This is a genomic window from Bradyrhizobium sp. CSA207 (genome assembly GCF_029051685.1).
GTDB lineage: Bacteria > Pseudomonadota > Alphaproteobacteria > Rhizobiales > Xanthobacteraceae > Bradyrhizobium.
Genome location: NZ_JAACFT010000010.1, coordinates 1 through 54,869, shown reverse-complemented (window position 1 = coordinate 54,869; position 54,869 = coordinate 1). Strand labels below are relative to the sequence as shown.

54 protein-coding genes and 3 pseudogenes (1 of these 57 running past the window's edge) are annotated in these 54,869 nt (G+C 63.4%); 19 read left to right on the top strand and 38 right to left on the bottom strand.

The features are described 5' to 3' along the window. The 6 genes from GWG65_RS13190 to xoxF5 all read right to left on the bottom strand — a co-directional run. A protein-coding gene (locus GWG65_RS13190) for a molybdopterin cofactor-binding domain-containing protein (RefSeq protein WP_275195996.1) crosses the window boundary here: on the bottom strand, positions 1-2,310 show its 5' portion. Its footprint begins 3 nt before the window's first position; 2,310 of the gene's 2,313 nt are visible here — the first part of the coding sequence; the start codon lies at positions 2,308-2,310; its stop codon lies off the left edge, out of view. A 1-nt stretch (position 2,311) separates the two neighbouring features. Beyond that, complete coding sequence (locus tag GWG65_RS13185) at positions 2,312-2,764, bottom strand: (2Fe-2S)-binding protein (protein ID WP_275195995.1); 453 nt, start codon at positions 2,762-2,764, stop codon at positions 2,312-2,314. Positions 2,765-3,410: 646 nt separating this feature from the next. Then, positions 3,411-3,974: an S-(hydroxymethyl)glutathione synthase gene (gene gfa / locus GWG65_RS13180; RefSeq protein WP_275195994.1), complete on the bottom strand. Its 564-nt coding sequence runs from the start codon at positions 3,972-3,974 to the stop codon at positions 3,411-3,413. Between the two features lie 33 nt (positions 3,975-4,007). Beyond that, positions 4,008-5,117, bottom strand: coding sequence for an S-(hydroxymethyl)glutathione dehydrogenase/class III alcohol dehydrogenase (locus GWG65_RS13175; RefSeq protein WP_275195993.1), 1,110 nt, complete (start codon positions 5,115-5,117; stop codon positions 4,008-4,010). A 60-nt stretch (positions 5,118-5,177) separates the two neighbouring features. Then, a complete protein-coding gene (locus GWG65_RS13170) occupies positions 5,178-5,672 on the bottom strand; it encodes a c-type cytochrome, methanol metabolism-related (RefSeq protein WP_275196138.1) in 495 nt (164 codons plus the stop codon). Positions 5,673-5,782: 110 nt separating this feature from the next. Further along, positions 5,783-7,588, bottom strand: coding sequence for a lanthanide-dependent methanol dehydrogenase XoxF5 (xoxF5, locus tag GWG65_RS13165; RefSeq protein WP_275195992.1), 1,806 nt, complete (start codon positions 7,586-7,588; stop codon positions 5,783-5,785). A 514-nt stretch (positions 7,589-8,102) separates the two neighbouring features. Between xoxF5 and GWG65_RS13160 the strand changes: the two genes are divergently transcribed. Then, positions 8,103-9,071: a helix-turn-helix domain-containing protein gene (locus GWG65_RS13160; protein WP_275195991.1), complete on the top strand. Its 969-nt coding sequence runs from the start codon at positions 8,103-8,105 to the stop codon at positions 9,069-9,071. Positions 9,072-9,177: 106 nt separating this feature from the next. Here the strand turns inward: GWG65_RS13160 and GWG65_RS13155 are convergent, their stop codons facing one another. The 4 genes from GWG65_RS13155 to GWG65_RS13140 form a co-directional block, all read right to left on the bottom strand. Further along, positions 9,178-10,167, bottom strand: coding sequence for a tripartite tricarboxylate transporter substrate binding protein (locus GWG65_RS13155; RefSeq protein WP_275195990.1), 990 nt, complete (start codon positions 10,165-10,167; stop codon positions 9,178-9,180). A 197-nt stretch (positions 10,168-10,364) separates the two neighbouring features. Further along, positions 10,365-11,294, bottom strand: a complete 930-nt coding sequence (locus GWG65_RS13150) for a transporter substrate-binding domain-containing protein (protein WP_275195989.1) — start codon at positions 11,292-11,294, stop codon at positions 10,365-10,367. Next, a complete protein-coding gene (locus tag GWG65_RS13145) occupies positions 11,291-11,647 on the bottom strand; it encodes a cytochrome c (protein WP_275195988.1) in 357 nt (118 codons plus the stop codon). Before GWG65_RS13145 ends, GWG65_RS13150 begins: the two co-directional genes overlap by 4 nt. A 13-nt stretch (positions 11,648-11,660) precedes the next feature. Beyond that, the gene (locus tag GWG65_RS13140; RefSeq protein ID WP_275195987.1) at positions 11,661-13,325 is read right to left on the bottom strand and encodes a methanol/ethanol family PQQ-dependent dehydrogenase; all 1,665 of its coding nucleotides are present in this window, start codon (positions 13,323-13,325) and stop codon (positions 11,661-11,663) included. 332 nt (positions 13,326-13,657) lie between these two features. Here GWG65_RS13140 and GWG65_RS13135 point away from each other — a divergent pair, with 332 nt between their 5' ends. The 5 genes from GWG65_RS13135 to GWG65_RS13115 all read left to right on the top strand — a co-directional run bounded on the left by GWG65_RS13135 (position 13,658) and on the right by GWG65_RS13115 (position 16,287). After that, a complete protein-coding gene (locus GWG65_RS13135; protein ID WP_275195986.1) occupies positions 13,658-14,050 on the top strand; it encodes an EF-hand domain-containing protein in 393 nt (130 codons plus the stop codon). Between the two features lie 128 nt (positions 14,051-14,178). Then, positions 14,179-14,502, top strand: coding sequence for a hypothetical protein (locus GWG65_RS13130; protein WP_275195985.1), 324 nt, complete (start codon positions 14,179-14,181; stop codon positions 14,500-14,502). 215 nt (positions 14,503-14,717) lie between these two features. Then, the gene (gene pqqA / locus GWG65_RS13125; protein ID WP_008562446.1) at positions 14,718-14,798 is read left to right on the top strand and encodes a pyrroloquinoline quinone precursor peptide PqqA; all 81 of its coding nucleotides are present in this window, start codon (positions 14,718-14,720) and stop codon (positions 14,796-14,798) included. A gap of 235 nt (positions 14,799-15,033) precedes the next feature. Next, the gene (locus GWG65_RS13120) at positions 15,034-15,897 is read left to right on the top strand and encodes a hypothetical protein (protein ID WP_275195984.1); all 864 of its coding nucleotides are present in this window, start codon (positions 15,034-15,036) and stop codon (positions 15,895-15,897) included. Positions 15,898-16,077: 180 nt separating this feature from the next. Beyond that, complete coding sequence (locus tag GWG65_RS13115; RefSeq protein WP_275195983.1) at positions 16,078-16,287, top strand: hypothetical protein; 210 nt, start codon at positions 16,078-16,080, stop codon at positions 16,285-16,287. A 10-nt stretch (positions 16,288-16,297) separates the two neighbouring features. Here GWG65_RS13115 and GWG65_RS13110 read toward each other — a convergent pair whose 3' ends face one another. The 5 genes from GWG65_RS13110 to GWG65_RS13090 are packed head-to-tail and all read right to left on the bottom strand — an operon-like array spanning position 16,298 to position 19,964. Further along, complete coding sequence (locus tag GWG65_RS13110; protein WP_275195982.1) at positions 16,298-16,645, bottom strand: hypothetical protein; 348 nt, start codon at positions 16,643-16,645, stop codon at positions 16,298-16,300. 26 nt (positions 16,646-16,671) lie between these two features. Next, the gene (locus GWG65_RS13105) at positions 16,672-17,469 is read right to left on the bottom strand and encodes a pentapeptide repeat-containing protein (RefSeq protein ID WP_275195981.1); all 798 of its coding nucleotides are present in this window, start codon (positions 17,467-17,469) and stop codon (positions 16,672-16,674) included. A 45-nt stretch (positions 17,470-17,514) separates the two neighbouring features. Further along, entirely contained in the window at positions 17,515-18,255 is a 741-nt protein-coding gene (locus GWG65_RS13100; protein ID WP_275195980.1) for an ATP-binding cassette domain-containing protein, read from the bottom strand. Further along, on the bottom strand, positions 18,245-18,982 hold the full coding sequence (locus tag GWG65_RS13095) for an ABC transporter permease subunit (RefSeq protein WP_275195979.1): 738 nt from the start codon (positions 18,980-18,982) through the stop codon (positions 18,245-18,247). Before GWG65_RS13095 ends, GWG65_RS13100 begins: the two co-directional genes overlap by 11 nt. A 1-nt stretch (position 18,983) precedes the next feature. Next, the gene (locus tag GWG65_RS13090; RefSeq protein WP_275196137.1) at positions 18,984-19,964 is read right to left on the bottom strand and encodes an ABC transporter substrate-binding protein; all 981 of its coding nucleotides are present in this window, start codon (positions 19,962-19,964) and stop codon (positions 18,984-18,986) included. Positions 19,965-20,050: 86 nt separating this feature from the next. Here GWG65_RS13090 and GWG65_RS13085 point away from each other — a divergent pair, with 86 nt between their 5' ends. Beyond that, positions 20,051-20,410, top strand: a complete 360-nt coding sequence (locus GWG65_RS13085) for a hypothetical protein (RefSeq protein WP_275195978.1) — start codon at positions 20,051-20,053, stop codon at positions 20,408-20,410. 129 nt (positions 20,411-20,539) lie between these two features. Here the strand turns inward: GWG65_RS13085 and GWG65_RS13080 are convergent, their stop codons facing one another. Both GWG65_RS13080 and GWG65_RS13075 read right to left on the bottom strand, forming a co-directional pair. Beyond that, positions 20,540-21,364 (bottom strand): quinoprotein dehydrogenase-associated SoxYZ-like carrier, encoded by an 825-nt coding sequence (locus GWG65_RS13080; RefSeq protein WP_275195977.1) that lies wholly within the window; start codon positions 21,362-21,364, stop codon positions 20,540-20,542. Between the two features lie 61 nt (positions 21,365-21,425). Then, the gene (locus GWG65_RS13075) at positions 21,426-22,352 is read right to left on the bottom strand and encodes a quinoprotein relay system zinc metallohydrolase 2 (protein WP_275195976.1); all 927 of its coding nucleotides are present in this window, start codon (positions 22,350-22,352) and stop codon (positions 21,426-21,428) included. Between the two features lie 129 nt (positions 22,353-22,481). On the opposite strand from GWG65_RS13075, the gene GWG65_RS13070 reads away from it, so the two are divergent. Both GWG65_RS13070 and GWG65_RS13065 read left to right on the top strand, forming a co-directional pair. Then, on the top strand, positions 22,482-23,363 hold the full coding sequence (locus tag GWG65_RS13070) for a substrate-binding domain-containing protein (RefSeq protein ID WP_275195975.1): 882 nt from the start codon (positions 22,482-22,484) through the stop codon (positions 23,361-23,363). Next, entirely contained in the window at positions 23,360-23,917 is a 558-nt protein-coding gene (locus GWG65_RS13065) for a PQQ-dependent catabolism-associated CXXCW motif protein (RefSeq protein WP_275195974.1), read from the top strand. The genes GWG65_RS13070 and GWG65_RS13065 overlap by 4 nt, the downstream gene beginning before the upstream one ends. A 180-nt stretch (positions 23,918-24,097) precedes the next feature. Here GWG65_RS13065 and GWG65_RS13060 read toward each other — a convergent pair whose 3' ends face one another. From GWG65_RS13060 to GWG65_RS13035, 6 genes are all read right to left on the bottom strand, one after another. Beyond that, positions 24,098-24,397, bottom strand: a complete 300-nt coding sequence (locus GWG65_RS13060) for a copper-binding protein (protein ID WP_275195973.1) — start codon at positions 24,395-24,397, stop codon at positions 24,098-24,100. Positions 24,398-24,528: 131 nt separating this feature from the next. Further along, the gene (locus GWG65_RS13055; protein WP_275195972.1) at positions 24,529-25,143 is read right to left on the bottom strand and encodes a hypothetical protein; all 615 of its coding nucleotides are present in this window, start codon (positions 25,141-25,143) and stop codon (positions 24,529-24,531) included. Then, positions 25,140-25,988, bottom strand: coding sequence for an ABC transporter permease (locus tag GWG65_RS13050; protein ID WP_275195971.1), 849 nt, complete (start codon positions 25,986-25,988; stop codon positions 25,140-25,142). The genes GWG65_RS13055 and GWG65_RS13050 overlap by 4 nt, the downstream gene beginning before the upstream one ends. Further along, on the bottom strand, positions 25,985-26,794 hold the full coding sequence (locus tag GWG65_RS13045) for an ABC transporter ATP-binding protein (RefSeq protein WP_275195970.1): 810 nt from the start codon (positions 26,792-26,794) through the stop codon (positions 25,985-25,987). The genes GWG65_RS13050 and GWG65_RS13045 overlap by 4 nt, the downstream gene beginning before the upstream one ends. After that, positions 26,791-27,774, bottom strand: coding sequence for a YVTN family beta-propeller repeat protein (locus GWG65_RS13040; RefSeq protein WP_275195969.1), 984 nt, complete (start codon positions 27,772-27,774; stop codon positions 26,791-26,793). The genes GWG65_RS13045 and GWG65_RS13040 overlap by 4 nt, the downstream gene beginning before the upstream one ends. Then, complete coding sequence (locus GWG65_RS13035; RefSeq protein ID WP_275195968.1) at positions 27,759-28,940, bottom strand: ABC transporter substrate-binding protein; 1,182 nt, start codon at positions 28,938-28,940, stop codon at positions 27,759-27,761. The genes GWG65_RS13040 and GWG65_RS13035 overlap by 16 nt, the downstream gene beginning before the upstream one ends. Positions 28,941-28,998: 58 nt before the next feature. On the opposite strand from GWG65_RS13035, the gene GWG65_RS13030 reads away from it, so the two are divergent. Beyond that, positions 28,999-29,565, top strand: a complete 567-nt coding sequence (locus GWG65_RS13030; RefSeq protein WP_275195967.1) for a DUF3280 domain-containing protein — start codon at positions 28,999-29,001, stop codon at positions 29,563-29,565. A gap of 183 nt (positions 29,566-29,748) precedes the next feature. Here GWG65_RS13030 and fghA read toward each other — a convergent pair whose 3' ends face one another. Next, a complete protein-coding gene (gene fghA, locus GWG65_RS13025) occupies positions 29,749-30,594 on the bottom strand; it encodes an S-formylglutathione hydrolase (RefSeq protein WP_275195966.1) in 846 nt (281 codons plus the stop codon). 87 nt (positions 30,595-30,681) lie between these two features. Further along, positions 30,682-31,302: a response regulator transcription factor gene (locus GWG65_RS13020; RefSeq protein WP_275195965.1), complete on the bottom strand. Its 621-nt coding sequence runs from the start codon at positions 31,300-31,302 to the stop codon at positions 30,682-30,684. Positions 31,303-31,503: 201 nt separating this feature from the next. Here GWG65_RS13020 and GWG65_RS13015 point away from each other — a divergent pair, with 201 nt between their 5' ends. Together GWG65_RS13015 and GWG65_RS13010 are read left to right on the top strand one after the other, a co-directional pair. Then, positions 31,504-32,862, top strand: a complete 1,359-nt coding sequence (locus tag GWG65_RS13015) for a histidine kinase (RefSeq protein WP_275195964.1) — start codon at positions 31,504-31,506, stop codon at positions 32,860-32,862. A 177-nt stretch (positions 32,863-33,039) separates the two neighbouring features. Continuing rightward, the gene (locus GWG65_RS13010) at positions 33,040-35,484 is read left to right on the top strand and encodes a TonB-dependent receptor (RefSeq protein ID WP_275195963.1); all 2,445 of its coding nucleotides are present in this window, start codon (positions 33,040-33,042) and stop codon (positions 35,482-35,484) included. 85 nt (positions 35,485-35,569) lie between these two features. On the opposite strand, the gene GWG65_RS13005 is transcribed toward GWG65_RS13010, so the two are convergent. From GWG65_RS13005 to GWG65_RS12995, 3 genes are all read right to left on the bottom strand, one after another. After that, entirely contained in the window at positions 35,570-36,502 is a 933-nt protein-coding gene (locus tag GWG65_RS13005) for an MBL fold metallo-hydrolase (RefSeq protein WP_275195962.1), read from the bottom strand. A 94-nt stretch (positions 36,503-36,596) separates the two neighbouring features. Further along, positions 36,597-37,802, bottom strand: a complete 1,206-nt coding sequence (locus tag GWG65_RS13000) for an NAD(P)/FAD-dependent oxidoreductase (protein WP_275195961.1) — start codon at positions 37,800-37,802, stop codon at positions 36,597-36,599. Between the two features lie 508 nt (positions 37,803-38,310). After that, positions 38,311-39,249, bottom strand: coding sequence for an AraC family transcriptional regulator (locus GWG65_RS12995; protein WP_275196136.1), 939 nt, complete (start codon positions 39,247-39,249; stop codon positions 38,311-38,313). 413 nt (positions 39,250-39,662) lie between these two features. Between GWG65_RS12995 and GWG65_RS12990 the strand changes: the two genes are divergently transcribed. Continuing rightward, positions 39,663-40,595 (top strand): AraC family transcriptional regulator, encoded by a 933-nt coding sequence (locus GWG65_RS12990; protein WP_275195960.1) that lies wholly within the window; start codon positions 39,663-39,665, stop codon positions 40,593-40,595. A 22-nt stretch (positions 40,596-40,617) separates the two neighbouring features. On the opposite strand, the gene GWG65_RS12985 is transcribed toward GWG65_RS12990, so the two are convergent. Then, complete coding sequence (locus GWG65_RS12985; protein WP_275196135.1) at positions 40,618-41,544, bottom strand: catalase; 927 nt, start codon at positions 41,542-41,544, stop codon at positions 40,618-40,620. Between the two features lie 145 nt (positions 41,545-41,689). Between GWG65_RS12985 and GWG65_RS12980 the strand changes: the two are divergent. Continuing rightward, positions 41,690-42,034, top strand: a pseudogene (locus GWG65_RS12980) (TonB-dependent receptor); the annotation flags it as partial. 22 nt (positions 42,035-42,056) lie between these two features. Here GWG65_RS12980 and GWG65_RS12975 read toward each other — a convergent pair. The 4 genes from GWG65_RS12975 to GWG65_RS12960 all read right to left on the bottom strand — a co-directional run bounded on the left by GWG65_RS12975 (position 42,057) and on the right by GWG65_RS12960 (position 46,804). Then, positions 42,057-43,631, bottom strand: a complete 1,575-nt coding sequence (locus GWG65_RS12975; RefSeq protein ID WP_275195959.1) for a S8 family serine peptidase — start codon at positions 43,629-43,631, stop codon at positions 42,057-42,059. A 220-nt stretch (positions 43,632-43,851) separates the two neighbouring features. Continuing rightward, positions 43,852-44,310 (bottom strand): hypothetical protein, encoded by a 459-nt coding sequence (locus tag GWG65_RS12970; RefSeq protein ID WP_275195958.1) that lies wholly within the window; start codon positions 44,308-44,310, stop codon positions 43,852-43,854. Positions 44,311-44,391: 81 nt separating this feature from the next. Then, a complete protein-coding gene (locus tag GWG65_RS12965) occupies positions 44,392-45,168 on the bottom strand; it encodes a hypothetical protein (protein WP_275195957.1) in 777 nt (258 codons plus the stop codon). A 541-nt stretch (positions 45,169-45,709) separates the two neighbouring features. After that, positions 45,710-46,804: a zinc metalloprotease HtpX gene (locus GWG65_RS12960; protein ID WP_275195956.1), complete on the bottom strand. Its 1,095-nt coding sequence runs from the start codon at positions 46,802-46,804 to the stop codon at positions 45,710-45,712. A gap of 154 nt (positions 46,805-46,958) precedes the next feature. Between GWG65_RS12960 and GWG65_RS12955 the strand changes: the two genes are divergently transcribed. From GWG65_RS12955 to GWG65_RS12940, 4 genes and pseudogenes are all read left to right on the top strand, one after another. Then, complete coding sequence (locus tag GWG65_RS12955) at positions 46,959-47,144, top strand: ABC transporter substrate binding protein (RefSeq protein WP_275195955.1); 186 nt, start codon at positions 46,959-46,961, stop codon at positions 47,142-47,144. A 202-nt stretch (positions 47,145-47,346) separates the two neighbouring features. After that, positions 47,347-48,154 (top strand): annotated as a pseudogene (locus tag GWG65_RS12950) (ABC transporter substrate-binding protein); the annotation flags it as partial. Positions 48,155-48,344: 190 nt separating this feature from the next. After that, positions 48,345-48,709, top strand: a pseudogene (locus GWG65_RS12945) (TonB-dependent receptor); the annotation flags it as partial. A 155-nt stretch (positions 48,710-48,864) separates the two neighbouring features. Then, complete coding sequence (locus tag GWG65_RS12940; protein WP_275195954.1) at positions 48,865-49,395, top strand: PadR family transcriptional regulator; 531 nt, start codon at positions 48,865-48,867, stop codon at positions 49,393-49,395. A 24-nt stretch (positions 49,396-49,419) separates the two neighbouring features. Here the strand turns inward: GWG65_RS12940 and GWG65_RS12935 are convergent, their stop codons facing one another. The 5 genes from GWG65_RS12935 to GWG65_RS12915 all read right to left on the bottom strand — a co-directional run bounded on the left by GWG65_RS12935 (position 49,420) and on the right by GWG65_RS12915 (position 53,961). Further along, on the bottom strand, positions 49,420-50,139 hold the full coding sequence (locus tag GWG65_RS12935; RefSeq protein WP_275195953.1) for an NAD(P)H-dependent oxidoreductase: 720 nt from the start codon (positions 50,137-50,139) through the stop codon (positions 49,420-49,422). 1 nt (position 50,140) lies between these two features. Then, a complete protein-coding gene (locus GWG65_RS12930) occupies positions 50,141-50,686 on the bottom strand; it encodes a nuclear transport factor 2 family protein (protein WP_275195952.1) in 546 nt (181 codons plus the stop codon). Further along, positions 50,679-51,551, bottom strand: coding sequence for an SDR family oxidoreductase (locus GWG65_RS12925; protein ID WP_275195951.1), 873 nt, complete (start codon positions 51,549-51,551; stop codon positions 50,679-50,681). The genes GWG65_RS12930 and GWG65_RS12925 overlap by 8 nt, the downstream gene beginning before the upstream one ends. A 476-nt stretch (positions 51,552-52,027) precedes the next feature. Further along, complete coding sequence (locus tag GWG65_RS12920; protein ID WP_275195950.1) at positions 52,028-52,492, bottom strand: GFA family protein; 465 nt, start codon at positions 52,490-52,492, stop codon at positions 52,028-52,030. 41 nt (positions 52,493-52,533) lie between these two features. Further along, positions 52,534-53,961, bottom strand: coding sequence for a coniferyl aldehyde dehydrogenase (locus GWG65_RS12915; RefSeq protein WP_275195949.1), 1,428 nt, complete (start codon positions 53,959-53,961; stop codon positions 52,534-52,536). Between the two features lie 97 nt (positions 53,962-54,058). Between GWG65_RS12915 and GWG65_RS12910 the strand changes: the two genes are divergently transcribed. Beyond that, complete coding sequence (locus tag GWG65_RS12910; protein ID WP_275195948.1) at positions 54,059-54,733, top strand: TetR/AcrR family transcriptional regulator; 675 nt, start codon at positions 54,059-54,061, stop codon at positions 54,731-54,733. The last annotated feature ends 136 nt before the right edge of the window (positions 54,734-54,869 follow it).

The window sequence follows — 54,869 nt, the reverse complement described above, 5'->3', positions numbered from 1 at the left end:
TGCCTCCAATTGCTTGCCGATCGGGAGCGAGCGGATACGCTTGCCCGTCGCCGCGAAGATCGCATTGATCAGCGCCGGTGCGAACGGCGGCACGCCGGGCTCGCCGACGCCGCTCGGCGGCGTGTCCGGTCCGGGCGGCACGATGTAGACGTTGGTCACCAGCGGCGACTCGTCCATCCTGATGACTTGGAAGTCATCATAATTCTTCTGCTGGACCTTGCCGTCCTTGAAGGTGATCTCGCCATATTTGGCGAGGCTCAGCCCCATGATCGCCGCGCCCTCGATCTGCGAGGCGATGCGCTCGGGGTTGACATAGGTGCCGCAATCGATGGCGGTGTCGACCCGCGGCACCGTCAGCTTGCCCTTGTCGTCGATGGCCACCTCCACGATGGTCGCGATGTAGCTGACGAAGCTGCGGTGCACGGCGATGCCGAGGCCGTGGCCCTTCGGCACCTGCCGCCCCCACTCGCCCTTCTCGGCGACCAGCTCGACCACCTTGCGCAGCCGGGCGGTGTCGATCGGATAGCTGTCAAAGGGCTCACCGTAGTTCCAGAGGTCTTTCACCGCGGGCTTGACGATGCGGGGGCTGCCGATCAGCGCGAGCAGCGTCTCCTTCTGATCGCGGCCGGTCGCCTGCGCGATCTCCCCGACCATTGACTGCACTGCGAAGGCGCGCGGGATGTTCGAGACCGAGCGGAACCAGCCGATGCGGGTATGCGCCGCCGCTTCCGGGTTCTCGCAGCTAATGTTGGCGATCTCGAACGGCATGTCGACGAGACCCATGCCAATCTCGAACGGGGCTTGATGCACGGTTCCGGCGGCGAACGTCGAGGCGATGCTCGGCGCCACACTGCGGTGGCGCCACGCGATCACCTTGCCGCTCTTGTCCAGGCCGGCCTCGATCCGCTCGACCGAGACGGTGTGCAGGAAGCCGTTATGGAGATCGTCTTCCCGCGTCCATTGCACCTTCACGGGTGCCCCGAGCTCCTTCGACAGCAGTGCCGCCTCGAGCGCGAAATCGCATTTCGACTTGCGGCCAAATCCGCCGCCGAGCAGCGTGACGTTGACCGTGACGTTCTGCTCGGGAATGCCGAGCGTCTTGGCGACGTCTTCACGAGTGCCGCCGGGGCTCTGCACCGGCGCCCATATTTCGGCCTTGTCGCCCTTGACGTCGGCCACCGCGACCGGCGGCTCCATGCTGACATGGGCGAGATGGGGAATGTAGTACTCGCCGACGATCACCTTGTCGGCGCCCTTCAGGGCGGCGTCCGCATCGCCCTCCTTGCGCAGTACGAGGCCGGGCTTGCGCGAGGCCTCCTCGAGCTCCTTGCGGTAGGCGACGGAGTCGTATTTGCCGTTGGGACCGTCGTCCCAAACCAGCTTCAGGGCGTCGCGTCCCTTGATCGCCGCGCCGGTGTTGCGCGCGATCACGGCGACGCCGCCGAGCGGCTGGAATTTCGACGGCCACGGCCAGCCGCGCACTTCCATCACCTTCTCGACGCCGGAGACCTTCATCGCCTCGGCTGGATCGAATGACACGAGCTTGCCGCCGGTCACCGGCGGGCGCGCGATCACGGCGTATTTCATGCCGGGCAGGCGCACATCGGCGCCGTAACGCGCCTTGCCGGTGGTGATGTCGTGCAGATCGACGATGCCGACCTGGCCCTTGGTCAGATAGCGGAAGTCCTTGGGGTCCTTCAGCTTGAGGCCTTCGATGCTCGGCACCGATTCCTTGGCGGCGTCCGCAGCGAGCTCGCCGAAGCCGAGCTTGCGTCCGCTCGCGCTATGGACGACCTCGTGATTGACGGCCTTGACCTCGGTCGCCGGCACGCCCCAGCGCTTGGCCGCGGCCTGTTCCAGCATGGTGCGGGCGGAGGCGCCGATCTGGCGCATCGGGATCAGATAGTGCCGCGTGCTGCGCGAGCCGTCGGTGTCCTGGTTGCCGAACTTGACCTCGTCGCCATGGGCCTGCTGCACCTTCACCCTGGACCAGTCGGCTTCCATCTCCTCGGCCACGATCAGGGGCAGGCTGGTGCGCACGCCGGTGCCCATCTCCGAGCGATGGGCAAGGATGGTGACGATGCCGTCGGGGGCGACCGAAACGAAGACGCGGGGGTCGACCACGACGCCATGCGGCATCTTGCCGGCGCCGGTTTCATAGGCAAAAGCCTGGCGCGACATGACTGGTGCGGCGAGCACGAAGCCGCCGGTGATGCCGAGCCCCTTCAGGATGCTGCGGCGCGAGACCTTCTCGACCTTGATGCTCTTTTCGAAGCCACGGAGCTTGCCGGGATTGTCGACGAAATTCATGTCACACCCCCGTCGATGCGAGATGGACCGCGTTCTCGATGCGCTGATAGCAGCCGCAGCGGCAGATGTTGCCGGACATCGCCTCGCGAATCTGCTCGTGCGACGGCTTTGGATTATCCATCAGCAGCGCGGCGGCCTGCATGATCTGGCCGGCCTGACAGAAGCCGCATTGGGGAACGTCGACCTGGCGCCAAGCTTTTTGGACCGGGTGATCACCGTTCGGATGCAGCCCCTCGATCGTCGTGATCTCGCGCCCGGCGACGTCGTTGATCGACGTGATGCAAGCGCGCACGGCCTCCTTGTCGACGATGACCGTGCAGGCGCCGCAAAGGGCCTGACCACAACCGAATTTGGTGCCGGTCAGCCCGGCCTCATCGCGCAGGAACCAGAGTAGCGGGAGATCCGGGTCGCCGTCCCAGCTCTGCTCCTGGCCGTTGATCTTCACCTTGATCATGATCGTCCCTCGCTCTTCATAAGCATGTCGCTTCAAATTTCGTCGGCGCCGGTCGGCGCCATGGTCCGTGAGCCGCGTCGTCCCGTATCTCGCCACTCGTCCCGCGCAGGCAGATCCCGGCGGAAGTCGGTGATGCGAAATCGCAATGTCCGGATGTGCTCGATACCTCCCGTTTTGTTCTTAATTAATTGAACTTCGCGGCATCGTGATGCTCGCGACCGTATCAGGAGTCGGGACAGATCGGCATTCACAGCCGGGTGTCCTCGACGTGAACAGATTGCAGTCGTGATTTGTCAAAAGCAGGGCGCGGCAGGACGTCGCGTATGTGCGACCGCGAACGCAGCCCCGACGAAAAAAAGCTTCGTCCGCCAGGCAGACTGTGCGGACGAAGCAGGATGCCTCAGTCGAGGGAGGGAGAAACGCAGCGGCGCAAGCTTCAAGGAGGAAGTTGGCGGCACTGCGCAGTCATTCAGAGACCAGGACTGAGGGAGCCGATGATTCTCGCAAGCACATCAAAGGCGAGAGAGGCGTCGTCGTCGCGATCTTCCGGTAACCGCGCCCGTCCGGCTCGCTGGCGGTGGTCGGGACCAGCGAGCGGACGGGGTGTGGCGAACATCGGGCGGCCTTGGACAGGCAGCCTTGATGCTCAAGCGGCTTTTGCTTTCGCGACGTGGGTCGCGATTGCGTCCATCAGTGCCGGCGACAGGCAGTCATAGGGCTCCAGCCCAAGCTCCTTGAACCGAGACCGTATGCCCGCCATCTGCTCCGGCTTCACGCCCGATTCGATCACCGACGAGACGAAGGCGGCGAACTGAGGTGCCGCCGAGCCTGGCTCCTGGAACAGCTCGGCGTGGATGAAGTCGAGGCCGTAGAACGGATGGTCCTTGTTCTCGATGCGGCCATACATATGCGTGCCGCAGGCCTTGCAGGCGTGGCGCTGGATCACCGCGGAGGGATCGACGATCTGAAGCTTGTCGCCGTTCTCGAGCACCGTGACATTCTGGCGTGGCACCACGGCCACGACCGAGAAAATCGCGCCCTGCGGTTTCCAGCACTTGGTGCAGCCGCACGCGTGATTGTGGGCGACGTCGCCCTTAACGCCGACCTTGACCTGATGGTCCTTGCATTTGCAGACGAGCGTGCCGCCGGCAAAATTGCCGCTGCCCTGTTTGATGCCGTTATCGATCGAGGGATGGAGTGCAACAGTCATGGGTCGATCCTCCTTGGGTGTGATGCTTCTGAGCTAGAACACGACGACTGAACGGATGGATTTTCCCTCGTGCATCAGATCGAAGCCTTTGTTGATGTCTTCGAGCTTGAGCGTGTGGGTGATCATCGGATCGATCTGGATCTTTCCGTTCATATACCAGTCGACGATCTTCGGTACGTCGGTGCGACCGCGCGCGCCGCCGAAGGCAGTGCCGCGCCAGTTGCGTCCGGTGACGAGCTGGAACGGGCGGGTCGCGATCTCCTTGCCGGATTCCGCAACGCCGATGACGACGGAAGTGCCCCAGCCTCGATGGCAGGCTTCGAGCGCCTGGCGCATCACCGTGGTGTTGCCGGTACAGTCGAAAGTGTAGTCGGCGCCGCCGTCGGTGAGATTGACGAGATGCGGGACGATGTCGCCGGTGATCTTCTTGGGATTGACGAAATCGGTCATGCCGAATCTGCGCCCCCATTCCTCCTTGGAGTCGTTGATGTCGACGCCGATGATCTTATCGGCGCCGGCCATCTTGGCGCCCTGGATGACGTTGAGGCCGATGCCGCCGAGGCCGAACACGACGACGTTGGAGCCCGGCGTGACCTTGGCGGTGTTGACGACGGCGCCGACGCCCGTGGTGACGCCGCAGCCGATGTAGCAGCTCTTGTCGAAGGGAGCGTCCTCGCGGATCTTCGCCACCGCGATCTCCGGCAGCACCGTGAAGTTCGAGAAGGTGGAGCAGCCCATGTAGTGGTAGATCGGCTTGCCCTTGTAGGAGAAGCGGCTGGTGCCGTCGGGCATCACGCCTTTGCCTTGCGTCGCGCGGATCGCGGTGCAGAGATTGGTCTTCTGGCTGAGGCAGCTCTTGCACTGCCGGCATTCGGGCGTGTAGAGCGGGATGACGTGATCGCCCGGCTTCACCGAGGTCACGCCGGGGCCGATCTCGCGGATGATTCCGGCGCCCTCATGGCCCAGGATCGACGGGAAAATTCCCTCGCTGTCGAAGCCGTCGAGCGTGTAGGCGTCGGTATGGCAGATGCCCGTCGCCTTGATCTCGACCAGGACTTCGCCGGCCTTCGGTCCTTCCAGATCGACCTCGACGATCTCGAGCGGCTTCTTGGCTTCGAAAGCGACGGCGGCACGTGTCTTCATCGTAAGCTCCTCAAATTCTCATAGAACGCCAAGAAGTAGTCTTGGCAGTCCTCGTAACGTTCATTTGTTGCCCATACAGGCGTCTTCCGCCTTGGTGTAGGCCCCCGTCTTCTCGTCCTTCTTGGCTGGGCGCTGCCGGCCCCATGCTTCCGTGGAGCGGGCGCGTAGATAGACGTACAGATCGTCCATGTAGCAAGCGACATTCGGGTTGTCGCCGAAGGCCGGCATCACGTTCTCCTGCGCGGTCGAGATATTCTTGCGACCGGAGGCGACGACGCCGAGGAAGTCGCCATAGCTCATCGTCTTGACGGAGTCCTTCAGCGCCGGAGCGTAGGTGGACCCCATGCCGTCCGGGCCATGGCAGACGTGGCAGTCCGAGTGATAGCGCCGATATCCGGAATAGGTGAACCAGTCCACGGTGCTGTCGGCAGAAATCTTGTAGGTCGGGACTCCTTCCTTATCGAGCCACTTTCCGTCGTCTTCCTTCTTGACGGCGGCCGGGTCGCCTGGGCCGTCGTCCGCGACAGCAACGCCTCCGGACGCAACCAGGACCATCGCAGCAATGACAGAGCAGATTTTACGCAAGAGAATTTCCTCGGGGCCTTCGTTGGAGACGAGCCGGCGCGTAGATTTGATCCACGCGCCGGAGCGATACGGTGTTGAGGCTAGTTCGCCGGCAGCGAGAACACGGTCAGCGTACCGCCGAGCGCCGTGTAGTTGCTGAGGGCCGCGTAGCCACCGACTGCGCCGAGACCGGCGGTCGGATCGGTCAGGCCTGCCGCCAGACCGATGCCGGCCCAGCCGCCCACGCCGGAGAGCACTGCGACGTACTGCTTGCCGCCGTTCTCATAGGTCGTGACGTTGCCAATGATGCCGGAGGGAGTCTTGAACTTGTAGAGCTCCTTGCCGGTCTTGGCGTCGACTGCCTTCAGGTAGCCTTCGAGCGTGCCGTAGAACACCACGCCGCCGGCAGTTGCGAGCGCACCGGACCAGACCGAGAACTGCTCCTTGTTCGACCAGACGATCTTGCCGGTCTTGCCGTCCCAGGCGATGAAGTTGCCCATGTGGCTTTCACCCTGCGGCGGATACATCGAGAGCGTCGCACCCACATAGGGCTGGCCCGCGGTGTAGCTCACCTTGAACGGTTCGTAGTCCATGCAGACGTGGTTGGTCGGAACGTAGAACAGCTGCGTATCCGGCGAGTAGGCTGCCGGCTGCTCATCCTTGGTGCCGAGCGCGGCCGGGCAGATGCCCTTCACGTTGTGGTCTTCGCCCGCCTTGTCGGTCGAAGCTGCGTCGAGCACCTTCGGACGACCATAGGTCGGCGAGTTCTTGTCCATGTCGACGCCGGAGGTCCAGTTCACCTTCGGATCGTATTTCTCGGCGACGAGCAATTCGCCGTTGGTGCGATCGAGCGTATAGCCGAGACCGTTACGATCGAAATGCGTCAACAGCTTGCGCGGCTGGCCGTTGATCTGCTGGTCCGAGAGGATCATCTCGTTGACGCCGTCATAGTCCCATTCGTCATGGGGCGTCATCTGATAGACCCACTTGGCCACGCCGGTGTCCGGATTGCGCGCCCAGATCGTCATAGACCATTTGTTGTCGCCGGGACGCTGCTTCGGATTCCAGGTCGAGGGATTGCCCGATCCGTAGTAGACGAGGTTCAGTTCGGGATCGTAGGAGATCCAGCCCCAAGTGGCGCCGCCGCCGATCTTCCACTGATCGCCTTGCCAGGTCTTCAAGCTGGAATCCTTACCGATCGGCTTACCGAGCGCAGTGGTCTTGTCGTCGACCAGGAGCTGGTCATCCGGCCCTTCCGAATACCCGCGCCAGACCTGCTTGCCGGTCTTGATGTCGTAGGCGGTCATATGGGCTTGAACGCCGAACTCGCCGCCGGAAATGCCGATCAGCACCTTGTCCTTGACGACCAACGGCGCCGAGGTGCCGGTCTCGCCCTTGCCGGGATCGCCGTTCTTGGCGGTCCATGCAACCTGACCGGTCTTGGCATCGAGCGCGACCAGGGTCGTGTCGGCCTGATGCAGGAAGATCTTGCCGTCGCCGTAGGAAACGCCGCGATTCACGGTGTCGCAGCACATCACGGGGATGACGTTCGGATCCTGCTTCGGCTCGTATCTCCAGATGATTTTGTTCTCGTTGGAAAGGTCAAGAGCGTAGACCTTGTTCGGGAACGGCGTGTGGACGTACATCACGTTGCCGACGATCAGCGGGCCGCCTTCATGCCCGCGCAGCACGCCGGTCGAGAACGTCCAAGCCACCTGGAGCTTGCCGACGTTCTGTGCGTTGATCTGGTTCAGCTTGGAAAAGCGGGAATTGGCGTAGTCGCCCGCCGGCATCACCCAGTCTTTTGGGTTCTGCGACATCTTGTTCAGCTCATCATTGGCTGAGGCGCTGCCGACAGCGAGAGCCGCCGCGGAGCCAAGATAGGTCGCCAGTAGCACCTTGCGCATAGTCATTTCCTCCGTTGGTCGCGTTTATTGTTTCCGAAGCATTGCTTAATCACCGGGCTTTTCGTCCGGCGTCTGCTCGTGCAGGGCGGTCGCGATTGAGACCAGAAACGATGCTGTGCTGTTTCCTCCTCCTGATGAGAGCCACGGGTCCACGTGCAGGAGCGGCCCGTTCTTGGTGTTCCTGACGCAATCCCTAACGCCTTCACCGTCGGGAAACTTGCCCAAGAGAGAAGGCGATTTGCTCGACAGCGCACGGACGCCAAGTTTTTGATTTTGCAGGCGCGAATTCAGCTGCTTCCATATCGCACCGCGCCGCCATCGACAGTCAGGTTCCCCTTGACGACCGTGCAACTAAGGCGGAGGATTAAGCTTCAAGGGTGGCAATCGAACGATGGTTCTCGTTCCAAGAGACCGCCTGAATTTGAGGTAAACGTCACGCAATCATGGCTGAGGGCTTCGGCAGCGCTGGTCGCGATTCGCGTCGAATCTCCGGATCAATGCAGTGGCTGGATTAATGTCCGACACAATTCACACGCTCTCGACGACCGGAATGACGCCGAAGCGGCAGATCCAGAGCTGGATCGACGGGCTCACCAGCCTATGTGGTCATTTCGACGTCGATCCGCTGGAGGCGTCCTCGCTTGAAGGCCGCATCGACTACACCAGTGTTTCGCGCCTCAAGCTCTGCCAGATCGAGGTCAGCCAGCATCGCATCGCACACACGCTGGCGCGCGCCAAAGCCAACGAGCATCCCTACATCAAGATTCACTTCCAGACCTACGGCGTCTCCTATTTCGAGCAGGAGGGTCGCCACATCGAGATCAACCCGGGCGACATCATCGCCTATGACGTCTCCTGTCCGCATTCGATCATCAGCCCCGCCTTCACGCGCCACGACGTGGTGATCGTGCCGAAGGCGTTGCTGCGGGACCGCGGATTCCCGTCGCAGCGAATGCCCGCCTGCAAGCTGTCGTCGCGCACCGGGACGGGGCGGATCGCTCATGATTTCGTCCATGCCACGTTCGACGAAGCGGCAAAGCTGTCGGCGAACAGCGCGGTCGGCGTCGCTGATTCGTTGATCGATCTGCTGCTGTTGCCGCTGCGCGAAGCCGACACGATGCTGGACCGCGTCGGGCCGGAGGCGATGTATGTGCGCGCCCAGTTTTTCATCCGCGAGCACCTGCGCGATCCGGATCTGTGCATCGACCAGATCTCCACCGAACTCGGCTGCTCCAAGCGCTATCTGCACATGCTGTTCTCCGAGCGCGGCACCACGGTGAGCGATTACATCTGGCAGGCGCGCCTTCAGAACTGCCGCCAAGAGCTCGAGGCCCACGCCGGCAAGACCATCACCGACGTCGCGTTCTCCTGGGGCTTTTCCAGCTCATCGCATTTCAGCCGCGTGTTCCGGAAATATTTCGGCGTGGTGCCGTCCTCAATCCACAAGGGGCAGCAGGCCGCTGCCAGCGCGGACGGGCATTAGGCGAGCATCGCGCGGCGTTTCGCGATCTGGGGACGCGGCTGGTTCATGCGACGGAGGGATGACCAGCCCAACGCCGGGATACGGGCGATGCCGACGCGGCATTGATTCAGGCCGGCTCGAGGCCAAGAGACTGCGCGCTTTCGATCCAGATCGGCAGCTCACGTTGATACAGTGCATTGGTCTCCTTGAAGCCGATCGCCGGTTCGAGCACGAACGTGTTGAGAACTTCCCTCACCTTGGGATCGCTGTTGGCCGCCACGCAGAGTTCGGCGAGCCGGTCGACGACCGGTTGCGGCGTCGCCTTCGGCACGGCCCAGCCGGTGAAGCCGCTCACGGTGAAGAATTTTGACGTCCCGCCCTGCTCGGGCAGCGTCTTGATATCGGGAATCGCGCCGACCTTCTTCGAATGCACCGCGAACACGGCGCCACGGTCGCTCTGCAAGACGGATTGCGCCGCCGTATAGCTGCCCATCGCGGCGTCGAGCGTGCCTTCCAGCATCCCTGTCCACATCGGGGCTTCGCCCCGGTAGTGGATCGGCTCGATGGCAAGGCCATACTGCTTGTTGAGCTCGTTGATTGTCATGTGCGGGGCCGAGCCCGCGCTATAGGTGCCGAAGTTCACCTTGCCGCTCTTGCGCGCGAAGGCGACGAAGTCCTCCAGTGTCTTGATGCCGGTCTTCGGGTTCGCCACCAGCAACAGGCCGGCGCCCGGAATGACGCTGACGAGCGCCAAATCCTTGTCCATGTCGTAGCCGGGATTCTTCATCACCACCCGGTTCATGATGTAGGTGGTCGAGATCGAACACAGCACGGTTTGGCCGTCGGGCTCCGCGCGGGCGACCTCGGCCGTGCCGATCGCGCCGGAGGCGCCCGGCTTGTTTTCGATGACGACGGTCTTCCCCACCTGCTTCGAGATGAATTCGCCGAAGGCGCGCGCGAGCAGGTCGGTCTGGCCGCCGGCGGGGTAGCTACAGATCATGCGAATCTGCCGCGACGGCCACGCACCTTGCGCCGAGGCGCTTCGCAAGAGGAAAGGCATCGCAAGGGCGGTGGTGCCGGCGGCGATGATTTGGCGGCGATCGAGTTTGGCGGACATGATTCCCTCCTGATTTTTTCCGAGGGTACTGCATCAAACCGCCTCTGCCACAGGCGAGAGGCGAGACAGATTGGCGCATTCGCCACATCATTCCGGGATGCGTGCGCAGCATGCGGGCCCGGAATCCATCTGGCCGCAGACCGTGTTGTGTAATGGATTCCGGGTTCGCCCTGCGGGCGCGCCGGAATCATGAAGTCTCACCGTTGAATAATCTGCTTCCAGGCGTCGCCGAGGATCGCGGGTTCGCGCGGCGGCAGATAAGTCAGCCCTACCTGTTTGCCGAATTCGGCGATCTTGCCCTCGGCAGCAAGCCGGGTCAGTGCCTTGTTGACGGCGTCGATCAGGGCAGGCTCGCTCGCAAGCGCGACATAGCCGCGATTAGCGCCGATCGGGTAGTAGTAGCCGGAAGCGGTGATCGCGGCGTCGGGATGCGCGGCACGATGGGCGTCGAAGCGGGCGAGGTCGATCAACGTTGCGTCGTACTCGCCGCGCTCGAGCGCCCCGAGCAGGTCGCTGCGGCCGGGCACGAGATGCGTGATCCCATCGATCAGGCGCCCTTTGTCGAACGTCATCAAGATGGCATCGCCCAGCGATCCGCTCTCGATCGCGAGGCGAAGGCCGGCGAGATCGCCGATGTCGCCGATCTTGCGGCCGGCCGCCTTCGGCCCGAGCACGACCGTCATGGGCGAATATACGTAAGGCTGGCTCGGGCTGAGCACGCCGAGCGCGACGCGGCGGCGGCGGTCGTCGCGCGTGGCGCCGGCGAAATCCGGCAGCCGGGCCGTCTTCATGCCGGGGACCACCAGCGAATCCTGCGTCAGTGCGTAGCCGCCCACGAGCGCGCAACGCCCGTCGGAAAGCAGTGCGTTGGCCTCGAGCTGCGGGCTCGAATCCTCATCCAGCTTGCTCTCGAACCACTGAATGGCCAGCGGCCGTCCTAGCCGCTCCGCGATCGCCTGCGCCAGCAGCACGTCGAAACCGGAGTCCGGCTTGCTGCGGTGGTGCACCGAGAGCGGCGGCCGGTCCTCATCGAGACAAATCCTTAAGGGATCGTCGGCGGCATAAGCGAGCGTTGCCGTCGCCACGAGGATTGCGGCGACGCTCCATGCGGTGCGCCAGGCCGTCATGGCTTCCTCCGGCTCGAGATGAAGGCCCAGAGATCCCCGATCTCGTCGTCGCTGAGGATGTCGGCCCACGGCGGCATCTTATTGTTCTTGCCGTTCTTCACCGTGGTGACGAAGCGCGTCTTGTCGTCGGGGAAGGCGCGCAGGTCCGGCGTGATGGTGCCGGAGTTCATCATGTTGGGGCCGTGGCAGTGCGAGCATTTCGAGGCATAGGTCGACTTGCCGTGGTCGATCTGCGCCTGCACGGGATTGCCATTCGCTTCATCCGCGGCGCGAACGGTCGCCGCAAGCGCGACCGTCAGCACCGCGACGGCGGCGATCTTCGCCGCCGTCTGGTAAGTCACCTCTCTCAGCACGTCTTGCCTGTGGCTACTGCTTGACCGCAAAGACCCACAGCGAGCCGCCCGCCGGCACCGTGGCAAGCCGCTCGTCACCGGAGAAGATCGAGTAGACGCCGCCATACCCACTCGTAACGGCGACATACTGCACGCCGTCCTGCTGCCAGGTCACGGGCTGCCCCTCGATGCCCGAGCCGGTCTGGAATTGCCAGAGCTTCTTGCCGCTGTCGGCGTCGAAGGCCTCGAACTCGCCGGTCAGCGCGCCCGTGAACACGACGCCGCCCGCAGTCGACAGCACGCCCGAGAAGCGCGGAATGTCGCTTGGGGCTTCCCACTTGGCTTTGCCTGTCAGCGGATCAATCGCCTTGAGATGACCGCGGGGACCATTGGGCCAGTCCCAAAGGTCGGTCAGGTCCATGCCGAGATACCATTCGCCGGCCTTGTACGTCACCGGCTCCGTCTTGTAGTGCCCGCCGAATGCGAGAGTGTTGGCGTAGGCGAGCCCAGTTTGCGGGTTGAAGGACATCGGCTCCCAGTTCTTGCCGCCGAGCAGCGAGGGATAGACAACGACCTTCTTGCCCTCGCGCGCATCCTTGCTGACGTCGGTCTCGATCGGCCGTCCCGTCTTCATGTCGATTCCGGTCGCCCAGTTGACCTTCACGTAAGGATTGGCGGCGAGCAGTTTGCCGTTGGTGCGATCGAGCACGTAGAAGAAGCCGTTGCGGTTGGCATCCATCAGCACCTTGGTCGGCTTGCCCTCGACGTTCATGTCGGCGAGCACCATCTCGGCGACGGAGTCGTAGTCGAACGGATTGTTCGGCGAGAACTGGTAGTGCCACTTGATCTTGCCGGTCTTGGGATCCATCGCCAGCACGGAGCAGGTGTAGAGGTTGTCGCCCGGGCGCACCGCCGAATTGAACGGGCCGGGATTGCCGATGCCCCAATAGACCGTGTTCAGCTCGGGATCATAAGAACCCGTGATCCAGGTCGAGCCGCCGCCGAGCTTCCAGGTGTCGCCCTTCCAGGTGTCGCCGCCGGGCTCCTCCGGCGAGGGGATCGAATGGGTGCGCCACAGATGCTTGCCTGTTGCCGGATCCCAGCCGTCGATGAAGCCGCGGGTGCCGAACTCGGCGCCGGAAATGCCGGTGATGACGACGCCGTCGGCGACCAGCGGCGCCACCGTCATCGAGTAGCCTTCCTTGATGTCGGCCGCCTTCTGCCGCCACAGCTCCTTGCCGTCCTTGGCGTCGAGTGCAATCACGTTGGCGTCGAGCGTGGTGCGGAACACCTTGCCGTCGTAGAGCGCCGCGCCGCGATTGATGATGCCGCAGCAGACGATGCGCGGCGTCTCGGCGGGATATTCGATCTTGCTCTTCCAGATCTGCTTGCCGGATTTGGCGTCGACCGCCATGGTCGCGTTGTGCGACGTCACGTAGATCACGCCCTGGTATACCAGCGGCTGCGATTCCTCGCTGCGATCGTCGTTGAAGCTGTAATTCCAGACCGGGACGAGGTTCTTGACAGTGTCCTTGTTGATCTGGTTCAGCGTCGAAAAGCGCTGGAGGTTGTACCCCATCCCGTAGTTGAGAACGTTCGATGTATCGGTCGCGCCCTTGACCAGTTGCTCGGTGGTCTGGGCGCTTGCACACGTCGATGCAAGCATGACGAGGCTCGCGGCCATCGCAAAGCGTTTCATCCGTTCCTCCCAATATGCGCGCCTTTTGACGCTGCGGCAGCAACACTCCGCCTGAAAGCAAAAGCCGTCAATACGAAAGTCGTAAGCGTCATGCCGATATGTTGGACGCCAGATGCCGGTCACCTTACGGAAACCCTACGACGATATTTTCCCACTTGTGCGGAGGCGCTGGCGAAATTCCGTGACGCGAAGCAGCGCACGCATCGTGTGGCCGGGCTCCCTCGTTGTAGAGCGCGCCGATTGCAATTCCGGGGACTTGAACCGGGGGGCTCTTTTTGACTTACCTGTCTAGATCCCGCTCAAATCGGGAAGCTCCATCACGGGAGGTTTCGATGATGTCGCGTCGCTCCGCTGCGCTTGCATTGACGGTCGCGTTGCTATCCGGTCCGGCCTGGTCGGCATCCGCAAACGCCGTCAAGATGTTTGATACCGACAATGACGGCACGCTTGATCTTGCCGAAGTGAAGAAGGCAGCAGCGGCGCTGTTCGCAAAGCTCGATCCCGATCATGACGGCACGCTGGACACGCGCGAATTGCGCGGGCGGCTGACGGCGAAGGAACTCGCAGCCGCCGATCCAGATCGCGACGGGACGCTCACGCTGGACGAATATCTGGCGGTGGTGGAGCAGCGCTTCAACGCCGCCAATCCGGACAAGGACGGAACGCTGGATGCGCGGGAGCTGAACTCGCGCGCCGGCCGCGCGCTGCTGCGGCTGTTGCGATGAGCGTACGCTGTCCTGACGTGGCGTAATTCCGCAACGAAGTTCGGAACCTCGGGCTGTTCGGCCTGTTCTCTCGGCAATGTCCTGCTCGGCGCCGGGGCAGCGCGGCGGGACAAGAGGAGATGATGCAGATGAACACGAAACGATCTGTTCTCACTGCGTGCGCGATTCTGACGTTGAGCGCCAGTGTCGCCATCGCGGGCCCCTGCAACACCGGCAGCGCCAGCACCGACAAGGATGCCGGCTCCGGTCCGGTCACCGTCGGCTCGGCCCAGTCGCAGAGTTCGTCGAGCGAGGCAAGCCAGCATCCGCCGACCAGCACGATGAATCGCGCCAGCGGCGGAACGGCGGCATCGTCCGAAGATGCGCAGCGGCAGATGCAGAGCCAGCCGACTGCAGCGGATCAGGCGGAAGGTGCGAAATCCAGTCCGCAAGTGGCGGGCAAGGATTGTTAACGCCACGGCTACGCGTGAGTCGAAAATCTGCGGCGGTGCATCGCACAAGGTGCGTCTCTTGCCCGAGAGTGAACACCTCTTGTCCGAGAGAGAAGTGTCGGCGTGAGAATCGCGAGAGATGCATTCCCGCCTTCGATTCCAGACTTGCGCTGCACTTGACCCAGCCCTAGGTTTCGGTCGCGCGATGTCGCGCTCAATCCCTTGGGAGACCCCGAATGGCTTGGAAAGCTCCGAAGATTGTGGAAGTGCCGGTCGGCATGGAAATCAACATGTACGCCTGCGCTTCGCGCAAGTAAGACCACCCAGCGACCTGCCGCGGCTTCGATGGCAAACACCGTCGAAGCCGTGGCAGTGTTCGGACCGCTATCGCCCGACATCGTCTCGTGCTCTCGCTTGCGGTTATGCAAAGCCACGCCCGTTCGGGCGTACTCTCCGTGCAGAATCTCATCCGCGCTCCGTCCGTAGTATGTTACGCTGACGCCGGTCAGCGCTACTGCCGCATCAAGGCGGCGCGCGCCTTCGGGATACGGGATGCGCGTCGCAGCCTTGAGGTTTTGGACGGCGGTTGCGTGCTTCGTCGCGCTTGCCCCGGCGCGCGCCGGCGCGGAGGAGGGCTTTGATACCGAGCACATCTTCGGCTTCATGATCGGTACCGACGTCGGCACTCCCGGCGAGCGTGAACTCCAGAGCCAGACGACGGGGCGGTTCGGCAAGGGCAGCGGGACCTACCGCGCCCTGTCGCAGGAGATCGAGGTCGTGCCGCTGCCGAACTTCCGCATCGAGGTCGGCGGCACCGCCACGTTGCACGACATCACCGGCGTCCCCGACATCGACGACCGCCGCCAGCTCAACTTCCAGGGTGTCTCGCTCGACCTGCGCTATCGCCTGCTCGACCGCGAGCGCGCGCCGTTCGGACTGACCGTCGCCGCCGAGTTCCATGGCGACCGCATCGATGAGACCTCCGGCGCAAAGGGCCGAATGTACGGCACCGACCTCACGCTCGCCTTCGACCGCGAACTCATCCCGAACTTTGCCATCGGCGCGCTCAACCTGATCTATCAGCCGGAATGGGCGCGCTTCGAGATGGCCGGGCAGTCCGAGAAGAGCTCCATGATCGGCGTAGCTTTTGCCGGCATGGCCCGCCTGCGCCCCGACGTGCTGCTCGGCGGCGAAGTGCGCTACTTCCGCCAGTACGACGGTATCGGTCTTGGCGAATTCGCGGGCCAGGCGCTGTTCGTCGGTCCCACCGCCTATTTCCAGCTTTCCGAACGCTCGCGGCTCACCGTGAGCTGGAGCATGCAGGCCTGGGGCCGTCCCGCCGGATCCGCCGCCAATCTCGACCTCGTCAATTTCGAACGCCACCAGGCAAGGCTGGTGTTCGGGGTAAATTTCTAGGGTGCGCTCTTGACCTCGCCCGGCTTGCGGGGAGAGGTCGAATTCGAGCGTAGCTCGAATTCGGGTGAGGGGGACTCTTCGCGATTCGAACTGGTTCCGTCCCCGTGGATTGAAACTTCCCGCTCCCTCGGACGTAACCTTTGTTGCTAATCTTCATCGCCCCTGCGCGAGGATCCCGGCATGAATCCGATTGATCTGGTGGTGACCGTGTGTGCGGTGCTCTCGCCTGCAACCTGCGAGGAGCAGCATCTGGTGTTTTCCTATGCGGGGTCGCCGACGCAATGCGCCATGGCCGCACCGCCGTATATCGCGCAATGGATCGGCGACCACCCGAAGTGGCAGGCGGTGCGGTGGCGCTGCGAATATCCTCATCGGAACGACAAGGCCTGACGCGCCCACGCTACTTGGTGCAGTCCTTCAGATCCTTGTCGGCGACCGAGAACACCGCGTCGGCCCTGATCTCGATGTCGCGGACAATGCATTGCCGCGCATTGGGATAGCTGACCTTGGCGTCGTAGCGGCCGGGCTCGACGCCGGTGATGCGCAGCCGCTCGTCATGGTCGACCTCCTTGTCCTTGTCGTTCAGGGTCTGGTTGGGGCCCCAGTCGGTCTTCCCGGCCGGCGAGAGCTGGAATCCGGAAATGGTCTCCGTGGTTAAATTCCAGAGCCGGATGCCCTTGCCCTTGCTTTGCGCGGCGGCTTCGCCGGCAAACGCCAGCAACGCGATCAACACCAGACCCCAACGCATCAAATCGTCCTCCCAAGGCGACGCCGTTATTGCCTGATCAGGCGCTCGCGGTTCTTTGCCTTGTCGAAATTCCTGGCGCGGTCAAGGCCGATCGGTGCGATCAGCCTGGCGGAGGCGAGATCGGCGCCCTCGAAATCGGTGTCGATGACGGTCGCCCCGGTCAGGTCGGCGCCACCGAGCTGGGCGTTCCGGAGCGACGCACCGGTCAGGTCGGCTCCCCTGAGGGAGGCAAACTCGAGATCGACGCGCGACAGGTCGGCGTTGCGCGCGTTCAACCGTTCCAGATTGGCCGATCGCAACACGGCGCGCATCAACCCCATCGACTGGTTGCGCATGTCGGCGCCGAGATGCGCGTCCGCGATCGAGGCGCCGACCAGGCTCGCGCCGCTGAGATCGGCTGCGATGCGCGCGCCGGTCAGATCAGCGCCGTCGAGGTGAGCGCGCGCCATCTGCGTGGCGAACAGGTTGGCGCCCTTCAGGCTCGCGCCGGTGAGATCCGCGTCGAGAAGCCATGCCTGATCGAGGATCGCTCGATCAAGACGGGCGCCGCCGAGTTTTGTCTTGTTGAGCCGTGCCGCGCGAAGCACCGCCCTGGAAAGGTCGAGCCCCGAGAGATCGAGCCCCGACAAGCGCGTGCCGGTGAAGTCGGCGGGCGCGCCGGCGCTCGCTTTGGCCAGCACCGTCTCGACCTCCTGCCGGCTCATTTCAGCGGAAACCATGGCGGGTGAGGTGAGGTCGACGTCACGCATCATGTCCTGGGCGCTCGCCATGGTCGCGACGAGCGCGAAGCCAAGCGTCGTCAGAGCAACGGTTCGTCTCATCATCAGGCTCCGCTGCCGGCATGTTTAGCACATGCGCCGCGCGGCTGCCTATGAGACATCCCGCCCGGCGCGTTCGCCGCCCTGTTCATCCGGGGCTCGCCGCGCAAGCCCGGCCTTGATCGCGGCAATCGCGGCGTCGCCGCGTGCCTCGCGCGGGATGCCGATGGGGACCTCGGCCAGAATGCGCGCCGGGCGCGGCGACAGGAAGAATAGGCGGTCGCCGAGGCGCACCGCATCGTCCAGGCTGTGCGTCACGAGCAGCGTCGTGACGGGCCGGCTGGCGACCAACGTCGCGATCTCGTCGCGCAATCGGCCGGCCAGCGCGTCGTCGAGCGAGGCCAGGGGCTCGTCGAGCACCAGAATGTCCGGCTCGACCGCAAAGGCGCGGGCGAGTGCGACGCGGCGGGCCAGCCCCAGCGACAATTCGCCGGGGAAATGGCTGCGATGCGCTTCCAGCTCCAAAATCCTGAAGAGTTCGGCGAGTTTTGCGTCGCTCACGTCGGGTGCCGCCAGCCGCACATTCTGCTCGACCGAGCGCCACGGCAGCAGCCGAGGCTCCTGGAACACCATGCCGACCCGCGCCTCGGGCGGACGCGCGACGTGCCCTTGATAGTCGCGGTCGAGCCCGAGGATGATGCGAAGCATCGTACTCTTGCCGCAGCCGGACGGGCCGATCAGCACGCCGACCTCGCCGGATTGAAGCGCGAATCTGATCGGCGCCAGCACCTCGTGCGTCTCGCCCGCTGCGCTTTTGAACGTCTTGCCTGTGATACCGACCTCAAGCCGCACGGGGCCGCCACCTGCTTGCGTGGGCTTCGAACGGCTGCACCAATGCCGTCTCGATCACGAGCACGACGGCGGCAAAGGTCAGCGAATAGGCGAGCAGGCGCGGTGTGTCGAACAGCTGGAACGCGACGCCGATCTCGAAGCCGACGCCGTTCGGCCGCCCCAAGAGCTCGGCGACCAGCACGATCTTCCACACCAGCGACAGTCCGGAGCGCGCCGAGGCCGCGACATAGGGCGCAAGCTGCGGCAGCACGACGTGACGGAACGCGCGCCAGCGCGGCATCGCGAACACGCTCGCCATCTCGTCGAGCGAGCGATCGAGCGCGCGGGTGCCTTCGCGTAAGGTGACGACCGCGGTCGGCAGCTTGTTGATGGCGATCGCCGCGATCGCGGCCGCTTCGGTCAGGCCGGCCCAGATATAGGCGAGCACGATCACCACCAATGCAGGTAAGTTGAGCAGTAGGATCAGCCAGGGATCGCCGAGCCGGTCGGCGAGCTTCACCCGGCCCATCAGATAGCCGATGGCGCTGCCGAGCGACATCGCCAGCACGAAGGCGAGCGCGACCCGCGCGAGCGTGGCGCCGAGATGGAGGAACAGCGCACCGCTCGCGGCTTCCGCGATCATGACGTCGAGCACGGCGGGCGGGGAAGGCAGCTTTGCGCCGCCGACCAACAGCGCGGCGGTCCACCAGACGACGAGGAACAGGGCAAACGAGACCAGACGCAGCACCTCAATCTCCGGCGACAGCGTGATAGAACGTGCCGGGATCGAGTTCGGCCGCCGGCCCAACCAAATCACGTCCGCCGGTCTCGGCCAGCACGCGGTAGAGCACGCGCGCGTCGGCCTCCTCGTCAGCGATGCTCCGCCGCGGAATGCCGTCGCGATAGCGGTCGCGGTAGGTCTTGAGCACGACCGGATCGGTGGTCCCGGTGAGCGGCGCGATCTTGTCCCAGGCTGCATCTGACGAGACCAATAATTGCTTGGCCTTGCGGGTCATCGCAATGAAACGCGCCACCGCCTCGCGATGGCTGGCCGCCCAGCTCTCGTCGAAGACATAGCCGACCGCGGAGACCGCGCCTTTGGCGCCGAGCTTCGGCAAAATGTCCTCGATGCCGGCGAGGCGCCGGAAGCCCTTGGCCTCCAATTGCGCGCAGAAATTCCAGAAATTGAGGCTCGCATCCATCTCGCCGTCGAGCGCCTTCGCGGCGATCAGGGGCGGCGCGCCGTAGGCGATGGTTGCCTCCGACTTCAGGTCGATGCCGTCCTGCTTCATGCGCGCTTGAAGCAGCAGCCAACTTTTGTCGATCGGGCCGCCGCCGACGCCGAGCTTGCGTCCCTTCAGGTCGGCGAGGGTCTTGATCGGTGAGGCGGCCGCCACCATCACCGCACCGAGGGCGCTGGAATAGGGATAGAAGGTCAGCTTGGCGCCGAGCGCGCGCTCACGCGACACCCAGAGCCAGTCGGACAGCATGATGTCGGCATTGCCGGCGCGTAGCGCGATTTTGCCGGCCTCGGGACTTGCGAGCTCGGTGACCTCGAGCGAGAGGTCGGCCTCCTTGTCGAGCCCATTGGCGCGGATCGTGGCCAGCTCCCATGAGAATGTTCCGGTCTTCTGCACCGCAAGGCGGATCGCATCCGCAGCATGACTGGCTGCGACCTGTGTCAGCGCCAGCGTCATCGCGAGCGCAAAAGTTCGACCAAGAAGTCTCATCACCTTGTGAGCCGTTTCCTCGAAGGAATGCTTTTCAGGACAATACGCATAGCATAGCTTTGTTCGCAACCAGTGGGAGGACGCGCATGAATCTGGCGGGACGGCTACGACCGATTGTCGCCTCATTGGCGGCGCTGGCGGCAACCGCGTGCGTGGCGCGAGCCGACGAGGTCAATGATTATCCGACCTCGGCGCGTGCCGAATACGTCTATGGCTGCATGAAAGCCAATGGCGAGAGCCGGCAGTCGATCGAGCAATGTTCCTGCTCCATCGACGTGGTGGCCTCGATCGTCTCCTACGAGCGCTACGTCACCGCGGAAACCGCGCTCAGCATGTCCCAAGTGCGCGGCAATCTCGGCACGCAGTTTCGCACCTCGGAGCAGGCGAACTCCGCCGTGAACGATCTCAGGCGCGCGCAGGCCGAGGCCGAGGTGAGGTGCTTCTAACCCTTTTGCGGGGGCTTACCGCGGTCGTCATGGCCGGGGTTGTCCCGGGCATCCACGTCCTGGCGGCGCGTGACGGAGATCGTGGATGGCCGGGACGAGCCCGGCCAAGACGAAAGCAGCAAGTAGAGCTCACGTCCCCGGCTTCTCCACATCCCACTCATTCCGGAACACATGCCCGTCCGTATCCTTGGCTTCCGCGCGAAAACGCTTGGCGCCGTTGGAGACGTAGGTGAAACGCAGATTGGGATCTTCCGAGATCGAGATGCCGCCTTCCACGCCGAGCACGAGGCTGTCGTCCTGCGTCAGCTTCAGCTGGTTGACGAAGTAGGCGGGGATGTAGAGCTGCGTGACCTGGTCCATCTGGAGGCCGGAATTGTTGGGATGGCCGATCATGATCTGCGCTTCGCGGATGCGGCTGGCCGGCGCAGCCTCCCGCGCGAATTGCCGGTAGCGCATCTGGCCGAGCCGGCTCGTAGCTTCCTCAGCGTTCTTCCCCGCCGGAGCGGAGCATCCGCCAGATGCCTTCACATAGGTCTTGGAGACGTAGAGCTGGCTGTCGCTGAGCTCTGCCACGGCGTGGACGTCGGTGTAGTTGTTGACCCGTACGCGGGTGGAGATTTCCGTAACGTTGGCGTCCGGCCCGAGCTCGAACTTCGCCGCCATCGGCGCCGGGTTGCGATCGATCACCAGCGTGATCGCGCGGATGCGGCGGCTATCGCCGGGCGACAGCTTGCTGCGCAAAGTCACGGGCACGATGGCCGCGTCCTCGGCACGATACGGCATCTCGATACCGATGACGTCGGCGCCGTCCTGCATCGGGCGGTTGTTAAAGATGTCCTGCACCAGGCCCGGCCAGGGATCATAGGCCTCTTCGGCGCGCGCAGGGGCCGCGAATGCCAAGCCGAGCAGTGCGGCGATGAGGGGCAGGCGGATGTTGTGTCCAAGCATGGTCATGGTCCCGCGCGGACGAAGCAGTCAGCCTAGCTGCCTCCTGACGTCAAGCGTAGCGCGTTCGCTACTCCCATTCAATTTCCGAAAATGCTGCGGTTGCGTTGCGGGCGTTGTAGTCGTCGAACAGCTCCCAATGCGCCCGTTCCGACTCGGCTGCCTTCTCCGCGGCGGCCCGGATCGGCTCGCCCTTCTTGTTGAGCGCGCGGACGTCGGACAGCAGCGTCGAAAGATAGCGCCGTTCATCGGCCAACGCCGCGGGCCAGTCATTCACGGGGCCGTGACCGGGGACAACACGGACCGCCGGAATGGTCTCCAGTTCCTGCAACAGGGCAAGCCAGCCGCGAATGCTGCCGTCCATCACCGGAACGTGGCGGAGAAAGACGAGGTCGCCCGCGAAGAGCGTCTTTGTCGTCTCGTCGAGCACGGTGAGATCGCTGTCGCTGTGCGCGGCCGGCCACGCCCGGAAGCTCAGGCGGCGCGATCCGAGATCGAGCGTCAGCGTGTCCGCGACGAGCAGCGTCGGCGGCACGATCTTGACCGGAGAGATCAGTTCGTCGCCCATGATCCGTCTGAAATTGTCGAGATAATATGGGCCGCGCGTCGCCAGCGCCTGCGGCAGCTTGCTGTGGCCGACGAAGCTGGTTCCCTCGGCGACAAAGGCCGCATTGCCGAAGGCGTGGTCGGGATGGCCATGGGTGTTGATGACGTAGCGGATCGGCTTTTTGGTGCGGGCCCGCACCGCCCTGAGCAGTGCCTCGCCTTCACGGACGCTGCCGCCGGTATCGATCACGGCCACCGCGTCTTCGCCGATGATGAAGCCGACATTGGCGATGGTCCCCCCATTCTCGCGCGTCATCAGGGCAATGGTCCCGGAGTGTACGAATATTCCCGGCGCGACTTCGCTTACAGGCAATTCGGTCGGTTCGGCGCGTGCTAGCGTCGGGAGGCTCAGCAGGACCAAGGCTGCGATCATTGAAGCGATGTGGGACAATTTGCCGCCTCAGTTCAAAGGGTTTGCCGCATTGCACTGCAGCAAAGTCAAACCAACACAAAGTTGGCGAAACATGGTGCGTCCGTGCGTTGCATGGATAGCATTCGAACAAAATGAGGAGGAAGCGCGATGATGGAGGCCGGACGACATCGTCGCTGGTTATTTTCGCTGTGTGTGATGGCGGCGTCTTGCGCGATCGGCGACGTTGCCGTCGCGCAAACGAGCGACAGTGGCGACCTCTCGTTCGAGCTGGTCGATCCGAAAGTGCTGCGCGTCTGCTCCGATCCGCGCAACCTGCCGTTCTCGAACGAAAAGGGCGAAGGGTTCGAGAACAAGCTCGCCGAGCTGTTCGCCGACAAGCTCCAGAAGAAGCTCGATTACGTCTTCTTCCCGCAAGCCACGGGCTTCGTGAAGATGACGCTGGGCGCACATCGCTGCGACGTCATCATGGGTTATCCGCAAGGCGACGACCTCGTGCAGGGCACCAATCCCTATTATCGGACGTCGTACGCGCTGGTCGCCAAAGCGGGTAGCGGGCTCCAGGACGTCGATACGCTCGAAGACGCGCGGCTGAAGGGCAAGCATGTCGGCATCGTCGCTGGCACGCCGCCGGCGACCAACATGGCGATCGCCGGCCTGATGGGGGATGCAAAGCCTTATCCCTTGATGATCGACACCCGCTTCGACAATTCGGCGCAGGCGATGATCGACGATCTCGTCGCCGGCAAGATCGATGCCGGCGTGCTGTGGGGACCGATGGCGGGCTTTTACGCCAAGAAGGCTGGCTCGCTCCACGTCACGCCGCTGGTGAAGGAAACCACCGGACCAAAACTGGCCTATCGCATCGGCATGGGCGTGCGCGCTGCCGATCAGAACTGGAAGCGGCAGCTCAACAAGCTGATCCAGGAGAACCAGGGCGAGATCAACAAGATCCTGCTCGACTTCGGCGTGCCACTGCTGGACGAGAGCGACCGGCCGCTCGGCGCGGAGACGGCCAAGAAGGCGCCATGAGGCGGCACGTTGCTGCTGCGCTCGTCGCCGCCGTGCTGGCGGCACCGACGCTTGCGCAGCAACAGGAGCCGTTCGAGCCCGAGGGCTATCGCACCGACAATTACCGCGCGCCGGTGCCGGCGACGCTTGCAGGCGCGCGCGTGCTCACCACAGCCGAAGCCGAGGCGATCTGGCGGGGTAAAAGTGCTGCTTTCATCGATGTGATGCCGCGTCCGCCGAAGCCGAAGAACCTTCCCGAAGGTACCATCTGGCGCGAGGCGCCGCGCAAGAACATTCCCGGCAGCATTTGGCTTCCGGATACCGGTTACGGCGCATTGCCGCCTGCCATGGACGATTTTTTTCGCGGCGGCCTTGCACGAGCCGCGCGCGGCGACAAGGCGGCGCTGCTGGTGATCTATTGCCTGGCCGACTGCTGGATGTCCTGGAATGCCGCCAAGCGCGCGCTGGGCGAGGGCTATTCCAACGTCGCCTGGTATCCCGACGGCACCGACGGCTGGGAGCGCGCCAAGCTCCCGACCGAAGCGGCGCAGCCCGAGCCGCGGCCGGAGCAGTAGCTGTTGGAGGAGGCTGTGGCCGAGGCGCAGGCGCGCTCCCTCGCCCCGCTTGCGGGGAGAGGGTTGGGGTGAGGGGACTCTCCGCGCGGACGGTGAGAGTTGAAGTCGCAGAGACTCCCCCTCACCCGGATTGCATCTTCGATGCAATCCGACGCACGCGGGGAGAGGTGAAGAAAGGAACTACTGCTTCTGCAGCTTGGTCAGCGTCCCTGTGCCGTTGGTATCGGTCGCAGAGTAGTTCACCCTGTCGCCGGCATGGACGGTATCGAGCATCGCCGCGTCCTTGGCCTTGTACTCCTGGAGCGCGCCAGCGCCGCCGGCGCTGCCGCCGACTGTTCCCTTCTGCGTCTGCTGGATCGAGATCGTGCCGTTGAGCCGGTCGATCCTGGTGATCATCCCGGTCATGTCGTCAGCAAAAGCGCTGGATGCGAGCATGCCGATGGCTGCAGTGCCCGCGAAGATAAGTTTTACTGTTCCCATCAAGGCCTCCCGGCGTTGGAGATTCACTTCGACAAGACATCCTAGATCGATTTGGTTCCGCCAGATAGCACGGCAAGATTAGCGATCGCGGCTGCATCGCGGGAACTCTCTCGCTGTCAGCGAGACTGACGCTATTCCATCTCTTGCTGGATCACGCGGCCGAGCGCGAACAGGCGCTGGTCGATCGCCGTCGGAACCTCGCAGACGAATCGCACCACCTTGTGGCGGTCTTCGAAAATGCGGGTCTTCCAGATCAGATCGTTGCTGAGCGCCTCGACCTTGGCCTCGTCGCGCGGTGTCGCGCCCTGGAGCGCCTGGAGTTGAACCGCCTCCTCGCGGATCTTGTCGGCGGCTTCGCGCTGCTTGCGGCTGACGCGTTCGAGACCGTTCATCACCTGGGAGCGCTGGGCATTGAGCGTATCGAACAGGCCGGCGAACAGCAGTTTGGCATTCGCCGCCTTGTCGGCCGCGGAGCCCGCCAGAAATTCTTTCACCGACTTCTCTGCCTCGTCCAGCGGCGTCTTCCGGGCCGACAGCTTTGCGACCAGCGCAGCCACCTTCTCGTTGTCCTTCCACTTGTTCTGGACGTCGTCGAGCGGCGGCCCGGCCCACACGGCGGCGAGCGAGATCTCGGGAACCTTGGCTTGCGTGCAGGGCCAGTCGGGATAGCGCTGATCGGCCGCGCGCGCGGCGGTGCCCGCAACTGCGAGCGCCACGGCGGCTATGGTCACGATCCGGAACATCATCCTTCGCCTCCCGCAGGGCCGCGTCGCGCCAGCCCGCGCGAGGGATCATAGGCGAAAATCGCCCCGATCATGAAGACGATTGTGCAGGTCGCCACCACGGCCAGCGAGACCCAGTTGATCTGTCCATACAGCGCGAAGCGGATCAGCTCGACCGCATGGGTGAACGGATTGGCTTCGCAGACATAGTAGAGATAGGGGCTGCCCTCCTGCACCCGCCACAGCGGGTAGAGCGCGGAGGAGGCGAAGAACATCGGGAAGATCACGAAATTCATCACGCCGGCAAAATTCTCGAGCTGCTTGATGCCGGAGGAGATCAGCATGCCGAGCGAGCCCAGCATCAGCCCGGACAGGATCAGCGCCGGCAGCACGGTGAGATAGCCGATGGGAGGAGGGGTGATGTCCCAGAACCAGGCGATCAGGAGAAACGCGTAGACCTGGAGCAGCGACACCGCGGTGCCCGCGAGCAGCTTGCAGAACAGCAGGAACCCGCGCGGCAGCGGGCTCACCAGCAGCGTGCGCATATTGCCCATCTCGCGGTCATAGACCATCGACAGCGAGGACTGCATGCCGTTGAAGAGCTGGATCATCGCCATCAGCCCGGGGGCGATAAAGACCTCGTAGAGGATGTAGGTCTCGTAGGGCGGGATGATGGAGATGCCGAGCACCTGGCGGAAGCCCGCGGCGAAGATGAACAGCCACACCAGGGGGCGCACCAGCGCGGAGACGAAGCGCTCGCGCTGATGCAGGAAGCGCAGTCCTTCGCGCCAGACGATGCCGGTGAGGCAGGTCATGTACTCGGCGAACGAGAAACCGCGTGGCGTGTCGTGGGCGGTGACGCTGCTCATCCGCGAGCTTCCGGCATCACTTGCGCGCCGGTCAGGCGCATGAAGGCGGTGTTGACGTCCTGTGCGCCGGCATCCGCGATCACGCGGCCGACCGGGCCCTTTGCCAGCACCTTGCCCTGGTGCAGCACGACGAGATCGTCGCCAGCCGCGATCTCGTCGAACAGATGCGTCGCCCAGAGCACGCCGATGCCTTGCTCCGCGACGAGCTGGCGGACGTGGCTGATGATGTCGGCGCGCGCCTTGACGTCGAGGCCGACGGTCGGCTCGTCCAGCAGCAGCAGCCGCGGCCGGTGCAACAGCGCGCGCGCGATCTCCAGCCGACGCATCTGTCCGCCCGAGAGATCGCGCACCTTGCTGCCGGCGCGCTCGGCCAGGCCGATGCGATCGAGCAGTTCGGCGGCGCGCGCGGCGGCGTCGCGGCGGCCGATGCCGTGGAGGGCCGCGTGATAGAGCAGGTTCTGCGTCAGCGACAGATCGAGATCGAGCGTACGCGGCTGGAACACGACGCCGAGCAGCCGCAGCGCCTCGCCGGGCGTGCTGCCGACGTCATGACCGAAAATGCCGATGCGGCCGGACTGGATGCCGAACAGGCGCGTAATCAGCGAAAACAGCGTGCTCTTGCCGGCACCATTGAGGCCGAGCAGCGCGGTGAAGCTCGCAGGCTGAACGTTGAAGGAGACCTCGATCAGGGCGCGTCGCGGGCCATAGGCATGGCTGACGCCGTCGATCGACAGCGCCGGCACGGCAGCCGGATCAGGCTTTGGCGCAGCGTCGCGCGGTTCGGCGATGGGGGCGGGGCTGGTCATGGCGCGATCGTGATGCCCCAGGGCAGTTCGCCCACCTGAATGGTCTTGATCACTTTTTGCGCGGCGACGTCGATCACGGAGACGTCGTTGGATACGCCGTTGGTAGTGAGCAGGTATTTTTCGTCCGGCGTGAACGCCATGTGCCAGACACGCTGTCCGACCAGCAGGTATTTCGTCACCTTGCGTGTGGCGGTATCGACAACCGCGATGCGGTTGGCGGGGCCGAGTGCGATGAAGGCGGTCTTGTCGTCCCTGGTCATGCCGATGCCGACCGGCTGGATCGCCTCGCGGCGCAGGCCCGGGATCTCGAACGTGACCTTGCCGATCACCTCGTGCTTCCTGGGATCGATGACCGAGACGGTGCCGCCGATCTCGGAGGACACCCACAATTCCGAGCTGTCGTGCCTGAATTCGGCAAAGCGCGGCCGCGCATCGACCAGCACGTTGGCGACGATCTGGCGGGACGAAGTATCGATGAAATGCGCCATGTTGGTCGTTTCCGACGTGTTGATCAGCGTCTTGCCGTCGGGGCTGATGGTCATGCCCTCGGGCTCGACGCCGACCTGAATGTCGCCGAGGCGGGCGCGCTTCTCCAGATCGATCACGGTCACCGTGTTGTCGTTCTCGTTGGCGACGTAGAGGATCTTGCCGGCAGCATCCTGGGCGAACAGTTCCGGGTCGGGACCGGAGGGCAGGCTATCCACGACGCTCTGCGTCTTGGCGTCGATCACCTGAATGGTGTCGTCGTCGCCGACCGCGACCATCACGAACTTGCCGTCGCGGGTGAACTCGATGCCGCGCGGGCGCTGGCCGACCTTGATGGTTTTTGTCACAGTCCAGCTCTCGGTGTCGATGACCGAGACCGTATTGCCCTTCTCGTTCGAGACATAGGCGATGAACGCATGCGCCGGCGCCGCCGCAAGCGCGAGGCCAGACAGCAATCCAGCACGCAACATCCGCGTTCTCACTTCAGCTTGCATTTGCTCTCCGGGCGATCATAGCCGAGCGTATCGAGCTCGGAGACCTGGTGCAGGAAGCCTTCCTGCGGCGACACCGACACCACCATGCGGCCGTCGACCAGCAGGATCGGCTGGCGAAGCTGCAGGTTCCAGTCGCGCAAGGTCAGCTTTGTGCCCTTGAAGGCTGCGACGGAAAAATCCGGTCCCTTGATGAAATCGCTGACCTTCCTGACGTCGCCGGAATTGGTGCGCGAGGTGGCCTCTCCGATCATGCGCACCGCCGTCCAGGCCTGCATGTCGAGCGCGCTCATCCGCCGCGAATTCAGCTTCATGAAGCGGTTCTGCATCTGGATCGCGCCCCACTGGTCCTGCGCCGCATCCCAGCTGCGCGGCACGAGGCCGGCCGAGCCCGCAACGGGGCGGGGGTCCCAGGTGCGGTAGGGCAGATAGGCTGCGAACACCTCGCTCTCGTCGGCCGCCACCAGCACGTCATAGGCCGGCGCCTGTTGCGTGAACACCGGCATCTGGCGTTGGATCAACGTCACGCCAGAGTCGGTGCGGCGCGCGCCGCCGGTATCCTCGAAAACGCGCTCCTGCACGATCTTGGCGCCGAACCGCGTCGCGGCGCGGCGCAGTGCATCGGCAAACAGCTTGTCCTCGTCATGCGAGCCGACCACGAGCAGCCAGCGTTTCCACTGCTTCCACACCAGATACTGTCCGAGCGCATCCGCCAGCATCGCCCGCGTCGGCGCGGTGTGGATGACATTGGCGCGGCAATCGGCCTCGCGCAGCCGCTCGTCGATTGCGCCGGCGTTGAACAGCAGCGTGCCGCGGTCGCGCAGGCTATCTGCGACCTTCAGCAGCGCGTCGGCGGGCAGGTCGGCGATGATGAAGCCGTTGCGCGCGGCAAGGTCGGTCGCAGCCTGGACCGCATCCTCGCCTTCCCTCATGCGGCGTTCCTCCAGCGCAAATCGCTGATTGAGGAATTTTCCAGTGGTATTGTTGTCCTCAATCGCAAGGCGCGCGCCGGCGAGGCCGTCATTCTCGGCGGGCTGCTCGACCAATGACAGTGTCGATCTGGTGCCAGCGACGCCGAGATAGCCGACGCCGATCAGCGCCGGGTCCGCCGCGCGCGCTTGCGTCGCCGCCAGACTCAAGCCGATCAGGACGACCAGGCATCGGATCATGCTTCCTCCGCAGGTCTCCCCGGCTTGACCGCCGGTGGAGAATTGTCTCTGCTAAAGCATGACCGATTTGGCCCGGCTTGCAACCCCGCATTTCGTCCTCGCGCGCGCTGGAATCACGATCATGCGAGCGCTGATGGCCGTCGCAGCTTTAATTGCGACGGCGTCAGTCGCGTTTGCCGATCCGCCGAAGCTCGCGGTGTTCGATTTCGAGCTGATCGACACCAGCCTGCCCGGCGAGTTCTACGGCTCGAAGCCGGAGCTGGAGCGGCTCGATCGCATCAGCGAGCAGCTGCGCAAGGAGCTGGCAGGATCAGGCCGCTTCCAGCTGCTCGATATCGCCCCTGTCAGGGATGCCGCCCGTCACAGCAATCTGCAGGCCTGTGGCAACTGCGATCTCACCTTTGCCGGCCAATTGGGCGCTGAGCTCGAGATCACCGGCATGGTGCAGAAGGTCTCGAACCTGATCATCAACCTCAATATCTACCTGCGCGACGTGAAGACCGGCAACATGATCGCCGTCGCCAGCGCCGACATGCGCGGCAACACCGACGAATCCTGGTCCCGCACGATGAGCTATCTGATCCGCAACCGGCTGCTCGCGCCGAATTACGGGCGGCGGGAGTAAAGTCGCTGCAAATCTCGCGGCGATGACGGTGCACCCTCTCCCCTTGTGGGAGAGGGTGGCTTCGCGAAAGCGAAGCCGGGTGAGGGGTTCTCTCCGCGAGTCCGCTTCCACCTGAATTCGGGATAGGACCCCTCATCCGGCGCTTCGCGCCACCTTCTCCCACAAGTGGAGAAGGATGAAAGATCACCCCTTCAACCGATCCGCATGCCAGTGAAGATGGTCGCTCATGAAGGTCGAGATGAAATAATAGCTGTGGTCATAGCCCGCCTGGCGCCGCAGCGTCAGCGGGATGCCCGCCTTGGTGCAGGCGGCTTCCAGCAGTTCGGGCCGCAACTGCTCCTTCAGGAAATTGTCGGCCTCGCCGACATCGACGAGGAAGCCCGAAAACTTCGCGCCGTCCTCGATCAGCGCCACCGTGTCATGGGTGCGCCATGTCTCCTTGTTCGGCCCGAGATAGCCGGTCAGCGCCTTGATGCCCCAGGGCACCTGTGATGGCGCCACGATCGGCGCGAACGCGCTCGCGGCGCGAAAGTGGTGCGGATTGCGCAGCGCCACCGTCAGCGCACCGTGGCCGCCCATCGAATGTCCCATGACCGATTGGCGCTTGGCATCGACCGGAAAATTCTCCGCCATCAGCTTCGGCAGTTCGCCGGTGACGTAGCTCCACATGCGATAGTTGCGCGCGAACGGCTCTTGTGTCGCATCGACATAGAAGCCGGCCCCCAAGCCGAAATCATAGGCGTTGTTGGCATCGCCGGGCACGTCGGGCCCGCGCGGGCTGGTGTCGGGTGCGACGAAGATCAGGCCGAGCTCGGCGCAGGCGCGGCGGAATTCGCCCTTCTCGGTGACGTTGGCATGGGTGCAGGTGAGCCCGGAGAGATACCAGACCACCGGCAGCTTGGCGCCCTGCGCATGCGGCGGAACATAGACCGAGAACACCATGTCGGTTCCGGTCGCCTGGCTCGCATGGCGATACACGCCCTGCACGCCGCCATAGGATGTATTGGTCGAGACAGTCTGGATCGTCATGCCTTGGGCTCCATGGCATCTAACCACATCAACAATGCAACACTTGTGTGACCGAATTTGTGCGGACGCGCCAAGTCTGGTGCAAGGTCAGGCCACGCCGCTGTCGATCGCCAGCCGCACCAGCTCGACCGAGGTCTTGACCCCGAGCTTCTGACGCATGAGCGAGGAGGTGTTGGCGACCGTCTTGTAGGACGATTGCACCAGCCAGGCGATCTCGGACAGGCTCTTTCCGGCGCTGAGCAGCCGCAGGATCTCCATCTCGCGCGCGTTCAGCTTCGACAGCGGGTTTTGCGCCAGCGTCGGTCCGGCGAAGGCGATGCTGCGGGCGATCGCGCTCGGCAGATAAGTGCCGCCGCTGCCGACGGTGCGGATCGCCTCGACGAGATCATCGGGATCGCCGGTCTTGGAGACGTAACCCTTTGCCCCGCACTCGATCGCGCGCGCGGCGAAAGCAGGGTCGTCGTTCATGCTGAACATGATGATGCGGGCCTCGGGCGCGCGATCGAGGATGCGGCGCGCCAGCTCGAAGCCGGAGACGGTCGGCAGGTTGATGTCGATCACGCAGAGGTCGGGTCGCTCGACGATGAACACGCCTTCGCCGTCCTCGGCATCGGCGGCCTCCAGGATCTCGATCTCGCCTTCGTCGGCCAGCACGGCGCGGCAGCCGGAGGCGACGATCGGATGGTCGTCGACGATCAGAATGCGCATAGGCGTTCCCCGCGACAGCGTCCCGGCCTGTTTCGCGCCGCATGAGCCGGACAAGACCGATGCGCGGGCATCATGTCTCATGTCAGGCCATGCAACCCAGTCGCGATTGCTGTACGCTTTCGATTAGATATCGGGCGCTTCGGGTCTGTCAACGCCATCGCACAGCCACGAGCAATCCTTCGCGGGGCACGGGCAATACCAATGTGGCAAAATCTATCCTTGCGCGGTCGCATCAACCTGCTGCTGGCGCTGCTGCTGGCGCTCGGGCTCGCCGTCAATATCGGCCGCCAGGTCGCCGAGGCGGGACCGCGCGTGCAGGCCGAGGACCAGAGCGTGATCCGGCTCGCGCGCGAGTTCATCGAGATGATCGTTGCTGATCTCAACGAGGCACCCGATCCCGACGCCAGATTGAACCAGATCGCGCGCGATCTCAGCCGTCTGCGCCATGTCAGCATCGCGCTCAGGGACGCCAGCGGTAATCCGCTCACGCCGCCGCGGACCGAGGAGGATGACGCGGCCCGTGCGCCGCCGGCGTGGTTCGTCAGCCTGGTACATCCGGAGCAGACCGCGGTCAGCGTGCCTGTTTCGATCCACGGCAAGCCCGGCTCGCTCGTCATCACCTCGCATCCCAATGACGAGATCGCCGAGATCTGGGACGGCATCGTGACCCAGCTCGAGGTCGGTTCGGTGATCGCGCTCGCGCTGTTCCTGGTGATGATGACGGTGGTCGGCCGTGCGCTCGGGCCGCTTCAGTCTCTGGCGGAGGTGATGGCCGAGCTCGAAAGCGGGCGCTATCAGGCGCGGGTCGTGCCGGGCGGCGCACCCGAGCTTTCCGCGATCTGCACCAGGCTCAATCACCTCGCGGCCACGCTGGGGGAGGCGATCGAGGACAAGCGGCGCCTTGCCGAGCGTAACGTGTCGCTCCAGGACCTGGAGCGCAAGGAGATCGCCCGTGAGCTGCACGACGAGTTCGGGCCGTATCTGTTCTCGCTGCGCGCGCATGTCAGCGCGCTGGCGAAGCAGGCGGACGGGCGCGTCCCGAGTGCGGACGCCGTGCGAAAACACGGCAGCGCCATGCTGGAACAGATCAATGCGCTGCAGCAATTCAACCGCCGCGTGCTGGAGCGGCTGCGGCCGGTCGGCCTCGCCGAGCTCGGCCTGCGCCAGGCGCTGGAATCGCTGTCGCGGCTGTGGCGCGAGTCGCATCCCGATGTCGCGATCGAAACGACGATCTCGCCCGCGCTCGGGCCAACCGGGGAGACCGCCGATCTCACCATCTATCGCACCGTGCAGGAAGCGCTCACCAACGTGTTCCGCCATGCCGGCGCGACCTCGGTCAACGTCGTGATCGAGCCGGTCGAGCAGCCCGGGCGCGACGGCCGCGGCTGCGCCCGGGTGCGGGTCAGCGACAATGGCCGCGGCATGGACCCCGGCCAGACGCTCGGCTTCGGCCTCGTCGGCATGCGCGAGCGAATTCTGGCGCTGGGCGGCACGCTCAGCGTCGCCTCCAGCGAGGGCGGGCTGACCGTGGAAGCGCTGGTTCCGACGGCGCCGGCATGATCGCGCGAAAGGGAGGCGGGAAGAATTACCGATTTTGTCGGGAAAACGTTCGCCGGGATCGCCCGACCTTTTACGGCTGGCGCGTGCACGGTGGTCGACTACACTCGTCTCAAACAAACGGCGATTCAAAACAGCCGCAAGAAGCCAAAGAACGTGGTTGCGGATGGGACGGCAGGAATGGGCGTGCGAAGGCTGTTGATCGCCTCGGTATCGACGGGGCTGGCGTCTGGAATTGTGCTCGGGACAGAGGCGCGGGCCGCGCAGGACGAAGAGACCAACGTTCAAAACCTGCCGGCAATCGAAGTGGTGGCGCCACGGCAGGCCCCAAGGCGTGCGCCATCGCGGGCGCCGGTACGTTCTGCGAGTGCCGCGAAGCCCAACAACAGGCTGTACGTCTACCCGACATCGCCAGGCACCGGCAGAGGCCTCGAGGTCGACAAGGTTCCGTCAGCGATCAACGCCGTCGATGCCAACCAGATCAAGCGCACGGGATCGCTCAACGTCACCGACGCGCTGCGCGACAACATCGCCGGACTCAACATCAGCGAGGTCACCGGCAATCCGTTTCAGCCGGATGTCGAATTCCGCGGCTTTGTCGCCTCGCCCGTGACGGGCACGCCGCAGGGCCTTGCCGTCTACCAGAACGGCGTCCGCATCAACGAAGCCTTCTCCGACGCCGTCAATTGGGACCTGATCCCGACCGCCGCGATCAGGTCGGTCACGCTCGTGACCAACAACCCTGCCTTCGGCCTCAATGCGCTGGGCGGCGCGATCAACCTGCAAATGAAGGACGGCTTCACCTACCAGGGCGCCGAGATCGATATGATGGGCGGCTCGTTCGGCCGCATCCAGGGCTCGGCGCAGTGGGGCAAGCAAGTTGAGAAGAATTACGCCGTCTACGCCGCGCTTGAAGGGCTGCACGACAACGGCTTCCGCAATTTCTCGCAATCGGATGTGCGGCGCTTCTACGGCGATGTCGGCTACAAGGCCGGCGACAGCGAATTCCACGTGAATATGGGCGTTGCCAAGAACGATTTCGGCGCCAGCGCCACCGTTCCGGCCGAGCTGCTGGATAGATATTGGGGCGCAACCTATACGACACCGCAGATCACCAGCAATCGCGTCGGCTACCTCAATTTGACCGCCAAGGCGGAGGCGACGCCGACCTGGACGCTCGAGGGCACCGCGCATGTGCGCCGGTTCGAGCAGAAGATCGTCGACGGCAATCCGACCGACGTGCAGGAATGCGCGATCGCGGGGCTGCTGTGCTTCGGCGACGACGCCACGCCTGCGAATGGCGGCAACGGCGCGCAGCTTGCCAATCCCTTTGCGCCTGGAACGATCCTTGGCGAGATCGACCGGGGCTCGATACGGTCGACCAGCTTCGGCGTGTCGGGGCAGGCCACGAATGTCGATCAATTGTTCGGGCACGACAACCGCTTCGTGGTGGGGGCGACCTACGACGCCGGCGTCACGCGCTACAACGCAATCGCCGAAATCGGTTCGATTGCAGAAAACTACGTCGTCAGCGGCAGCGGCGTCTTGCTGGGGCCGTCGGGCACGACCACCACCGGCCTCACCGGTCCCGTCTCGCTGCGGACCGTCAATCAATATAACGGCCTGTACGCCATGGACACCTTCAACGTCACTGATGCCTTTGCGGTCACCGGCGGCGGCCGTTTCAACGTGGCGCGCATCTCGCTGGAGGATCAGCTCGGCACCGCGCTCAACGGCGATCACACCTTCACCCGTTTCAATCCGGTGATCGGCGGTACCTACAAGGTCACGCCCGAGCTGACGGCCTATGCCGGCTATTCCGAGGCCAACCGCGTACCGACGCCGCTGGAGCTCGGCTGCTCCGATCCGAACAATCCCTGCCTCATTGCGGCGTTCCTCGTCTCCGATCCGCCGCTCAAGCAGGTCGTGTCCAAGACCGTGGAGGCCGGCCTGCGCGGCACCAGGGAGTTGAACATCGGCACACTCGGATGGAAGCTCGGCGGCTTCCGCGCCACCAACTACGACGACATCCTCGCCATTCCCGTTCCCGGGCGAACCGGCTTTGGCTATTTCTCCAATGTCGGCAGGACACGGCGGCAGGGACTCGAGGCCGAGGTCAACATCAAGTCCCCGACACTCCAATTCCAGGCGAGCTACGCCTTCGTCGATGCCCGCTTCCTCGATGCATTGACCCTCGGCTCCAACAGCCCGTTCGCCGATGGCGACGGCAATATTCAGGTCGTGCCCGGCAACCAGATCCCCGCGATCCCGCGCCACCGCGTCAAGCTCGGCATCGACTATGCCGTGACCGACGTCTGGAAAGTCGGTGGCAACGCGATCTTCGTCTCCAGCCAGTATCTGGTCGGCGACGAGTCCAATCAATACGCGAAGCTGCCGTCGTCCACCGTCTTCAATCTTCACACCTCCTATCAGGTGACGAAGGACGTCCAGCTCTACGGCCGCGTCGATAACATCTTCGACAGGCGCTATGCGACCTATGGGCAGTTCTTCGACAAAGGCGCGTTGCCCAACTTCGCCAACGGCGGCGCCGACTTCAGCGACCCGCGCTCGCTGAGCCCGGCGCGGCCCCGCGCATTCTACGCGGGGATGCGGGTGACGTTCTAGGCAGATTCGAAGCGCGGGCGTCCTCGATTGCACTCACGACGCTATGGAGGACGCGCCTGGTTCGGCTCTAACCCCACACAAGCGGTCAGTAGTCCCAGAAGGCCGGTACCCAACGAAAGACGTCGCCATCGATCGCCACCCGTCCGACGGACGGGAACGGCATATGAGTGGCGACCAGCAGCTCGCTGGTCTCCGCCAGCTCCCGCAGGAGCCGGACCCGAACGCGTGCCGCCTCCTCGGGATCGTGTTCGAAGCCGTTGTGCCAGTCGGGGTGGTCGAACCCGACCGTGAATACAGCGTCGCCGGCGAACATCAGCCGCTCGCCGCCGGAGGCCACGCGGACCACGCTGTGCCCGGGGGTGTGCCCGCCGGTACGAGAGACCACCACCCCCGGCGCCACCTCATATTCCTCATCGAACTGTCGCAGCTGGTTGTGATACTCTTTGGTGAACCGCTTGGCGGCCGACCGAAGCGCGTCCGGGAATCCCGGCGGCATGGAGGTGTGGGAGAAATCGGGCGCCTCCCAGAATTTGACCTCGGCGGCCGCCACGTGGATCCGCAGGTCCGGACGCAGCCGGTCTTTCACTCCGTCGACGAGCAATCCACCAACGTGGTCCATGTGCATGTGGGTGAGCACCACGTCGGTCACGGACGCGAGATCGATGCCGGCGGCCTCCAGTCGCTTGATCAACTGCCCGGCCCGCGGCAAGTGCAAGTCCGGGTCAGACCCTAGCCCGGCGTCGATGAGTATGATCTTGCCGCCGCTGCGCACCACGACCACGTTCAGCGCCCAGTCGAAAGCGTCCGGCGGCAGGAACATGTCTTTCAGCCAGCCCGCCCGCGCGGCCGGGTCCGCGTTGTGTCCTAACATTTTGGTTGGCAGCGGTAGCACGCCATCGCTGACCACCAGCACGTCAATGTCGCCGACCCGCAGCGCGTAGCGCGACGGAACCAATTCGTCGGGCGCCCGTCTGGCGGGGTGGGAGGTGTTGTCTAGGCTCAAGTTTGTCAGGCTCATGTTTGTCTCCTGCTTCATTGTAAAAGTCGCTGGCTGGTCCCGGTTGAGCAGGCCGCGCAGCCAGCAGCGAGCGCGACCAGCATCGCCTGGGCGTCTAGAGGTCAGTCACGCGTTCCGGATCGGCCGACGCGAGCGCAGCGGCCCGCTCGGCTTTCGGCGGATAGATCCAGACGGTGTTGATCTCCTGCTTCGTCTTCTTGGCGATGTCGCCGACCATCTCGACCTTGCGTTCCCAGCCGCGCGTGAACAGCGCGCCGGCTTCGCCGAGGTCGAGGCAGGTGACATAGGCCTTCTGGTGGTAGGGCTTGGTCGGAACGCCCAGCAGTTCGGCGGCGGCGTTGTTGCCGGCAAAGGCGCCCATCCGCGTGGCGTGCTGGCACGACATCAGCGCGTAGTTGCCCTCGTCGTCGCAGGCGGCACGGGCTGCATCGCCGGTGGCGAAGACGCCCTGGACGCCCGGCACGCGCAGATCGCGGTCCACCAGGAGCCGGCCGAAATTGTCGCGCTCGGCGGGAATCTGCGCGGTCAACGGCGCGGCGCGGATGCCGGCCGCCCAGACCACCGTCTCGGTTTCGATGTGTTCGCCGGTCGACAGGGTGACGCCGGATTTGTCGAGCGAGGCGACGCCGGCCCCGAGCCGGATCTCGACGCCGAGCTTGCGCAGCGCGTCCTCGATGAGCGGACGGGGGCCTTCGCCCATGTCGGGAGCGATCGCGCTGTTGCGCTCGACGATGATCACGCGCGTCCTGGATTCCTTGCCGAAGATGCCGCGCAGGCGCGCAGGCAGCTCGGTTGCGGCCTCGATACCGGTGAAGCCGCCGCCGGCGACCACGACCGTATCGCGTCCATTGACGGCCGGCCGGTCGGCGAGGCCGTGCAGATGCTTGTCGAGCGCGATTGCGTCGTCGAGCGAGTCGACGCTGAAGCCGTGCTCGGCAAGGCCCGGAATGTTGGGACGGAACAGGCGGCTGCCGGTGGCGACTACCAGACGGTCGTAGGATAGTGTCTTGCGCGTGCCCTTGGGAGTCGTGATCTGCACCGTCTGCGCCTTGATGTCGATCGTCTCGGCGCTGCCCTGGATGTAGTCGACGTCGATCGCCTTGAGGACATCGAGCAGCGGCGCCGTCAGGGTTTCCGGCTTCGGCTCATAAAGCCGCGGGCGCACCACCAGCGTCGGCTTCGGTGCGATCAGTGCGATTTCGAGATTGTCGGGCGAAACGCCCTGAATCTCGCGCAGGCGGGCGGAGGAGAGGGCGGCGTACATGCCGGCGAAGCCGGCGCCAATGATGAGAAGTCGCATGTGGTTTACTCCTGGGTTTGGTGGCTCGGGACGTGCGCGCGTCGTCGCCGCCGCTCAATGCGGCAGAGCTGTTGCGATCGACGATGACGCGAAGAGGGTGAAACGGAGACCGCCGGATCCTTACGGCGCGGAGCAGTTCGGCAGTGAGGACAGCAGCGAAGGGCCTTCACATGCGGCCTGGCAGCTTCTCGGGCCCGATGGCCAGCCGCGCAGAGCTACCGGCACCATAGGTTTCCTCGGCCAACCCTGATTGATCAGGATCGCCGTTGCGGGATTGGCGCTTTGCGCAGTTGGTACCGGCGCTTCTTCGGCCGTTGGCGAGGTGAAACGCACGGTCAGTGAGAGTCCGTACAGGAGTGCCGTCGCGATGGCTTTCCGTCGCGGTGCAATTGCAAGGTGTTTCCAGTGCATCGTTTGTCTCCGTCCGCGTGGTGCGATGCTGAGATGTTTAGCGAACCAGATATTCGACTGCCCCAGAGCGATTGCCGTCTCTGTCGAGAGATTGCTGCTAACGCATGCGCCTGCGCCAATCGCTCGGCGTTTCTCCCATCAGCTTCTTGAATGCTGCGGCGAAGGCGGTCTGCGAGGAATAGCCAAGCGCCGCGGCGATCGAGACGACCGATTCGTCGGTCTCCCGCAGCATGTTCATGGCCTGCTCGAGCCGGTGCTGCCGCAGCCAGGCATGCGGCGAAAGCCCGGTGCTTTCCTTGAAGGCACGGCAGAAGTGAAAGCGCGATAGACCGGCATCGGAAGCCAGCGCATCGAGCGAGACGTCCGCATCGCTGTCCGAGCGCAACCGTTCGATCGCACGGAGCAGGACCTTCGGCGACAGCCCACCCATGGTCGGTTGCAACGTGGTTGGCGAACCTGTGTGGGCAACCAGCAGGCGCGTGGCAAGAAGATCTGTCAGCTGATGGCGGAACAATGTATCCAGGGCTCCGTTGCCCTCCAGCGCATCCGCTGCGCTCAAGAGCAGTCTGGACGTAATGGGATCAGGATGTGCCGTTCGCTCCAGCAGGTCGGCCGGTTTGGCGGTCCCGGCTTCGTCAGCAACGCGCTTCAGTGTTGCATTCGGAAGATAGAGCTGGACCACATCAACAGGCTTCGGAATATCCCATCGGGAGCTCGATCCTTCCGGAATGATGATCATGACTCCGGGACGAAACGTACCGATCGCAACCGATTTTCCCGACCGCCGCTCCATGCGCTGCATCACGCCGTTGTACGCCATGATCACATGGTGGCTCATCGGCTCGACCACGTCGTGCAATGGATCATGTTTCCAGTGCGCGATCCCGGCACCGGAGGAGTCCAACGCCATGCGAAGCGGTTCGGTCCCGAGAACGCGCGCCATCTCCGCATCCGCGGCGCGACGCTCGGACGCCGAGCTATCGTCCGGCCTTGCACCCCCGGCGGGTGGCAAACCTTTGTGCGTGGAATTGTGCATGGGTGCGGTGCTCGCGGTCATGGCGTGCCTCCTGCTGACTACCTGAAGCTTCCGATGAATTGCCGTATTTGTACGGGTCGGCGCGTGTTCTATGCGCTGCAAAGCCTCAGCGTATTTCCTGAACCGGCTATGTTTTGTCCGATCCTGCTCCAAGCCGGTGCGCGCTTTCACAAACGCACGATGGGCGGGCGATGCGTTGTCGAGGGATTGAGCCGGGGTCGCGCGAGAGGCATCACAATCCGTTGAATCGCTTGTGAAAAACGTTTTGTGACAATAGGTGCGGCAGGCCGTCACAGGGCTATCGTTCCAAGGCGGGAGTCTGGACCGTTGCTTGCCGATGTCGGATAATTGGCCGTGGCTTGGCGGCAGCGTCCCACGCCCCAGTCGCGCCTCACAAAACGAGATCTACTCCCATGACACAGGCGAGCGCTTTCGGCCGGAGTCTCCGGCAGTTCTTGCACCTGAGGGATGCGCCGCCCTCGCTGATCACGCGTTCACTGCGCGGCGTGGAGCTCGCGGTCACCGAAACCCGGGATGACAATCCCGTGCCGGGTCTCTCCGGTTCGTTTGCCCCTGAGGATGCCTTTGTCGTCAGCCTGAAGCTTCACGACTACCCGGACTGCGAACTCTGGGAAAACGGCAAGTGCGTGATGAAGGCGGATGTCCCGGCGGGCGCAACATATCTGTACGATCTCAAGCGTGATCCGCGCTATGTGATCGACAAGCCGTTCCACTCCCTGTTTTTCTATTTGCCGCGCTCGGCGCTCGATGGCCTCACCGAGCAGTCCCGCGTGCCGCGCGTCCGTCAGCTTGCCTGTGAACTCGGCGTCGGCCATGACGACACGGTCATCCGTCATATCGGCGCGTCGCTGCAAGAAGGGCTGCGTCGGCCGGACGAGACCAACCAGCTTTTCATCGATCACATGATGCTCGCGCTCACCGCACACGTCGCCCAGGCCTATGGCGGGCTGCAGAGCGTCACCGAATCAATCCGCGGCGGCCTTGCGCCATGGCAGGTCAAGCGCGCCTGCGAAAGACTGGAGTCCGACCTCCGCGGAAAGCTTTCGCTGGCAAAGATCGCAGCCGAGTTCGATCTCTCCGTCAGTCATTTTTCGCGGGCATTTCGCGTCTCCACCGGCTTGCCGCCACACCAGTGGCTGCTTCGCCAGCGCGTGAATACGGCCAAGCAATTGATGGGGGTGCGCGGGCTGTCACTCGCGGAGGTTGCCATAGCTGCAGGGTTCGCCAATCAAAGCCACTTCACGCGGGTGTTTTCCTCGATGGTCGGCGTCAGCCCGGGAATGTGGCGCCGCGACGGGCAGGACGCGCCGGAAAACGAAACATGATCCGGGCAAGACGCGCTTTCGCTCAGCGGCGCCGTCTCTGTGAGATGGCATAGCCGGCGCGCCGCGCCGCAAACATCTCGTCCGGCGGATGGCCGATGCCTTCGGCAAGATGCGCCGGATTGAACCCAAGTTCGTCGCACACCTCGTTTGGCTCGGTGCCCGTTATCACGATCGTTCCGAGGCGTACTGCTTCGCGCCTGTCCTCGTCGGGCCAGCGGATGGTCACGTCCATGACGGGGTCGCCGGGACGGTCCAGCAGCGCCATCACGCTGAACCTGGCATCGCGTGCTGCGATCCGGGATTCGAGGTCGTCGTGCAGCAAGTCGGAGCACTTTGCCGTGGCCACGTCTTCGGTCGACCTGACTTCCTCGCCGACAGGCGCGAGTTTGAACTTGATGAACCGTGTCTCGCCCATTGCATTCGTTGCGGGAAAGGCGTGCACGCCCCAATAGATCGTGCAAGCAGGGCTTGCGGGGAGCGGATGCGCAGCCAGGTAGCTTGCCTGACGCAAGGTTTCAGGATTGGCGGCAGAGAATGCCTCGACTTGCGCCATGTCCGGCTTGCCGTCCGCGCCCGGCATGCGCGCCTGCAGGAAAGCCAGCATCTGGTCGAGCGTTCTGGCAAAATGAACGGGAGCACTCTGGGTCAAAATCTCCGAGCGTTCGCCGTCGCTGCCGAGCCGGAAGCTGAAGCCGCGCAGCAGGCTCTTCTCGGTGCCCACCGCGTTCGGGTTGCACTCGTCCGCCGAGAACCGCGCAAGCACCCGGGATGGCTTGGTGAAGCTCCGGGATTTGGTGATTTCCTTTGCCTGATCCGAAGGGGCATAGGTGCCGCGAACGCATTGGCCACCGGCGAAGCTCGCGCGTGCCTTTGGTGGAAGACCGCCAAGCGCCTTCAGTGCGTCGACGATCGATGCTGGCGTGGCAGCGCGGCTCGGGGACAGAGGCAGGACGGGATCCTGGGTTCGAACGATCGGGTTCGTTTGTGGCGCACCGCAGCTCAAGCTTCTTTCCCAAAGCGGACATGCCTTGTCCGATTCTGCGGCAATCTCGCAATCCCTCGACCGGACAGCCCTCTCGCGGGATGAATCCGCCGTCAAGCTCGGCATCGACTATGCCGTGACCGACGTCTGGAAGGTCGGCGGCAACGCGATCTTTGTCTCCAGCCAGTATCTGGTTGGCGACGAGTCCAACCAGTATGCGAAGCTGCCGTCGTACACCGTCTTCAATCTGCACACTTCCTATCAGGTGACGAAGAACGTCCAGCTCTATGGCCGCGTCGACAACATCTTCGACAGGCGCTATGCGACCTATGGGCAGTTCTTCGACAAAGGCGCGTTGCCCAATTTCGTCAACGGCGGCGCCGATTTCAGCGACCCGCGCTCGCTGAGCCCGGCGCGGCCGAGGGCGTTTTATGCGGGGATGCGGGTGACGTTCTAGGCACGGCGGGCCTAATCATCCTCTACCGTCCTTCCGCTAGGCCCGCGAGCGCCATCGCTGCTCTGAGTTCATGCACCGTCGCTGTTCCCCCGCCGGCAGCCTGGAACGCCAGAGGGGCCGGATTCAACGGAAGCCGGGTCACGTTGGCCGGGCCGCGTGGCGGCTCGAATATCATCGCCTGGCTTGCGCCGAATGGAATCCGATCGAGCTGCCGAATGGCGCTGCGCATCTCGCGCAGTCCGGCATTCAGAGGCATGGCAAGGGGCCGCTGATCGGACCAGACGCCGAGCGCGCGGGCTGCATCCGGCAACCCGGCCCCGGTCTGCCATGGATGGCCGATGGGCTGCGCCGTCTCCTTCAGAATTTGGAACAGCCGTTCGACCCGGTGGGCATCCTTGGCGATGAAGCTGCCCTTGAAGTCGGCGTGGTCGGCAAGGATCAAGGCTGCAAGCGCGGCAACGTGAGCAGCTGCGAGCGAGGTGCCGTCGCAGACGGCATAACCGTCCGGCGACTGGCAGGCAATGACTGCAACACCGGGCGCGCACAGGTCGAGTTCGGACCCGCGGCAGGAAAACGGCGGTACGAACAACCCGCCTGCCGCCGCAGTGGCGGCTGCGGCCTGCGCCGCCTGCGGACTGTCTTCCGCGAAGCTTCCCATCCGTCCGACCGCACCGACCGCCAAGACATGCGGAGAACAGGCCGGAAACAGTATGCGTTCTCCAGAGTTGCCGGCGGCAGCGACGATGCTGACGCCTTGCTGCTTGGCCATGGCAATGTGCTGCTCAACCAGCACGGAGCCGTGCTCGCAACCGACTCCGACGCACGCCACGTCGATGCCGTTTTGCAGGCAATCATCGAGCGCCGCGATCAGGTCGCTGCAATGGGCATCTTGGGGAAGCTTGCAAACATGCAGCTCGCTGTCCGGGGCGTAGCCGCGGATGCCGTGATCTGCCTGCGCAGCCGCATTGATGATGCTTGCGCAAGGCGTGCCGTGGCCAGTGACGTCCTTCGACCATGAGCGATCTTCGCCACGTCGGGCATCGATACCGTGCTCGATGTCAGCCAATAGCTTGTGGCTGGTCGCCACGCCGCTGTCGATGAGCGCGATCTTGACGTCAGCTCCACGGCAATGGTCGGGAATCTGATCGAAGCGCATCGCTTCGCCGCCCCAATCCAGCCCGCCAGGCAGCTGCAACGGTTTCAGGGTGAAGGTGTTCACCGCATCGGCCTCGATATTGGGCCGCTGTTGCCACAAGCCCCAATGGCCGGAGCGTGCGCTGACGAAAATGGCGGCAATTGTTTCCGGCACTTCGTCCCGCAGCGTCAGATCGACGTTGCCATCACGGTCCGTCCGTCCTTGAGCTGACGCCTGCTCGCCGACGAGCTGCACAGTTGCCTGCTCCACAGGCCCACCTGCTTCGCTGAGGACCCGGATCGTCACCTTGAAGTCCGGCCCGAGTGCGGTCATCGTTGTGGCCGCCGGGATGAAAGAGGAGGCCGGGCCGGCAAAGGATGCAGCTCGCAGATGGCTGTCCGGCTCGATGATCAAGCTGCCGGCCGTGGAGCGGCGCAAGGCGGCGGCGGCTTCGTCGGGCATGCGCACGACCGCAATTGGCGGGCCACTGACGCCGCGCTGGTCGTGGGTCCACAGGATGTTGCCGAACTGGTTCAGTTGTTCGGCCAGCGTTTGAGCGCTGATGCCGGCGCCCGCTGGCGCGATCATGTATTGAGTGCTGCGCACTGGTTTGCGTCGATTGTCGCTCGAGGTCGGTCGCGCATCATCTGGACTCGTTGCCATGGCGTCGCCTCCTTTGATTTCAGTGGATAGAAGATTGCGTGCGATCGATCGACGCCTGTCTCAGCAACGGAAGGCGGGGATCGGCTGCGCGGGCCGCTTCGATCGCGCGATACGCGAAATAGATCAGGTTGAAGGCCTGCGCATAATCCCGCTCGGTAAACTTGTTGGCTGCTTGGGTGACGATCGAGACGCAGTTTTCCAGGCCCGCATGCTGTACAGCGTTGGCCTCGAGGTAGGCAGAGAGCGAGCGCAGCGATTCTGCGATCATGTCTCCGATCATGTTTTCCGCAGCCTGATGATCGAGTACCGGGTTCGGTATCGGGAAGGTGCCGGGCATGGTCCGGAACGGCTGCTCGAATCCTTGGGACTGCAGGCGCAAGAGCAGCGGCATCAGATTGCCAAGCAGGCCCACGAGCTGCTGAATGTCTGACGAGTGCCGCTGTGACGCGGTTGCGGCAGAGGGATTGGAATCCGACATGAGGGTTCTCCTTCGGGGGAAGCGTGCGCAACGGCAGGCGAGACCGCCGCTTTTTGGCGGCGGTCGCGCCTTACCGCACGGTCAGATCATCCGCTGCTGGCCGTAGGCCTGAAGGTTACCGATGACCTGGGGAATGACGCCGATCAGCTGGCGGGTGATGTCGGCGACATCTTGCTGCGTTAGTTGTCGCTGCTGGCCAAAGCCCGTCTGACCGCCGAATGCCGCCTGGAACTGCGGCGCACCGAACTGTGTACCCCACATCTGCGCTGGCTGAGTCTGCGTGGGATAGCCGAGACCGAATTGACCAGGGCCTCCGAATTGCCCCTGACCGAGACCGCCGTGCATGGCCGAATGCTGCATTTGGGGCTGGCTCTGCAGCATTCCCACGATCTGCGGCACGATGGGCAGGATCTGCCGCACGACCTCGCTCACGTCTTGCGGACTTAGCTGCCGCGGCGCCTGGCCGTAAGCCGCATAGCCCATTCCTGCGAACGGAGTCTGGGCTTGCGCGAGAATTTGAGGCAGCGCCGGTACCAATTGCCGCACGACCTCATTCACGTCCTGTGGCGAAAGCTGGCGCTGCTGGCCGCCCCAGGGCTGCTGACTCCCGCCCATTTGCCCGCCCCAGCCGGGGCCATATCCAAACGCGCCAAAGGTCGGCTGACCGCCGAATTGCCCGTATTGCTGCCCATAGGCAGCTTGGCCCAATCCAAGACCGCCTCCTCCAAACTGTTGGCCGCCTTGCGAACCGAAAGCTCCCGATCCCCATTGTTGCGGACCGAACTGTTGTTGCGGACCGAACTGTCCAAATGGCGAACCATGCGCGAGGTTCTGTTGCAGGGTGTCATAGTAGGTCATCGCTTGGTCTCCTTGCGATGGTTGGTGCCCTCAGCCCAAGATCCTGCCAAGGCCGGTCGCATGCGCGACCCCTTCGCTGGAAATGGCGGTCCGTCACGCCGGTGCGTCGGCGTTGGACCTTCAAATTCAAATGCTTGGCGCGGAAATCTCAGCCGCAAGCAACGTGGCCCACCTGGGAGGCGCGAGTTGCGTCCCTCAAGGTGACAAGCCGACGGTAAGGTGTTTTAGAGCGGCAAAATGATAGCCGTCGAGAGATGTGGGAGCGGATTTTCCTCGCTGGCACGGTGGCCAGCCATTTATCATTTACGACCTACGTCCGCTCAAGCGCTCGGCAACTACGCTGGTTTCTCCCAGTTCTGCTATGAGTAGAGACGCGGAAAACGAATTCACATCAAAATAGTTTCGCGAAAGCGCGGCGATATTTTGGTGGAAATCAACTTTCGCAAAAATTTAAGAATTTGAAGCCGCGCGGATTTTCGTCAGCACTCTTTGCCTGGTCAGCGAGCCTTCCGATGTGCATCGGTGTCAACTTCAGCCAATGCTAATAAGCGAGGTTGAGCAATGTGCCGACGCGCTCGGAGGTGGCGGGATGGCTGCGAAGCAAGCGCATCGGATCATGCACGAATGCGGACGTGCGGCTTGGTGCAGAGCCGGCGTGATGGCGCTCCAGCTTGTCAAGTGCGGCGATGAGCGCTCGCGAGTTGCCGGTCAGTTCGAGCGCCGTTGCATCTGCATCCAGTTCGCGAACGCGCGACAGAGCAAGTCCGAGGAGCTGGCCGAGCGTGGGTGCTGCGCTCAGCAGCATCGCCAATGGCCGGCTTGATGTCATGCCGCCGTGCTGATGGCTGGTTCGCAGCAGCGCGAGACCGGCGAGCGAGGTCCAATCGATCGCGCGTCGCAACGCTGTCGCCCAGCCCATCGTCCAGGCGTCATTGTTGCGGATATGAGCGACTTCATGGGCCAATATCCCGGCAATTTCGTCGCGCGTCATGCCGCGTAGCAGGCCTTCGGTCAACACGATGGCGCTCCGTTCCGGTCCGCCGAGTGCATAGGCATTCATATCGCGCGGAGCCGGCAGACAATAGAGATCCGGAAATCGCACCAGCCCGGCGCGGCTGCAAACTTTTGACAGAATGGCGAAGAGGTCCGGCACCTCGGCAGGGGACAGCAGGCGGGCGCCGAACCAGCGATACACGTTCTCGCGTGAGATGACCGTTTCGTCGGGACGGGGCGTGCTTCCCAACAGCGCCCGCTGCATGCCCTCGGCTCCACCGACGCTCCAGCCGCAGACGGCGAGCAGCAATGTCATGGCAAGGATCGCCAATTGAGATGATTGATGGTTCGCAGCCTGATGGGCGTGCCGCCGATGCCGCAACCGCCCCCCCGAGTCTCTCGAGCTCAGTTCGATATGGCATCGCAGGAAGAGGCCTGCCTCTCCCGACGGCCAGTGGATCTCTACGGTGACGGTAGGGCCGCACCGTAAAACGCGCAGCATCTCTCGCGGCGCATGTCGCACCAGAGCGAACGAAACGCTCGGCGTAAGGCCGGCAACGACATCTTGGCCGTGCCGATCACCACGCAACGCCATCGGGCTTACGCCAGCGTGAATCACCCCTGTCCCCTCGTGCGCTTTCAAAGCGAAGAGTTACGGATCTCCCGGTGTCTTGTCATGCGAGTTTCATGCCTTGGACACAGAAAAGTCCCGCTATCCACACGGGCGGCGTCCGATCCGCTTCGGTGTAAGCCGTCGGGATGAGACCTCAGGAACCGGGTTCTATTCAAGCTAAACGATGGTTTGGTCCGATAATGCTTTGGCGGCGCTCCACGGTCAGATCCTGAAGGGTGGGAAGCCGGCCGATCTGCCGGTGATGCAATCCAAGGCACTTCAACTCATTGTCAACCTCAAGACGGCCAACACGCTCGGCGCAAGCGTGCCGACGGCGCTGCTCGCGCGCGCCAATGAAGTCATCGAATAGAGCACCTATGGCCTGGGGTGTGGGTTTGCGCAGTGCAGCCACGTCCGGATGCGGAGCGAGACGGGAATTCATAGGCTCAGGCAGCCATCGACGCGGTCACCCGCGTCAGAACTTTTGCAACCAAGGCCGCTGCTGGGACGCTATCCGGGAATGTGGTATTCCTGCAAAGCAGCAGGCTTTTGCTCTCCGACCGGCAGCGGATATGTCCTCGTCCGATGGTACAGGTGCAACCAGTGACGCAGCCCGCCGACAGCGGAGAGGGAGCAACACCTTACTGCTGATCCTGGCTGGCAGTTGGATTCCTCATCTTTGGTGCCGCCGCGGGCGCACTGTATTACGCATTGCAGCCGGTCACTCTCCGGATTGCGGTCGGACCGCCGGGAAGCGACGATCACAAAGTTATTCAGGCGGCGGCCGAGGCCTTCGCCAGCGAAAGCAGGACACTCAGGCTCTCTCTGATCACGACCGACGGCGCGGTCGAAGCTCTCGCCCAGCTTGGTGCCGGGAAAGCCCACCTAGCGGTCGGTCGTGGCGATCTCGAAATGCCGACCGACGCGCAGACCGTCGCCGTCGTGCGCAAGAACTTCGTTGTGCTGTGGTCGCCCTCCGGACTTGCGGGCAAGAACTCCAAAAGAAGGCCGGGAGCGAAAATCAAGGAGATCGCCGATCTTGCAGGGCACAGGGTCGGCGTGATAGGCCGGACGCCGGCGAACGCCGCGTTGCTACGGGTCATCCTGAGCGCCTGCGGAGTGGAGGCGGACAAAGTCGCCGTTACGCAATTTGGCGCGGACCAGGTCGAGCAGCTGGCGCGCGACCCGACCCTTAATGCATTCATGGCGGTCGGTCCGCTCGACAGCAAGATCACCTCCGACGCTATCGCAGCAATTGCCCGGGCGCGAGGCGATCCCAAGTTTCTCGCGATCGACGCGTCAGAAGCGATCGCGCTGAAAGACCCGCGTTATGAATCCGAAGAAATTCCGCCCAGCGTATTCAATACGAATCCAGCTTGGCGCTCGACCTGTTCAACCACGCCATCATCGAGAGGCGCGCGACATTGCAAGCGGACGCGCCCGAACCGGTCCGCGGCGCAGCAGCAGGCCGCGGCCTCGCGTCTCCACGATGACGTAAGGATGTGAAACACGACCCGCGATCGCGCCGACCTTCGGCTCGAACAGCCCGTTTGCCGATGGCAACGGCAATATCCAGGTCTCTCCCGGCAACCAGATCCCCGCGATCCCGCGCCACCGGGTCAAGCTTTGCATCGACTACGCCGTGACGACGTCTGGAAGGTCGGCGGCAACGCGATCTTCGTCTCCAGCCAATATCTGGTCGGCGACGAGTCCAATCAATACGCGAAGCTGCCGTTCCTACACGGTGTTCAATCTCCACACCTCCTATCGCCGCGTCGACAACATCTTCGACAGGCGCTATGCGACTTATGGGCAGTTCTTCGACAGCAGCGCGTTGCCCAATTTCGTCAACGGCGGCGCCGATTTAGTGATCTGCGCTCGCTGAGCCCCGCAAGGCCGCGCACGTTCTATGCGGGGATGCGGGTGACGTTCTGAGGCACGTGACCCTGGCTGTGGGAAAACGCCGCTAGCTGGTGAGGCGCTTCGTTGAGCAAGCCGATCGCGAGCGGTCGACGTGTGGCCACTTCGCCATTGAGTTCGTCCATAGCTGATGCGAAAAGCTCTACTGCCAAGTTGAGACTCTGTCGTCGATGTCCTTGCCCCACGCATTGTTGACCGCATTGATTGAACGGCCCTGTTCCGGATCCGAGCTGGCCGAACGCTTCGACCGTTCCATCGGCTATTTTTGGCAGGCGACTCATCAGCAGATATACCGGGAGCTCGCCCGTCTCGAAGCCGCCGGCTTCGTTCTAGGCTCCCTCGTCGACGGTGCGCGAGGCGGCAAGAAGACTTATGTTGTGCTGCCCGCCGGACTCAAGGAACTGCGACGCTGGCTTACGGGGAGGCAGGCCCCGTCTCCGATTCGCGATGAGCTGATGGTTAGACTTCGGGCGGAAGCCGTCATCGGTCCCACACGCATCATCGAAGAGCTGGAGAGACTTGCCGGACAACACCGCGAAAAGCTCAAGGTCTACCGTGAAATCGAGGCCAGGGATTTCTCGCAAAAGAAAATAACACGGGATGAAAAGCTTCGTCGTCTTGTGCTCATGGCCGGAATCGACTTCGAGACCCAGCGTATCGCCTTTTGCGAGCAGGCAATTTCAATCCTGAAAGCATCCTGAGCCCTCGACCGGCCCGAATACCCGCTAACGAGCACGGTCGCGCTTCGGCGTAAGCACATCGCCGAAATCTCCAAGCTCGGGAAATTTGAGGGTGGGTTGGCGGTCGAGGTCACGCAGACAGACTCGCAGATCCTGCAGCTGTGCCTGCCTCTCGTGGTCGGTAATATATGGAACATGATAGGCGACAAAGGGCTGGTGCACGGTCAGTCCGACATAGCCCAACGTCCCCTGAAAGAAATGACGCATCATCCCAGTCTCGAGCTCTCCGTGGAGGGCGCCTGGCCCGAACATATTTCGGCGCCCGCCGAGAGCCATTGCCGTACATGTTCTCTTACCCCTGAGACCACCGAGATCGTAAAACCCGCGGTTGCCGCTATGCATCGGGCCGCACAGCAAGACACGGTCGATCCAGCCTTTAAGAATTGCCGGAACGCTGAACCAGAATATTGGAAAGGTGAAGACGATGAGGTCTGCCGCCAGCACATTCTCCGCTTCGCGGGCGACATCGGAGGCCAGCGTCGAAGTCGTGTAGCCGTGGCGTTGTTCGAGCGTGTATACTAGGTAATCGGGGCGGCTTCTCGAAGTGAAATCGTTCCCGGAGAGAACAGGGTTGAAACCGTTGTGATAGAGATCGCAAACGGTGACAACCACACCCGCGGCCTTCAGTTCGTCGATGACAACATCACGCATCGCGCTCACAAAGGAGTTCGGCTCGGGGTGCGCATGGACCAGATGAACACGCATCTCATCTCACCTCACTTGAAGCAGGGAGCGCGCGCGAGAGACGCTTCGCCATTTCCGCGGCAAGCGCCTGTGCGCCACTAAGCGGCCGCATCATCACTTCGAGCTCGACGATCTTGCCGTCGTCGTCAAAGCGAATGAAGTCGATTCCCTTGGCCATCTTGCCGCCAACCTTGGCGCTGAACTCGAGAACGACATTCCTGCCATCGGCGGTGGCGGCCTGACGATGGTAGCTGAAGTCCTCGAAAATCTGAACCACGTTGCTCATGGTGAGAACCAAAGCTTCGATGCCGTGGTAGGGATTGAATGCAGTCGGCAAGCGGAAGACCACTTCCGGATGAGCGATCGAGGGAAGGTCGCCAAGATCTTTCCTCGCTATCATGGCGTGCCACTTCTCCAGAGATGCTGCGGCGGCCGGATGAAGATGGAGCAGTCCAGTCATTGTGGTTTCCTCGCCTTTGGAATTCCGGATTGCGTGCTCACAGGAACGCGGCAAAGCCGTGTTCCCTGATGGATGGCGCGCTCGGCGTCCAGTTTGACCGCTAACCACGCTTCGCCTTGTCCTTCTCGTTCTGAGCCACGATGGCGTCGCGCGCTTCGGCCCAATCTGAATCCTTCCAGTCGCGCACTTCGTAGAAGTTGCCGCCCATCGCCAGCGCCTGGGCACCGTCCATCACGATGGTCTCGCCATTGATCCAGTCGCACCCGCCGGAGATCAGAAACGTCGCGAGATTTTGCAGTTCGCTCATTTGCCCAAGGCGGCCCATCGGATTCGCAGCGACGGTCCTCGCACCGGCCTCGTCGCCGGGCTTGATACGCTTGCTCATGCCCTCGGTCGGAATTTCTCCCGGCGCGATGGTGTTGAGGCGGATGCCGTAGCGACCCCATTCCGTGGCCAGCGACATGGTCATGGCGTGGATTGCGGATTTGCTCATGGCGGACGGCACCACATACGGGCCGCCATTGCGTACCCATGTCACAGTAATGGAGACGACGTTGCCGCGATGTCTGCCTGCGATCCAGCGTTTGCCGACAGCCTGGGTCACGTAGAACGTACCGTGCATCACGATATTGGCGATGGCATCGAACCCGCGCGGCGAGAGATCCTGCGTGCGGGCAATGAAATTACCAGCCGCGTTGTTGATGAGATCGGTGAGAGGACGGTCCTTGAAAGCGGATTCGACCATGGCGTCGACCGCCGCGGAGTCGCGAATGTCTACGCCGTGGGCGGTGACCTTGCCGCCATGAAGCTTCATCAACTCGGCGGCGGTCTCCTCGCAAACGCCTTTGCGGCGTCCGCAAATGTGAATGTCTGCGCCGAGGCTGAGAAATTTCGCTGCCATGGCCTTGCCGAGCCCGGTGCCGCCGCCGGTCACCAGGATATTGCGGCCCGTGAGAAGCCCGTTGCTGAACATGATGCAATCCTCCGCCGCGCCGATTTTGTCGCGTTGTTGGTTGACGTCTGAACTCGGCTTCGGCCCGGCGAAGCCGGTTCGAGCGGCCAACAATTCGGGATAGCCAAACTGCGCCCAGTTATGCAACCAGTTGCAAAAGGGTAGCGCGGAAATTTGCGTTTTGCAATCAGTTGCACAAGTTTATTAAAATTATTGCGGGCTGATCGCACCCAATGCGCTCGCTGCGAGGGCGGTAGGTTGAACGGAAGGGCTGGTGCCGATGCTGGCCGCGCGCTCCTGAAATCGTTCTTGAATTCGGGTGGCGGTATTAAGCATCATCACGCCTCAATGGCGGCCGTGCGATCGCAGATCTAGTGTTTCATTGGCTCTACGGCCGTACAACGTATCCTGCGACGTGCGCGGGGGCCCGAAAGAGGAGTCTGTTCGATATCGATATCTTCGGGTTACGTTTTCGCCAGATAGATCAACTCGCCATTTCACAAGCCGCTCATGATCATTTTCCCGACCGCCAACAGGCTCGGGAAATAGCCGCTGTATTTGGGCAAGCTGCCGGGCATGTCCAGCACGCGACGGTGATAGAATATATCCATGCGAACCGGCGGAAGCCGGGCCTCGGGCTCGAAAGTGCTGACTGGGACGAACATCACCTTGAACGGCCAGACGCCCGCAACTTCCACAACGGGCTTGCCGCAGGTCCGGCAGACCCCGCGATTGAAGTTCGGCGGCGGACGGTATTTCCTGAATGAAATATTGCCGGCGTTTTTCAGCACGACGTCCTTGGCACGAACGGCGACCACATCCGCGAACGGTTTGCCGTTGAACGCCTGACAGATCAGACAGTGGCACCGGAACCTGGCTTTCGGCGACGTATGCACCTTGAAGGAGCAAGCGCCGCATTCGCAGGAGCCGCTTAGCGGCAACGATGATGTGTCGGTGGTCATGTGCTGATGCTCCTCGGTTTCATTGCGAAATGGAGTTCCGATCACCGAAGCATCATGTTGAGGATGGCATCGATCGGTTGTCTGAACGGCGCGTGGAGCAGGTTGGCGAGATTCCAACGCCCTTGCTCATAGATGCCCTTGGCATGGCTGAAGGTTCGGAAGCCTTCGATGCCATGGTAAGCGCCCATGCCGCTGGGCCCGACGCCGCCGAAGGGCAAGTCATCCTGAGCGATGTGCATGATCGTCCCGTTGATGGTGACGTTGCCTGAGGTTGTTCGGCTCAGCACGCTGCGTCGGTCGTCATCATCGGCACCGAAATAGTAGAGCGCGAGCGGCCGGGGCCGGGCGTTCACATAGGCAATCGCATCGCCGATGTCGCGGTAGGGAAAGATCGGCAGGATCGGGCCAAAAATCTCTTCATGAGCGATGCGCATGGTATCTGTGACGCCAAGCACCACGGTTGGCGCAAGCGTGTTGGGGCGTCGGGACGCTTCGCCGGGCCGATTGCCGACCTCGATGATCCGCGCTCCCTTGGCATTCGCGTCCGCGATCAGGCCCTGGAGCCGGGCGTGGTGCCGTTCGTTGATGATGGACGTATAGTGTTCACTTGTCGGCCCGTCCGCATAGAAGGACGCCACTTTCCGGTCATACGCCGCCACGAACGAGTCGACGTCGTTTTCGTGGACGAGTGCGTAATCGGGGGCAATGCAGGTCTGGCCGGCGTTGAGCAGCTTACCGAAAGCGATGGAGGCTGCCGCTTGGTCGAGGGCGTGGCCCTTGGCAACGATGCTCGGTGACTTGCCCCCGAGTTCAAGGGTAACCGGAACGAGGTTGTCGCTGGCTGCCTTCATCACGGAGCGCCCCACCGGAGTACTGCCGGTAAAGACGAGGTGATCGAACGGCAGGGCCGAGAACGCCGTCCCTACGGCCGCATCGCCAGTCACGATCGCGAACTGATCCTCGGGGAAAACCTCGCCCAGCATCTTGGCGAGTAGTGAATTGGTGACGGGTGTGAACTCCGAGGGCTTCAGCATAACCCGGTTTCCGGCGGCGATGGCCGTGACAACCGGCATCAGCGATAGGTTTACCGGGTAGTTCCACGGCGACATGACGCCGACGACGCCAAGCGGTTGGTATTCGAGGCGGGCGTTGCCCATCCGCATGTGCAGCGCGACGTGGCGACGGGTCGGCGCCATGAATTTGCGAAGGTTGCGGATCAGATACTTCGTACCTTCGGCGACCCCTCCAACCTCCATGATTGCCGTCTCATACTTCGAGCGATGGCCGAAATCCGCGCTGATGGCATCTTCGATCGCTCTGCGCTGCGCGATTATCATGGTCCTGAACTTGGACAGATCAGCGCGTCGCTGCGCCAGCGCAGGGGCTCCGTCACGCAGGAAAGCAGCACGCTGGCGGGCGAGAAGACTGCCCAGTCGATCAGCGTCGGCGACTTTTGCGGTAGCGTTCATGGTTCACTCCGATGTAGACAGGAGAAACTTATCCGCCTGACATAGGCCCTTAAGTAGTCACTGTCAACAATGTATACGGAAGAAACTTTGAGGTACCATGCAGGACGCACCCAACCGCCCCTATCACCACGGTGATCTCCGTCGGACGGTTATCGAGACGGCGTTGGATATGCTTCGGGAGGAGAAGGGCTGGCAGTTCACGCTGCGGGAAGTCGCCCGTCGCGCTGGCGTAAGCCACGCGGCACCCTACAAGCACTTTCCGGACAAAGCCGCGCTGCTTGCAGAACTCGCCATGATCGGATTCGACCGGCTCCGGGAATCTCTATCGGCTGCGAAGCCCACAGCGTCCAATTCTTTGCGCGAGGAAATTACGACGATAGCTCGTGCCTACGTCGCGTTCGGAACGGAAAATCCGGCTCTCTACCGCCTGATGTATAGCGCGGAGGAGGGTCAAGCGGTGGGAATACATCTCAACGAGCGGGCGCTGGCGGTATTTGACGTTCTCCTCGAAGTCCTCCGGCGCGGCCAGGCTGCCGGGAGCATTCGCAAGCGGCCGATAGAGGGACAGGCGGCAGCCGGCTGGGGGCTCGTTCACGGCATGACCATGCTTGCGATCGATGGGCTCTTGGTGCCCGAGAAAGTGGGATCGGCCCCGCTGGATGCCGCCTTGAGCACGCTGGTGGAGGGGCTGGGGAGCCCAGAAACACTGCGCGCGCCTGCAATAAGGTCCGCTCGTGGCCCAGGCCGTGTGAAAACGTTCTGTTTCCGGTGATTCGCGCGATAGGATTCCCTGCACTTGCGGGGACGTCCAATGAAGCGCTTTGTTGAAGGGGTGGATCGCGGGCAGAGCATGCTGTTTCCGGCATCGCTCGATGACTATGTGACCGTGGATAATCCAGTGCGAGCGG

Bases quoted from the DNA above. Each gene is read 5' to 3' on its own strand.
- GWG65_RS13175 (WP_275195993.1), bottom strand. From the start codon at position 5,117: ATGAAGACACGTGCCGCCGTCGCTTTCGAAGCCAAGAAGCCGCTCGAG.
- GWG65_RS13105 (WP_275195981.1), bottom strand. From the start codon at position 17,469: ATGATGAGACGAACCGTTGCTCTGACGACGCTTGGCTTCGCGCTCGTC.
- gfa (WP_275195994.1), bottom strand. From the start codon at position 3,974: ATGACTGTTGCACTCCATCCCTCGATCGATAACGGCATCAAACAGGGC.
- GWG65_RS13070 (WP_275195975.1), top strand. From the start codon at position 22,482: ATGATGGAGGCCGGACGACATCGTCGCTGGTTATTTTCGCTGTGTGTG.
- GWG65_RS13065 (WP_275195974.1), top strand. From the start codon at position 23,360: ATGAGGCGGCACGTTGCTGCTGCGCTCGTCGCCGCCGTGCTGGCGGCA.
- GWG65_RS13050 (WP_275195971.1), bottom strand. From the start codon at position 25,988: ATGAGCAGCGTCACCGCCCACGACACGCCACGCGGTTTCTCGTTCGCC.
- GWG65_RS12925 (WP_275195951.1), bottom strand. From the start codon at position 51,551: ATGTTCAGCAACGGGCTTCTCACGGGCCGCAATATCCTGGTGACCGGC.
- GWG65_RS13170 (WP_275196138.1), bottom strand. From the start codon at position 5,672: ATGGTCCTGGTTGCGTCCGGAGGCGTTGCTGTCGCGGACGACGGCCCA.
- GWG65_RS12920 (WP_275195950.1), bottom strand. From the start codon at position 52,492: ATGACCACCGACACATCATCGTTGCCGCTAAGCGGCTCCTGCGAATGC.
- GWG65_RS13030 (WP_275195967.1), top strand. From the start codon at position 28,999: ATGACCGATTTGGCCCGGCTTGCAACCCCGCATTTCGTCCTCGCGCGC.
- GWG65_RS13060 (WP_275195973.1), bottom strand. From the start codon at position 24,397: ATGGGAACAGTAAAACTTATCTTCGCGGGCACTGCAGCCATCGGCATG.
- GWG65_RS13085 (WP_275195978.1), top strand. From the start codon at position 20,051: ATGAATCTGGCGGGACGGCTACGACCGATTGTCGCCTCATTGGCGGCG.
- GWG65_RS12910 (WP_275195948.1), top strand. From the start codon at position 54,059: ATGCAGGACGCACCCAACCGCCCCTATCACCACGGTGATCTCCGTCGG.
- GWG65_RS13010 (WP_275195963.1), top strand. From the start codon at position 33,040: ATGGGCGTGCGAAGGCTGTTGATCGCCTCGGTATCGACGGGGCTGGCG.
- GWG65_RS13035 (WP_275195968.1), bottom strand. From the start codon at position 28,940: ATGATCCGATGCCTGGTCGTCCTGATCGGCTTGAGTCTGGCGGCGACG.
- fghA (WP_275195966.1), bottom strand. From the start codon at position 30,594: ATGACGATCCAGACTGTCTCGACCAATACATCCTATGGCGGCGTGCAG.
- GWG65_RS13020 (WP_275195965.1), bottom strand. From the start codon at position 31,302: ATGCGCATTCTGATCGTCGACGACCATCCGATCGTCGCCTCCGGCTGC.
- GWG65_RS13040 (WP_275195969.1), bottom strand. From the start codon at position 27,774: ATGCAAGCTGAAGTGAGAACGCGGATGTTGCGTGCTGGATTGCTGTCT.
- GWG65_RS13120 (WP_275195984.1), top strand. From the start codon at position 15,034: ATGCGCGTCGCAGCCTTGAGGTTTTGGACGGCGGTTGCGTGCTTCGTC.
- GWG65_RS13140 (WP_275195987.1), bottom strand. From the start codon at position 13,325: ATGAAACGCTTTGCGATGGCCGCGAGCCTCGTCATGCTTGCATCGACG.
- GWG65_RS13185 (WP_275195995.1), bottom strand. From the start codon at position 2,764: ATGATCAAGGTGAAGATCAACGGCCAGGAGCAGAGCTGGGACGGCGAC.
- GWG65_RS12995 (WP_275196136.1), bottom strand. From the start codon at position 39,249: ATGCACAATTCCACGCACAAAGGTTTGCCACCCGCCGGGGGTGCAAGG.
- GWG65_RS13015 (WP_275195964.1), top strand. From the start codon at position 31,504: ATGTGGCAAAATCTATCCTTGCGCGGTCGCATCAACCTGCTGCTGGCG.
- GWG65_RS12915 (WP_275195949.1), bottom strand. From the start codon at position 53,961: ATGAACGCTACCGCAAAAGTCGCCGACGCTGATCGACTGGGCAGTCTT.
- GWG65_RS13135 (WP_275195986.1), top strand. From the start codon at position 13,658: ATGATGTCGCGTCGCTCCGCTGCGCTTGCATTGACGGTCGCGTTGCTA.
- xoxF5 (WP_275195992.1), bottom strand. From the start codon at position 7,588: ATGCGCAAGGTGCTACTGGCGACCTATCTTGGCTCCGCGGCGGCTCTC.
- GWG65_RS13080 (WP_275195977.1), bottom strand. From the start codon at position 21,364: ATGACCATGCTTGGACACAACATCCGCCTGCCCCTCATCGCCGCACTG.
- GWG65_RS12990 (WP_275195960.1), top strand. From the start codon at position 39,663: ATGACACAGGCGAGCGCTTTCGGCCGGAGTCTCCGGCAGTTCTTGCAC.
- GWG65_RS13045 (WP_275195970.1), bottom strand. From the start codon at position 26,794: ATGACCAGCCCCGCCCCCATCGCCGAACCGCGCGACGCTGCGCCAAAG.
- GWG65_RS13090 (WP_275196137.1), bottom strand. From the start codon at position 19,964: ATGAGACTTCTTGGTCGAACTTTTGCGCTCGCGATGACGCTGGCGCTG.
- GWG65_RS13150 (WP_275195989.1), bottom strand. From the start codon at position 11,294: ATGACGGCCTGGCGCACCGCATGGAGCGTCGCCGCAATCCTCGTGGCG.
- GWG65_RS12935 (WP_275195953.1), bottom strand. From the start codon at position 50,139: ATGCGTGTTCATCTGGTCCATGCGCACCCCGAGCCGAACTCCTTTGTG.
- GWG65_RS13155 (WP_275195990.1), bottom strand. From the start codon at position 10,167: ATGTCCGCCAAACTCGATCGCCGCCAAATCATCGCCGCCGGCACCACC.
- GWG65_RS12940 (WP_275195954.1), top strand. From the start codon at position 48,865: ATGTCCTTGCCCCACGCATTGTTGACCGCATTGATTGAACGGCCCTGT.
- GWG65_RS13005 (WP_275195962.1), bottom strand. From the start codon at position 36,502: ATGAGCCTGACAAACTTGAGCCTAGACAACACCTCCCACCCCGCCAGA.
- GWG65_RS13130 (WP_275195985.1), top strand. From the start codon at position 14,179: ATGAACACGAAACGATCTGTTCTCACTGCGTGCGCGATTCTGACGTTG.
- GWG65_RS13160 (WP_275195991.1), top strand. From the start codon at position 8,103: ATGTCCGACACAATTCACACGCTCTCGACGACCGGAATGACGCCGAAG.
- GWG65_RS13055 (WP_275195972.1), bottom strand. From the start codon at position 25,143: ATGATGTTCCGGATCGTGACCATAGCCGCCGTGGCGCTCGCAGTTGCG.
- GWG65_RS12965 (WP_275195957.1), bottom strand. From the start codon at position 45,168: ATGACCTACTATGACACCCTGCAACAGAACCTCGCGCATGGTTCGCCA.
- pqqA (WP_008562446.1), top strand. From the start codon at position 14,718: ATGGCTTGGAAAGCTCCGAAGATTGTGGAAGTGCCGGTCGGCATGGAA.
- GWG65_RS12975 (WP_275195959.1), bottom strand. From the start codon at position 43,631: ATGCCCGACGAAGCCGCCGCCGCCTTGCGCCGCTCCACGGCCGGCAGC.
- GWG65_RS13115 (WP_275195983.1), top strand. From the start codon at position 16,078: ATGAATCCGATTGATCTGGTGGTGACCGTGTGTGCGGTGCTCTCGCCT.
- GWG65_RS12955 (WP_275195955.1), top strand. From the start codon at position 46,959: ATGGTTTGGTCCGATAATGCTTTGGCGGCGCTCCACGGTCAGATCCTG.
- GWG65_RS13110 (WP_275195982.1), bottom strand. From the start codon at position 16,645: ATGCGTTGGGGTCTGGTGTTGATCGCGTTGCTGGCGTTTGCCGGCGAA.
- GWG65_RS13000 (WP_275195961.1), bottom strand. From the start codon at position 37,802: ATGCGACTTCTCATCATTGGCGCCGGCTTCGCCGGCATGTACGCCGCC.
- GWG65_RS12970 (WP_275195958.1), bottom strand. From the start codon at position 44,310: ATGTCGGATTCCAATCCCTCTGCCGCAACCGCGTCACAGCGGCACTCG.